Source organism: Candidatus Agathobaculum pullicola (genome assembly GCF_052117205.1).
Taxonomy (GTDB): Bacteria; Bacillota; Clostridia; order Oscillospirales; family Butyricicoccaceae; genus Agathobaculum; species Agathobaculum pullicola.
In genome coordinates, this window is sequence record NZ_JBQKJP010000018.1 from 1 (window position 1) to 49,563 (window position 49,563).

The 49,563-nt window shown below is 57.2% G+C and carries 47 protein-coding genes, 2 pseudogenes and 1 other annotated feature; of the genes and pseudogenes, 29 read left to right on the plus strand and 20 right to left on the minus strand.

The window, feature by feature from the left end:
- From ACTQ3V_RS07840 to ACTQ3V_RS07850, 3 genes are all read left to right on the plus strand, one after another.
- On the plus strand, nt 1-335 hold a 335-nt coding region (locus tag ACTQ3V_RS07840), incomplete at its 5' end, for a hypothetical protein (RefSeq protein WP_441467040.1).
- Complete coding sequence (locus tag ACTQ3V_RS07845) at nt 325-738, plus strand: cysteine-rich VLP domain-containing protein (protein ID WP_074022009.1); 414 nt, start codon at nt 325-327, stop codon at nt 736-738. The genes ACTQ3V_RS07840 and ACTQ3V_RS07845, both read left to right, overlap by 11 nt.
- Nucleotides 739-849: 111 nt before the next feature.
- The gene (locus ACTQ3V_RS07850; protein ID WP_349219948.1) at nt 850-1,245 is read left to right on the plus strand and encodes a replication initiator protein A; all 396 of its coding nucleotides are present in this window, start codon (nt 850-852) and stop codon (nt 1,243-1,245) included.
- A 57-nt stretch (nt 1,246-1,302) separates the two neighbouring features.
- Here the strand turns inward: ACTQ3V_RS07850 and ACTQ3V_RS07855 are convergent.
- Nucleotides 1,303-1,920 (minus strand): annotated as a pseudogene (locus tag ACTQ3V_RS07855) (EamA family transporter); the annotation flags it as partial.
- A 25-nt stretch (nt 1,921-1,945) separates the two neighbouring features.
- Nucleotides 1,946-2,482: pseudogene (locus ACTQ3V_RS07860) on the minus strand (DinB/UmuC family translesion DNA polymerase); the annotation flags it as partial.
- A gap of 8 nt (nt 2,483-2,490) precedes the next feature.
- Between ACTQ3V_RS07860 and ACTQ3V_RS07865 the strand changes: the two are divergent.
- Nucleotides 2,491-3,036, plus strand: coding sequence for a hypothetical protein (locus tag ACTQ3V_RS07865; protein WP_441467041.1), 546 nt, complete (start codon nt 2,491-2,493; stop codon nt 3,034-3,036).
- A 58-nt stretch (nt 3,037-3,094) separates the two neighbouring features.
- Here ACTQ3V_RS07865 and ACTQ3V_RS07870 read toward each other — a convergent pair whose 3' ends face one another.
- Nucleotides 3,095-5,866, minus strand: coding sequence for an S-layer homology domain-containing protein (locus ACTQ3V_RS07870; RefSeq protein ID WP_441467042.1), 2,772 nt, complete (start codon nt 5,864-5,866; stop codon nt 3,095-3,097).
- Between the two features lie 236 nt (nt 5,867-6,102).
- On the opposite strand from ACTQ3V_RS07870, the gene ACTQ3V_RS07875 reads away from it, so the two are divergent.
- Both ACTQ3V_RS07875 and ACTQ3V_RS07880 read left to right on the plus strand, forming a co-directional pair.
- Nucleotides 6,103-7,404, plus strand: coding sequence for a tetratricopeptide repeat protein (locus ACTQ3V_RS07875; protein ID WP_441467043.1), 1,302 nt, complete (start codon nt 6,103-6,105; stop codon nt 7,402-7,404).
- Nucleotides 7,405-7,672: 268 nt separating this feature from the next.
- Nucleotides 7,673-9,040, plus strand: a complete 1,368-nt coding sequence (locus tag ACTQ3V_RS07880) for a citrate/2-methylcitrate synthase (RefSeq protein ID WP_441467044.1) — start codon at nt 7,673-7,675, stop codon at nt 9,038-9,040.
- 65 nt (nt 9,041-9,105) lie between these two features.
- On the opposite strand, the gene ACTQ3V_RS07885 is transcribed toward ACTQ3V_RS07880, so the two are convergent.
- From ACTQ3V_RS07885 to ACTQ3V_RS07910, 6 genes are all read right to left on the minus strand, one after another.
- A complete protein-coding gene (locus tag ACTQ3V_RS07885) occupies nt 9,106-9,486 on the minus strand; it encodes a desulfoferrodoxin family protein (protein WP_441467045.1) in 381 nt (126 codons plus the stop codon).
- A gap of 36 nt (nt 9,487-9,522) precedes the next feature.
- Nucleotides 9,523-10,011 carry a deoxycytidylate deaminase gene (locus ACTQ3V_RS07890; RefSeq protein ID WP_441467046.1) on the minus strand — a complete coding sequence of 163 codons (489 nt, stop codon included), beginning with the start codon at nt 10,009-10,011 and terminating at the stop codon, nt 9,523-9,525.
- Between the two features lie 20 nt (nt 10,012-10,031).
- A complete protein-coding gene (locus ACTQ3V_RS07895; protein WP_441467047.1) occupies nt 10,032-10,691 on the minus strand; it encodes an ABC transporter ATP-binding protein in 660 nt (219 codons plus the stop codon).
- A 93-nt stretch (nt 10,692-10,784) separates the two neighbouring features.
- Entirely contained in the window at nt 10,785-12,140 is a 1,356-nt protein-coding gene (locus tag ACTQ3V_RS07900; RefSeq protein WP_441467048.1) for an MATE family efflux transporter, read from the minus strand.
- Nucleotides 12,141-12,246: 106 nt separating this feature from the next.
- The gene (locus ACTQ3V_RS07905) at nt 12,247-13,740 is read right to left on the minus strand and encodes a Na+/H+ antiporter NhaC family protein (RefSeq protein WP_441467049.1); all 1,494 of its coding nucleotides are present in this window, start codon (nt 13,738-13,740) and stop codon (nt 12,247-12,249) included.
- A gap of 166 nt (nt 13,741-13,906) precedes the next feature.
- A complete protein-coding gene (locus ACTQ3V_RS07910) occupies nt 13,907-15,304 on the minus strand; it encodes an alanine/glycine:cation symporter family protein (RefSeq protein ID WP_441467050.1) in 1,398 nt (465 codons plus the stop codon).
- Between the two features lie 403 nt (nt 15,305-15,707).
- Here ACTQ3V_RS07910 and ACTQ3V_RS07915 point away from each other — a divergent pair, with 403 nt between their 5' ends.
- Together ACTQ3V_RS07915 and ACTQ3V_RS07920 are read left to right on the plus strand one after the other, a co-directional pair.
- A complete protein-coding gene (locus tag ACTQ3V_RS07915; protein WP_441467079.1) occupies nt 15,708-16,415 on the plus strand; it encodes a radical SAM protein in 708 nt (235 codons plus the stop codon).
- Nucleotides 16,412-17,128: a queuosine precursor transporter gene (locus ACTQ3V_RS07920; RefSeq protein WP_441467051.1), complete on the plus strand. Its 717-nt coding sequence runs from the start codon at nt 16,412-16,414 to the stop codon at nt 17,126-17,128. Before ACTQ3V_RS07915 ends, ACTQ3V_RS07920 begins: the two co-directional genes overlap by 4 nt.
- 57 nt (nt 17,129-17,185) lie before the next feature.
- Here the strand turns inward: ACTQ3V_RS07920 and ACTQ3V_RS07925 are convergent, their stop codons facing one another.
- Nucleotides 17,186-17,368, minus strand: a complete 183-nt coding sequence (locus ACTQ3V_RS07925; protein ID WP_297284339.1) for a hypothetical protein — start codon at nt 17,366-17,368, stop codon at nt 17,186-17,188.
- 334 nt (nt 17,369-17,702) lie between these two features.
- Here ACTQ3V_RS07925 and pyrR point away from each other — a divergent pair, with 334 nt between their 5' ends.
- From pyrR to carB, 4 genes are all read left to right on the plus strand, one after another.
- Nucleotides 17,703-18,236: a bifunctional pyr operon transcriptional regulator/uracil phosphoribosyltransferase PyrR gene (gene pyrR, locus ACTQ3V_RS07930; RefSeq protein WP_441467052.1), complete on the plus strand. Its 534-nt coding sequence runs from the start codon at nt 17,703-17,705 to the stop codon at nt 18,234-18,236.
- Between the two features lie 35 nt (nt 18,237-18,271).
- Nucleotides 18,272-19,189, plus strand: a complete 918-nt coding sequence (pyrF, locus tag ACTQ3V_RS07935; RefSeq protein ID WP_441467053.1) for an orotidine-5'-phosphate decarboxylase — start codon at nt 18,272-18,274, stop codon at nt 19,187-19,189.
- Nucleotides 19,190-19,307: 118 nt separating this feature from the next.
- Nucleotides 19,308-20,402: a carbamoyl phosphate synthase small subunit gene (locus ACTQ3V_RS07940; protein WP_441467054.1), complete on the plus strand. Its 1,095-nt coding sequence runs from the start codon at nt 19,308-19,310 to the stop codon at nt 20,400-20,402.
- Nucleotides 20,402-23,587: a carbamoyl-phosphate synthase large subunit gene (gene carB / locus ACTQ3V_RS07945; RefSeq protein ID WP_441467055.1), complete on the plus strand. Its 3,186-nt coding sequence runs from the start codon at nt 20,402-20,404 to the stop codon at nt 23,585-23,587. Before ACTQ3V_RS07940 ends, carB begins: the two co-directional genes overlap by 1 nt.
- A gap of 205 nt (nt 23,588-23,792) precedes the next feature.
- Here carB and ACTQ3V_RS07950 read toward each other — a convergent pair whose 3' ends face one another.
- From ACTQ3V_RS07950 to prfB, 5 genes are all read right to left on the minus strand, one after another.
- The gene (locus tag ACTQ3V_RS07950; RefSeq protein ID WP_441467056.1) at nt 23,793-24,677 is read right to left on the minus strand and encodes a DUF4349 domain-containing protein; all 885 of its coding nucleotides are present in this window, start codon (nt 24,675-24,677) and stop codon (nt 23,793-23,795) included.
- Nucleotides 24,678-24,781: 104 nt separating this feature from the next.
- Nucleotides 24,782-25,345: a rubrerythrin family protein gene (locus tag ACTQ3V_RS07955; RefSeq protein WP_441467057.1), complete on the minus strand. Its 564-nt coding sequence runs from the start codon at nt 25,343-25,345 to the stop codon at nt 24,782-24,784.
- Nucleotides 25,346-25,551: 206 nt separating this feature from the next.
- Entirely contained in the window at nt 25,552-25,974 is a 423-nt protein-coding gene (locus ACTQ3V_RS07960) for a TSUP family transporter (RefSeq protein ID WP_441467058.1), read from the minus strand.
- Complete coding sequence (locus tag ACTQ3V_RS07965; protein WP_441467059.1) at nt 25,908-26,267, minus strand: TSUP family transporter; 360 nt, start codon at nt 26,265-26,267, stop codon at nt 25,908-25,910. Before ACTQ3V_RS07965 ends, ACTQ3V_RS07960 begins: the two co-directional genes overlap by 67 nt.
- Nucleotides 26,268-26,326: 59 nt before the next feature.
- On the minus strand, nt 26,327-27,451 hold the full coding sequence (gene prfB / locus ACTQ3V_RS07970) for a peptide chain release factor 2 (RefSeq protein ID WP_441467060.1): 1,125 nt from the start codon (nt 27,449-27,451) through the stop codon (nt 26,327-26,329).
- 288 nt (nt 27,452-27,739) lie between these two features.
- Between prfB and ACTQ3V_RS07975 the strand changes: the two genes are divergently transcribed.
- Nucleotides 27,740-28,669 carry a calcium/sodium antiporter gene (locus ACTQ3V_RS07975; protein WP_441467061.1) on the plus strand — a complete coding sequence of 310 codons (930 nt, stop codon included), beginning with the start codon at nt 27,740-27,742 and terminating at the stop codon, nt 28,667-28,669.
- A 147-nt stretch (nt 28,670-28,816) separates the two neighbouring features.
- Nucleotides 28,817-31,573, plus strand: coding sequence for a preprotein translocase subunit SecA (gene secA, locus ACTQ3V_RS07980; RefSeq protein ID WP_441467062.1), 2,757 nt, complete (start codon nt 28,817-28,819; stop codon nt 31,571-31,573).
- A 45-nt stretch (nt 31,574-31,618) separates the two neighbouring features.
- Here the strand turns inward: secA and ruvX are convergent, their stop codons facing one another.
- Nucleotides 31,619-32,038 (minus strand): Holliday junction resolvase RuvX, encoded by a 420-nt coding sequence (gene ruvX, locus ACTQ3V_RS07985; protein ID WP_441467063.1) that lies wholly within the window; start codon nt 32,036-32,038, stop codon nt 31,619-31,621.
- A gap of 260 nt (nt 32,039-32,298) precedes the next feature.
- Between ruvX and rpmG the strand changes: the two genes are divergently transcribed.
- The 5 genes from rpmG (at nt 32,299) to rplA (ending at nt 34,730) form a co-directional block, all read left to right on the plus strand.
- A complete protein-coding gene (rpmG, locus tag ACTQ3V_RS07990; protein ID WP_125116025.1) occupies nt 32,299-32,448 on the plus strand; it encodes a 50S ribosomal protein L33 in 150 nt (49 codons plus the stop codon).
- 18 nt (nt 32,449-32,466) lie between these two features.
- Nucleotides 32,467-32,697 (plus strand): preprotein translocase subunit SecE, encoded by a 231-nt coding sequence (gene secE / locus ACTQ3V_RS07995; RefSeq protein ID WP_125116026.1) that lies wholly within the window; start codon nt 32,467-32,469, stop codon nt 32,695-32,697.
- A gap of 12 nt (nt 32,698-32,709) precedes the next feature.
- Nucleotides 32,710-33,246, plus strand: a complete 537-nt coding sequence (nusG, locus tag ACTQ3V_RS08000) for a transcription termination/antitermination protein NusG (protein ID WP_441467064.1) — start codon at nt 32,710-32,712, stop codon at nt 33,244-33,246.
- A 253-nt stretch (nt 33,247-33,499) separates the two neighbouring features.
- Nucleotides 33,500-33,925 carry a 50S ribosomal protein L11 gene (gene rplK / locus ACTQ3V_RS08005; protein ID WP_441467065.1) on the plus strand — a complete coding sequence of 142 codons (426 nt, stop codon included), beginning with the start codon at nt 33,500-33,502 and terminating at the stop codon, nt 33,923-33,925.
- 109 nt (nt 33,926-34,034) lie between these two features.
- Nucleotides 34,035-34,730 carry a 50S ribosomal protein L1 gene (gene rplA, locus ACTQ3V_RS08010; RefSeq protein ID WP_441467066.1) on the plus strand — a complete coding sequence of 232 codons (696 nt, stop codon included), beginning with the start codon at nt 34,035-34,037 and terminating at the stop codon, nt 34,728-34,730.
- A 78-nt stretch (nt 34,731-34,808) separates the two neighbouring features.
- On the opposite strand, the gene ACTQ3V_RS08015 is transcribed toward rplA, so the two are convergent.
- A complete protein-coding gene (locus tag ACTQ3V_RS08015; RefSeq protein ID WP_441467067.1) occupies nt 34,809-36,467 on the minus strand; it encodes an S-layer homology domain-containing protein in 1,659 nt (552 codons plus the stop codon).
- A 157-nt stretch (nt 36,468-36,624) separates the two neighbouring features.
- Nucleotides 36,625-36,791, plus strand: a sequence feature (ribosomal protein L10 leader region).
- 10 nt (nt 36,792-36,801) lie between these two features.
- Between ACTQ3V_RS08015 and rplJ the strand changes: the two genes are divergently transcribed.
- From rplJ to ACTQ3V_RS08045, 6 genes are all read left to right on the plus strand, one after another.
- The gene (rplJ, locus tag ACTQ3V_RS08020) at nt 36,802-37,389 is read left to right on the plus strand and encodes a 50S ribosomal protein L10 (protein ID WP_441467068.1); all 588 of its coding nucleotides are present in this window, start codon (nt 36,802-36,804) and stop codon (nt 37,387-37,389) included.
- Between the two features lie 44 nt (nt 37,390-37,433).
- On the plus strand, nt 37,434-37,805 hold the full coding sequence (gene rplL / locus ACTQ3V_RS08025; protein ID WP_297283565.1) for a 50S ribosomal protein L7/L12: 372 nt from the start codon (nt 37,434-37,436) through the stop codon (nt 37,803-37,805).
- A 137-nt stretch (nt 37,806-37,942) separates the two neighbouring features.
- Entirely contained in the window at nt 37,943-39,073 is a 1,131-nt protein-coding gene (locus ACTQ3V_RS08030; RefSeq protein ID WP_441467069.1) for an SLC13 family permease, read from the plus strand.
- A gap of 169 nt (nt 39,074-39,242) precedes the next feature.
- Complete coding sequence (locus tag ACTQ3V_RS08035) at nt 39,243-41,165, plus strand: NAD(+) synthase (RefSeq protein WP_441467070.1); 1,923 nt, start codon at nt 39,243-39,245, stop codon at nt 41,163-41,165.
- 18 nt (nt 41,166-41,183) lie between these two features.
- Nucleotides 41,184-41,840: a VanZ family protein gene (locus ACTQ3V_RS08040; protein ID WP_441467071.1), complete on the plus strand. Its 657-nt coding sequence runs from the start codon at nt 41,184-41,186 to the stop codon at nt 41,838-41,840.
- 6 nt (nt 41,841-41,846) lie between these two features.
- Entirely contained in the window at nt 41,847-42,683 is an 837-nt protein-coding gene (locus ACTQ3V_RS08045) for a prephenate dehydrogenase (protein ID WP_441467072.1), read from the plus strand.
- Between the two features lie 60 nt (nt 42,684-42,743).
- Here ACTQ3V_RS08045 and ACTQ3V_RS08050 read toward each other — a convergent pair whose 3' ends face one another.
- Entirely contained in the window at nt 42,744-43,178 is a 435-nt protein-coding gene (locus tag ACTQ3V_RS08050) for a hypothetical protein (protein WP_441467073.1), read from the minus strand.
- Nucleotides 43,179-43,322: 144 nt separating this feature from the next.
- On the opposite strand from ACTQ3V_RS08050, the gene spoVAC reads away from it, so the two are divergent.
- The 4 genes from spoVAC to ACTQ3V_RS08070 all read left to right on the plus strand — a co-directional run bounded on the left by spoVAC (nt 43,323) and on the right by ACTQ3V_RS08070 (nt 46,187).
- A complete protein-coding gene (gene spoVAC, locus ACTQ3V_RS08055; protein ID WP_441467074.1) occupies nt 43,323-43,775 on the plus strand; it encodes a stage V sporulation protein AC in 453 nt (150 codons plus the stop codon).
- A complete protein-coding gene (locus tag ACTQ3V_RS08060; RefSeq protein ID WP_441467075.1) occupies nt 43,772-44,788 on the plus strand; it encodes a stage V sporulation protein AD in 1,017 nt (338 codons plus the stop codon). The genes spoVAC and ACTQ3V_RS08060 overlap by 4 nt, the downstream gene beginning before the upstream one ends.
- A 5-nt stretch (nt 44,789-44,793) precedes the next feature.
- On the plus strand, nt 44,794-45,150 hold the full coding sequence (gene spoVAE / locus ACTQ3V_RS08065) for a stage V sporulation protein AE (RefSeq protein WP_441467080.1): 357 nt from the start codon (nt 44,794-44,796) through the stop codon (nt 45,148-45,150).
- 68 nt (nt 45,151-45,218) lie between these two features.
- Nucleotides 45,219-46,187 (plus strand): tRNA dihydrouridine synthase, encoded by a 969-nt coding sequence (locus ACTQ3V_RS08070; RefSeq protein WP_441467076.1) that lies wholly within the window; start codon nt 45,219-45,221, stop codon nt 46,185-46,187.
- Between the two features lie 43 nt (nt 46,188-46,230).
- On the opposite strand, the gene ACTQ3V_RS08075 is transcribed toward ACTQ3V_RS08070, so the two are convergent.
- Both ACTQ3V_RS08075 and ACTQ3V_RS08080 read right to left on the minus strand, forming a co-directional pair.
- Complete coding sequence (locus ACTQ3V_RS08075) at nt 46,231-47,604, minus strand: penicillin-binding transpeptidase domain-containing protein (protein ID WP_441467077.1); 1,374 nt, start codon at nt 47,602-47,604, stop codon at nt 46,231-46,233.
- Nucleotides 47,605-49,356, minus strand: coding sequence for an FtsW/RodA/SpoVE family cell cycle protein (locus tag ACTQ3V_RS08080; protein WP_441467078.1), 1,752 nt, complete (start codon nt 49,354-49,356; stop codon nt 47,605-47,607).
- Between the last annotated feature and the right edge of the window lie 207 nt (nt 49,357-49,563).

Sequence of the window (49,563 nt, forward strand, 5' to 3'; positions counted from 1 at the left end):
TCTGCGACCGCATTGAACCTGAAACGGATGATAAAATACGCCGGATGACGCCAGTGGGCGTCTTTTTTATTTACCCAAACGAGGATAAACTGGGATTTGTCAACAGCGCCAAAATGTCCCGAAGTATGGGGAGCGTGCCAACGCCGGAACACGCCGCTATTGTCGGAGCCCCCGCAAAGCCGCATGGCTTTGTGGGGAGAGGAGGAGCAGCGGAGCGAGTGAGTTTTGCCGCTTGCGGTGAAACGAACGATACGCAGCTTGCGACGACGAGGCAGGAAACCTTTTCGGGGAAAACGGCAACGGAAAGCAAAATGGAGGGAACGCATGAAAGATAACCCCTATAAAAACTTGCCGCCGCTGGAACGCAGGCCGGACGGTTCCCTTTACCGCATGACACCGGCGCAGAGGAAACAGGCGGCCAGCCTGATACGCCGGGAGTGCTGTTGTTGTGAGGACGGCAACTGCATTGTCCTTGACGATGGGGACACCTGCACCTGCCCGCAGACAGTTTCTTTCTCGGTCTGCTGTAAGTGGTTCCGCTGGGCGGTCTTGCCGCTGGACGGAACGCTGGAAGCGGGGATTTTCCGGGATAAGGACTTGAAACGCTGTGCGGTCTGCGGCGGCGTGTTCGTCCCCAAATCCAACCGGGCAAAATACTGCCCCGGCTGTGCCGCCAGAGTTCACAGGCGGCAGAAAACAGAAAGTGAACGGAAAAGGAGGTCTGCTGTGGACAGTTAGGAGCGAAAAAAGCCTTGATTTATCAGGCTTTGCAAGCCCCAAACCGGGGCAGGTGGTATAAAGTATCGCCCGCCCCGGAAAACGGGCTTCTAACCGTCCACAAAACGCACTATGACAAATACCATCTATATCCATCAGCCGGAAAAGGCGTTCAGCTTCACCCGGCTCCCGAATTTCCTCTTTGAAGCCCCCACATTCAAGGCCCTGTCTAACGAGGCAAAGGTTCTGTACGCCTTTATCCTGCGCCGGACAGAGTTATCCCGCAAGAATGGGTGGGCGGATGACTGCGGACGGATTTTCCTGTATTACCCTATCTGTGAAGTGGTCACACTGCTCCATTGTGGGCGGCAGAAAGCGGTGAATACCCTGCGGGAACTGCAATACGCCGGACTGGTGGAGATCCAGAAGCAGGGCTGTGGAAAACCCAACCGCATTTTCCCAAAATCCTATGAAGCGGTTCCAAACACCGACTTCAAGAAATCCGGTTCTGGTACGCCGGAGGACTGAAAACCGTACCCATGAAGTACGGAAATCACTCCTGAGACGTACGAAAACCGGACGGTATAGCTGAGGTGTTTTCTTCTTGATCAGTACAAGCAACCATGCCATGACGAGAACTACAATCGTCCGTATGGCCGTGCCCAAGTTGGACTCCACCCCGGTAATTCCCACTTTTGCAAGGATTGAAGTCAGCGCCGCAAACACAGCAGAGCCTATTGCATACAGGATATATGTATTCCCGCTGACTTTCTGCTCACTCTTCTTTTTTTCTACCATCAGGATGATGCCAACGCCCAACAATACTGTGCTAATGAGTTTTACAGCAAGATGTTCGGTTTCATGGAACAGAAGGATTGCAAGCAAAACACTCAGCACCGTGCTTGACTTGTCGATTGGTACAACCTTGTTGACATCTCCGATGGATAGGGCTTTGAAGTAACAAATCCATGATGCCCCGGTTGCAGCTCCCGACAAAATCAAAAACAATAAAGACCTTGGCGTTATCTCTGCAATCTGGTCGGCAGAGCCAACGATGAATACCATTACCCATGAAAAAATCAGAACAACTATCGTCCTAATGGCAGTCGCAATATCTGAATCCGTTCTTCTGATTCCGCATTTTGCAAGTATCGCTGTTAGTCCGGCAAATAGAGCTGAACCTATGGAAGCAGCTAACCACATCGCACAACCCTCCTCACAAATTTAACTATGCCTTATGCCCACCGATCTGCGCGTTCCTGTCCTTTGCCGTCGCACCCTCCGAAAGATTCATCCCCTTGAGAATGGCGTTCTTCCCAAATTTCTTTTTGATAGTGAGCATGGCTTGCTGTACTTTCTTTTCCCGTGCCAGCTCTTCGTCTTCCTGCTTGCGCTTCGCGTCAAGCGCAGCATAATCGGTGAAGAGATCAAGCTGTTCATAGCTGTCCTTGGAAGAAGGAGCAGAGGCTTCGTCAATCACATGGGTCGCTGTGATGTTCAACCGCCGGATGAGCAAGTCCTTGTCTATAATCCTGTCAAACAATTCCCCGGCGGCATCCATAATCTGCTTCGTGGAAGAGGTGTAGCGTTCCAGATTGATTGTGCCGTGGGCGTGTTTCGGTATCTGCCGCCCGTAGTGATCCTTCACGATTTCGCCGTGATACTTTCTCCGGCGCTCCGGGTCTGTCAAGTTCTCAATGTCATAGCCTATCGTGACAACGAGCTGGTCGGTGACAAAGCCCTTGCTCACTAAATCCATCGAAAGGTTATGCAATGGCATCAATGCCGTTGTTCCTCGTGATGGTGGGCCTGTTCGTGCTGGCCTATCGCCGTATGAAGTCGGAAACGCGCTTTCGGCCGCTTGCGGTGACCCTGCCGCTGCTGCCTTGTCTGATCGGTGCGGGCGTGATTGGTTGGAATCGCGCGCAGGCCGCACTCTCACATATGCCCCGGTTTGGCGACCCGCAGACGGACTTCAGTGCGGTAGAGGAAATAGGGCGGGCAATCGACGCGGCGGCACAAAGCGCATTGACCGGCGTGGGCATCGCGGTGGCTGTGCTGTTTGTCATGCTGCTGGTGCTGTGGCGTGTGACGCATGGCCGGGTGCCGCTCGTCAGTGCAGTCATGCTGGCCGTGTATGCCGTTATCTGGCTGCCGTCCAACGCGCTGTGTCTGGATATCGGTTACGAGGGATTCGCGCAGCAGCCGTACGCGGTGGAGGATATCACTATCCAGTCCGGCGGGCTGGTCACGCTGCTGATGCTGACGGCGCTCTGTGCAGGCATCGCGCTGTTTGTCGGCAGCTTGCGGCGCAAATAGGCGTAAACAGACAAGAAAAAAGGCTTGGAAACAAAGTTCCAAGCCTTTTTTGTGCTGTTTAGAAAATGGCGACGGTTGTACCAACCGGAATGTTGTTGTACATCCACTTGATGTCGTTCTTGTACATACGTATGCAGCCGTGCGAGACAGGATAGCCCGCGCTGAAGTCATACTCGGTGTCCGTGCCCGGATAGCTTAGGCGAGAGTGGAAGGCATAGCCTGTGCCGGGATAGAAGCCAACGACCGGACGCACGGTATAGGTGCTGGTTGTCCAGCCGCTTGCGGACTTGTAGGAAACTGTGGTCAGACCGGTCGGCGTGGGGGAGGAAGCCGCGCCGGTGCCGACGAGGAAGGACTGGATCAGCTTCCAGTTGCCTTTGGAGCCTTGGAACACGTTCACATGCTGGTAAGCGCGGTTGATCCAAACCAGATACTGAGTACGGCTCGAATACCCCTTGGCATTGACCCAAATCTCTTTTTCATAGCTTGCGTAGTCGTTATTGATGGCATAAGAGGTAGTGTAATTGCCGCGATAGGTCGAGGAAACCAGATTCAGGATGCGGTCCACGTCGCGCTGGTAGTACCATTCGTCCGAATAGTTTTCAATCGGCACGGTCTTTTCGATGTACTTTTCCTCAATTTCACCGGTCGAGGGGTTTTCATAGGTCAGCTTAAAGCCCATGGTCACGCTGGTGTCCATGTCCTTGGTGAAGGTAAAGTAGGTCGTGATGCGGGAAACCGCGTCCGGCGTCAGCTGGAAGCTATCATTGGAATAGTTCTCCAGCGGCTGGCCGTTTTTATACCACTGCGCGGAGCAGATTTTCGGTTCGGTCACGCCTTGGAAAGCGATCTGCGTCACCAGTGAACCGCCCGCCTTGACCCTGTCCGGTACGCCCATTGAGAGCGTCACACCGGAAAGGCCGGGGTCGATGTTTTCAATCATGGAGTCCGCTGCGATGGATACTGTGCAGTTCACCGCGCGGATATCCACCGTGGCGGCCTTGGCCTTGCCGTCTACCGTTGTGCCGACGCCCGCAACCAGCAGGCTATCCACCGTGCCGCCCATTGTCAGCCTGTTGTTTTTCGCACCGCCATTGACTGCGACCGCGCCAACCGCTCCGTCTGTGACGATGGTGTTGTTGCTGCCGGTGATGGTGACCGTGTCCGCCTGCAATTCATACAGATTGATTGTGCGGTTCGACGCGGTGATTTCAATATTGCCGACGGTGCCGGAATAGTTTATTGCGCCGCCCTTGCCTGCGATGACCAACGTGCCGGTCGAGGAATCTTCCGACAGGGATACATCCGCGGTGCCGGCGGGATCGACCGCAAGGGTGGAAATATGAGAGCCGCTTTGTACGCTCAGTTTGGTGGCTTCCGCGCCCTTAAGCACAATACGGTCGCGCGCAGTGACCGCGTCAAGCGTAACGTTCTGCGCGGCGGCGGCGAAAATCAGGTCGCCGTCAAGGCCCATGTCGGATACCGTGTATTCCGGCACAGAGAGAATGGTGCCGCCGGTCAGCGGAGAAGCCGGTGTGGTTTGTGTATCGGGCGCGGCTTCAGTATCCGCGTTTGCGTCGGTCGTCTCCTCCTGCGGAGCAAGGATCTGATCGGCCACGCGGGTGATCATTGTAACAAACTGCGCCCGGGTCAGCGTAGCCTGCGGGGCAAGGGTGGTATCGGTCACACCGTTGATCACGCCCGCCGCGACCAGCGCTGCCGCTGCACGCTGCTGCGATGCGGTCATCGTGCTGATGTCGGTAAAGGCGCTCAGCTCATCTGCGCCGGTTTCCGCGCGGTCAAAGACAAAGGCGCGTGCAAGCAGCTCGAAGGCTTCGGCGCGGGTGGCGGCGGTGTCAAAGTTGCGGCTGTCATTTTCGTCAATCAGGCCGAGATGGATGGCTTTGGCGAGATCGGCTGCGTACCAGGCGTTGGACGGCATGCCGCTCAGGCCGCCCGTATTGTCCGCGATGGTCGCGCCGAGCGCACGGTTGAGCATAACGACCGCTTCCGAGCGCTTAACCGCGTTGTCCGGCAGCATTTTGCCGTCCGTGCCCTTGAGCAGACCCATATCAACCGCCTTGTTCAGCGCATTTTCCGCCCAGTGGCCCGCAATATCGGGGAAAGTGGGTTCGGCGGGCTGTTCTGGCTCTACAGGCTGCTCCGGCTGGACTTCTTCGGTCAAAGTCAGTGCGACAGGCAGCGTGCCGGCCATGATGCGCGCGCCATAGAGCTTGGCAGTGTTCTCAGTGAGTGAACCGGTGACAGTGACTGGTTCGTTTCGGTCGGCAATCGTGTCAATCTGACCAATGGTTTCTCCGTCGAGTGAAACGGTCAGCACGGTATCCGCGGGCAACTCCGTCAAAAGCGCTGTATGCGCGTCAGATGTCAGACTCAGCTGTATGTAAGCGGTGCTGCCGTCATCGGTCAGACCGACTTCGGTCGCGGTCACATCCGCACCGGTCAGCCAGACTTTGCCGCTTGCATCCGTGGCTGACAGCGCATTGGTCTGCGATAGGAAAGCGGCGACGTCCGTCGGATTGGGGCCTGCGCCGTCCGGCAAGGTCACAGAGACGGTTCTTCCGTCCTCCGGAAAAGCGACCGCCGCGTTTTCAAGCGCAAGCTGCTTGAGACGCTGGGTTAGCACGCGTTGCAATTGTTCGGTTACTTCGGCGCTCAGGGTGTCCGTGCCTTCGGGCAGTGTGGCCGCAAAAGTCAGCACCGTACCGGAGGCGGTTTCCTGTTCGGAGACTGCGTCACCGTCTGCGGCGAACGCAGTGGTGAGCAGCAGGATAGCGGCCAAAAGGCCGCTGAATAAACGTTTCTTCAAGGCATAATCCCCCTTGTTCCAGAATAAGTCTATTGTACGGTCACGGGCTATAGCTTGTCAAGCGAAAGCGCGGTTTCAGTTTCGATACAAAGGCCTCTTTTCCAAGATTTCCCGTCGGCATACAAGACGGAAAATCGGGGGTATTCGGTTCTATAACAAAGGTTTACAAGCGCATTGCCGCATGTTATACTAATATAGGATTGTTATATTTGCATATTATAGAGGAGGAACCATCCATGCTTTGCAAGAACTGCGGCAGGGAGTTGCCCATCGCGGGCAAATTCTGCCCATTCTGCGGCGCGGTCGTTGAGCAGGAGGGCGTCAACGATGAAACCGCCGTCTTTACCTCATTACCCGATGAGCTGAAAGGGCCGATTGACCTTTCGGCGTTTGACGCGGTGATGCAGGAAGACCATCATGGGGGCGGCATTTCCGGGGACGGCGTGGCCACGGGCGACCCGCTGGCCGTGACCGACCCACGTATTCCGTCGGCGGGAGAAATACCGCCGGTGCGCCGCGCTTCCGGTGCGCCGCATTCCACCGGTTCGTCGCGCACGACCTATTTTTCCGAGCCGGACCCGGATGACAGGCCGTATCGTAAGCCGTCCAAAGGCAAAAAGGGTGCGGTTATTGTGCTGGTTATCGTGCTGGTGGTGGCGCTCATCGGCGGCGGCGTGTGGTTTGTTATGAGCCGTCAGCCGGACGAGAATCTGACGCTGGCTGAGAAGTATCTGGGCCGCGGCGATTTCGACAAGGCGCTGGAGTATTTCACCGCTGCGCAGGCCGAGGCCAAGGACCCGTCCTCGCTGGACGCGACCATTCAGCAGCTGGGAGATTTCCAGACCGCGAAGGCTTATGTGGAGAATGGACAGTATACGGAAGCGATTGCGTTGCTCAAGCAGCTGCAAAACCGTGTGATCGACCCGGATTCCGCGCTGTATGAAGCCATTGAGGATTTGATAGACCGGGCGGAGACCGCGCAGTCGGACAACGAGTTTGCCGCGGATATCGAGGAAATACAGAGTTATCTGGCGGATAAAAAGTACGATGCGGCCGCGGCCAAGCTGGATTCGCTCGACGCGGACGATACGTTGACCAGCGACCAGAAAAAGCAGGTTTCCGATCTGCGCAGCCAGCTGACGCAGGCGCAGGAGGCCCAGCAGAAGCAGCAGGAGACCGAGAAGAAGCAGAACGAAAAGAAGCAGGATTTCAGCAGTCAGATGGATTCGCTCGAGCAGAATGACCTGCAAATCGCCTCCGCTGCCACGCAGGAGGATGAGCTGGCACTCACCGCAAGCTCGTTTGAAGCGTGGGATAATCTGCTGGTGCAGATGTACGATTATCTGGCAACCATTCTCAACGCGGACCAGTATGCCGCAGAAGAGGAAAGCTATAAGCAGTGGGTGGAGGAGCGTGATTCAGGCGCAGCCAATGCCGCGAAGGAAAGCTCGGACGAGACGGCGGGACAGCTTGCCTCTTACAGCTTTAAGCAGAGTTATACCAAGGCGCGCTGCTATAAGCTGCTGGATTTGATGTAATAACTGCTGTTTACATGGAGAATGAAAAAATCACGGCTTTAAGCCGTGATTTTTTTATCGGTGCGCGCTCTGCTGCTTTTGCAAGGCAAATTGAAAAAATATTTGCACAAAAAAATATAAATCTTGCGTATAGGCAGAGCAAATAATGCGAAAAAGTATGAAAAAATGATTTTTGCAGGCTTTGACGAGCAACAAAATTTGACATATATGCAGGATGGGAGTAAAATATATTCATAAAGATATGGTAAGCACGAAAGGGGAAAGCCGGATGACGATTCAGCCGAATTATGTAAATGAGGAACTCCTGCGCGAATTGAGCGAGAGCTTTCGTTTGAACAGCCAGATTCCGTCGGAGCTGTATACCCGTTACCGTATCAAGCGCGGTCTGCGCAATGCGGACGGTACGGGCGTGCTGGTCGGCGCGAGTCGGTTGGGCAACGTACACGGATACATACTCAACGAAGGTGAGCGTGAGCCGATCGAAGGCCGGCTGACCTATCGCGGCTATAACGTATATGATTTGATTCACGGTCTGGAGAAAGAGGACCGTTTCGGGTTTGAGGAGGTCGGCTATCTGCTCATGTGCGGACAGCTGCCGTCCCGCCGCCAGCTTGCGGAGTTTCAGCGTACCATCGGGCTGGAGCGCGTGCTGCCGGATAACTTTACGGAGGATATGATTATGCGCGCGCCCAGCCGCGATATCATGAATAAGCTGGCGGGTGCAACGCTGGCGCTTTATTCCTATGACACCAATCCGGATGAAACCACGGTAGAGAATATCATGCGGCAGGGCATCAGCCTGATGGCAAAGTTCCCGGTTATCATTTCGCACGCCTATCAGGCAAAGCGGCGTTATTTTGACGGCGACTCCATGTTCCTGCATGTGCCCGATTCCGACCGCTCGACCGCGGAGAATATTCTGCATCTGGTGCGCCCGAACGGCAAGTATTCGGATGACGAAGCCAAGCTACTCGACCGTTGCCTGATTCTGCATGCCGAGCACGGCGGCGGTAACAACTCCTCGTTTACCGTGCGCGTGACCTCCTCTTCGGGTACGGACACTTATTCTGCGATTGCCGCGGCGGTTTCCGCCCTCAAGGGTCCGCGTCACGGCGGCGCAAATCTGCGTGTCGTCAAGCAGTTTGACGAGATGAAAGCCAATCTGCATGACTGGACGGACGAGGGCGAGGTCGCGGACTATCTGCGCCGGATTTTGAACGGTGAGGCGGGCGACGGCTCGGGTCTGATTTACGGCATGGGCCACGCCATTTACACCAAGAGCGACCCGCGTGCGGTGGCGCTCAAGCGGGCGGCGCGTCCGCTGGCGGAAAAGACCGGCCTTTCCAAGGAAATGGACCTGATCGAGCTGGTCGAAAAGCTCACGCCCGCGATTTTTGCCGAGAAAAAAAGCAGCGACAAGCCGATGTGCGCCAATGTAGATATGTACTCCGGCTTTGTCTATAAAATGCTCGGCCTGCCCAAGTCGCTGTATACACCGCTGTTCGCTACCGCGCGTATCGTCGGCTGGATGGCGCATCGACTGGAGGAGGTCACGACCGGCGGCAAGATCATCCGTCCGGCTTACAAGCCGCTTGCCAAAACGGTCGAATACATCAATCTGGATGACCGGGGCTGAGAAAATGCAAAAAAGCGTGTTTCCAAACGGAAACACGCTTTTTGTTTTTCAGGAACAGCCGCAGCTTACAGCGCAGCCTTCCACAGACCGTGCAGGTTGCAGAATTCGTAAACCGCTTCGGCCTTTTCGCCCTCCGCCAGACGGAAAACCGCCTCGGCTGCGCCCGTGTGGTCGAGTACCGCGCGGTGTACGCCCTTATCGGTCACCAGCCAGATGAACGCGATGTGATGCTCCTCGGTCATCGGGTGTGCGACCTCGCCCACCATGGCGCGAACCACGTCGCCCTCGACCGTTACAACCGGTACATGCTTTTCCGCCGCGCCATCGGTCTCGCCTGCCTTGAATTCCTTCATTTTTTCGCCGCAGCACATCACCGGTACGTGATGGTCCTCAATCATTTCGATGATGTTGCCGCAGTGCATACATTTGAAAATTTTCAGTTCCATGGGAAAACTCCTCCTTTTGTTATGTAGAAAAGCGGGTCAGTAGCCCGTTTTTCCGTCCAGAATGTCATCGTGGGCCACCCAGTCGGATACGTCAATCGTATCGTATGTATCCGCATCGCGGCGGATGACCACTTTTTCGATGCCCGCGTTGATAATCAGGCGCTTGCACATGGGGCAGGAGTTGGCGTCCGGCATGATTTCACCCGTGGACATGTCGCGCCCCACCAGATAGAGCGTCGCCCCCAGCATCTGCTCCCGCGGCGCGGCGATGATAGCGTTGGCTTCCGCGTGCACCGCGCGGCAGAACTCATACCGCTCCCCGCGCGGAATACCCATCTTCGCCCGAATACAGGTGCCGATGTCGATGCAGTTGGCCCGACCGCGCGGTGCCCCATTGTAACCGGTGGACACAATAACGTCGTTTTTGACGATCACCGCGCCGAAATTGCGCCGCAGGCAGGTGCTGCGCTCGAGCGCGACCTGCGCCATATCCAGATAATAATTTGTCTTGTCCCGTCGATTCATAAACAGCCTCCCAAAAGTAGTTATCCATCGGAAAGCACACCGCCTTCCAGATATAGCCGACGTGCCGCGCGCAAAGCTGCGGCGCGGTCGTGTGTAATCAGTACGATGGTATGTCCCGCGCGGTGCAGACCGTCCAGCAAGCCGAGCACATCCTCCGCCGCTTCGGGGTCGAGTCCCGCAGTCGGCTCGTCCGCCAGTACGACACCGGGCTTTGTGACAACCGCACGGGCGATTGCCACGCGCTGCTGCTGTCCGCCTGACAGCTGGTCGGGCCGATGGGTGGTGCGCTCGGACAGACCGACGCGCGCCAGCGCCTGTTCGGCGCGTTCCAGCCGCTCCGCATGCGGGATACCCTGCAGAGCAAGCGGCAGCGCGACATTCTCCAGTGCGGTCATGCCGGGCAGCAAGCGAAAGCCTTGAAAGATAAATCCGATTTGCTCGCTGCGCAGTCGCGCAAGCGTGCGTGCGGGCAGGCGGGAAACATCCGCACCGTCAAGCAGATATTGTCCCTCGGTCAGCGTGTCGAGCAGACCGAGAATGTGCATGAGCGTGCTTTTTCCCGAACCGGACGCACCGGTAATGGAAACATAGTCTCCGGATGCAACGTGCAGGTTGACGTTATGCAGCGCCTGCACACCGCTGTCATGATATATTTTACTCGCATGGATGAGCTTTAGCAAGGCTTTTCCCCTTCCTTTCCATCCTTATTTTGTATGGAAAGATCTCGCAATATACCAAAAAAACAGGGCTTCCTTCCGGAAAGCCCTGTTTTCTTATAATGTGGGAAGATTTTTACGCCATACGCCGGTTTTGTAGAACCATACGGAAAGCCCTGAACCGAGGAACCAGCCAAGCGGCCAGGACAGCCAGATGCCCAGCTCACGCCAGACGTGGAACAGCGCGATCGAGAGCACCACGCGGATAATCAGGTCGGAAAAGGTGGTAATCATAAATAGCCGCATCGCGCCCGCGCCGCGCAGCACGCTGTCGCAGACAAATTTGATGCACACAATAATGTAGAACGGGGTGACAATAAACAGATATTGCCGTCCGACATCGATAACGCCCGAGGAGCTGCCCGCCGGAATAAACAAACTGATGAGCAAATCCGCAAACAGCAGATAGATAGCCATAAAAACGAGCGCAAGCGCAATGGAGAAGGTGGCGCCTGCCTTGAGGCCCGGGCCGATGCGGTCGAGCTTGCGCGCGCCGATATTCTGCGCGACATAGCTGGACAGGCCGGAGGAGAACGACATGCAGCAGGTTAGCGCAAACATATTGTCCTTGGTCGCCGCCGAGAAGCCCGCGATGACGGTTGCGCCGCATAGGTTGACATAATACTGGATGATGACGTTGCCGACCGAGACAAAGCTCTGCTGCGCGATGGAGGGAATGGCGTAGTTTGTCAGACGGCGCAGCATGTCGGGAGAAAACAGCAGGAAGTGTCCGCCGGTGTCGAACGAGCGCACCCGGCGCAGCAGCAGCAGAAAGGCCAGCGCGCCCGCGCAGCCTTGCGCAATAAAGGTCGCCCATGCAACGCCCGCAACGCCCCACTGGAACTCCGCCACAAATACGAGGTCAAGAATGACATTGCTCACCGAGGACAAGATGAGCAGGATGAGCGGGGTGCGGCTGTCGCCCATCGCGTTAAAGATACCGGTGCAGACATTATAAATAAACAGAAACAGCAAACCGAATACGTATACCCGCAGATAGAGCGAACCGTCGATAAAGATATTTTGCGGCGTTTGCAGTGCGCGCATGATGCCGCCGGTGGCAAGCGTGCCGACGAGCGTCAGCAGCAGAGCGATAATGGTGGTGGTCAGTAGAGCGGTGGAAATGGCGGTTTTCATGCGCAGATAGCGCTTTGCGCCGAACAATTGCGACACCAGCACGCTCGTGCCGATGTTCACGCCGGTCGCAACCGCGACGAACAGCTGGGTAATGGGGTAACTTGCGCCGACAGCGGCGAGCGCCAGCTCGCCCGCGGCGGGTGTTTGGGCAAAGCGGCCGACAATCATGGAGTCGGCCATCTGATAAAGCTGCTGAAAGGCGACGCTCAGCAGAAGCGGCAGCGAGAACCAGAACAGTTTGGATGAAGGTTTTCCTTCGGTCAGATCGGTGGTCAACGGGATTCCTTCCTTTCGGTCAATTGCGGTGTGTCAAGTGCAGAGAACAGGCTCCCCCGGTTGGGGGAGCCGTGAAATCATGCAACTATATCAGTGACGCAATGAGTTACGCCCTGTTTTTCTTTTGGCGTGCGGTGGTCAGCAAGGCAAAGGCCGCCAGCAGCACAATGCCAAGCACCAGCGCGACAATGCCGTTACTGGTAACGCCGCCGACAAGGAAGCCGATAAAGCTGATGACGGCAATGATCAGCGCGTAAGGCATCTGCGTGGAAACGTGGTCAATGTGGTTGCACTGTGCGCCCGCAGACGCCAGAATCGTGGTATCCGAGATAGGCGAGATATGGTCGCCGCAGACCGCGCCGGACAGGCAGGCGGCTACCGTCATAACCAGCATGGTGCTCGGCGCGTCGCCGAATACCGCGACTGCAATCGGGATGAGGATGCCGAACGTACCCCACGAGGTGCCGGTCGCAAAGGCAAGGCCGAGCGCAATCAGGAAGAAGATGGCGGGCATCAGCATGGACACCATGGAGTTGCCGTTGACCACCGAGGAGACAAAGCCGCCGATGTTGAGGTACTCCTCCGAGCACACGCCGGACAGCGTCCACGCGAGCGTGAGAATCAGGATGGCGGGCACCATGGACTTGAAGCCCTCGGTGAAGGCCTCGCAGAACTGACCGAAGGACAGCACCTTGCGCGGAATATAAAGAATAAAGGTAAACACCAGCGTAAAGAACGAGCCCAGCACCAGAGAAGTGGAAGAGTCGCAGTTGGCGAACGCGTCCACAATGCCCACGCCCTCCAGAATACCGCCGGTGTACAGCATGCCCGCGATGCACAGCACAATCAGCACGCAGATGGGCAGAATGAGGTCATACACCTTGCCCGCGCCGCCGACGACGTAATTTTCCTCCTGATGGGAGAGATCCTCGCCGCGGTGTGCGCGCTCATATTTTGCCATCGGGCCGAAGTCGAAGTCGACTGCCATCAGCCAAATCAGAAACAGGATGGTCAAAAGCGCGTACAGGTTCATCGGGATGGTCTGCAAAAAAAGCGAGAAGCCGTCCATTGCGCTGGACTCGGGCAGAGACGAGCCGACAGCCGCCGCCCAGCTGGAAATCGGCGCGATAATGCAGATAGGCGCGGCGGTCGCGTCGATGATGTATGCGAGCTTTGCGCGCGTGATGTTATATTTATCCGTCACCGGACGCATGACCGTGCCGACGGTCAGGCAGTTGAAGTAGTCGTCGACAAAGATGAACATGCCGAGAAACGAGGTTGCAAACGAAGCGCCGCGACGTGTCCGGATGGTTTTGACCGCCCAGTCGCCATAGGCGCGCGAGGCGCCCGATTTGGTGACCAGCGACACCAGAATACCAAGCAGCACCAGAAAAATACAAATGTTAATGTTGTCGCCCAGCTTGCCGCCCATGACCGTGAAGGTCGTTTCGACCGCATGCAACGGGTTGAAGCCTGTGTAAAGCAGTGCGCCCGCCAGAATACCGATGAGCAGAGAGGAGTAAACCTCCTTTGTGATCAGCGCCAATGCAATCGCGATGATTGGCGGCAGCAGCGTCCACACGGTTGCCGTTAAATCCATTCCATTTTCCCCCTTTATTTTGCAGGATATTTGTTTGATTCCTGCAATGCTCTTTTATTTTATATGGATTGGACCGGCTTGACAAGGTCAAAAACAGTTTTTAGGTACAAAAATCGCAAATTTGTGCAATTTGTGGGGGAAGTGCATGGGAAAATAGAAGGAATTGTCAAAAAATATGGTTTGCATGGCGATAACGCTGCCACTCGCCCAGCACATCGCGCCGCAGCGCAAGTACGCCCGCAAGATTGGGCAGCGCCATCAGGCCGTTGAAGGTGTCGGACAGCGCCCACGCCAAATCCAGCCGCATGACACAGCCTACTGCCGCAGCTGCGACAAATAACGCCTTATAGACGGGAACCGCACGCGGCCCGAACAGGTATTCCGCGGCGCGTTGGCCGTAATACGACCAGCCGAGCAAAGTCGAAAACGCGAACAGCGCCAGTGACACCGCCACAAATGCGCCGCCCGGCGCGCCGAACACAGCGGAGAACGCACGCGCGGTCAGTGCCGCGCCGGTTTCCATCCGCTGGAGCAGCGGCGTACCTGCCGCAAGGCCATATTGCGCGGGGTCGTATACGCCGCTCGACAGAATGACCAGCGCGGTCACGGTACACATGACAATCGTGTCGAAAAACACCTCGAACACCGCCCACATGCCCTGTTCACACGGCTCTTTTGCGTCCGCCGCCGTATGCACCATGACCGACGAGCCAAGTCCGGCCTCATTGGAAAACACGCCGCGCGAAATGCCGATACGGATGGCCTGCTGCATGCCGAAGCCGACCGCGCCGCCGCCCGCCGCCCGCAGGTCGAACGCGCAGGCGAAAATTTGTCCACAGGCTTGTGGAAGAACTTCGCGGCGGCACCAGAGCACAATCGCCGCGCCGCCCATGTAAAACAGTGCCATGGCGGGCACGAGCGCGGTGGTCACGCGCGTAATGCGCTTCAGCCCGCCCAGCATGACCGCACCGAGCAGACCGGCGGTGGTAAGGCCGGTCGCAAGCGGCGGCACGCCGAACACCCCGCGCAGCCCGCCCGCGATTGAGTTGCACTGGCTCATGTTGCCGATGCCGAAGGAAGCGAGCGCACAGAACAGCGCAAACGCCGCGGCAAGTACGGGAGCGTACAGGCCCTTTTTCAGATAATACATCGGTCCACCGCGCCACGCGCCGTCCGGCCCCTTTTCGCGGTACAGCATGCCGAGTGTGTTTTCCGCGAATGCGGTCATCATGCCGAAAAAGGCGGCAATCCACATCCAGAACACCGCGCCCGGGCCGCCGATGGTCAGCGCGGTGGCGACGCCCGCGATGTTGCCCGTGCCAACTGTCGCAGCAAGCGCAGTGCACACGGTCGCGAAGGGGGAGATGCCGCCCGCGCGCTGTGTTTTACCGGAAAAACACGACAGGATGGTGCGTCCCAGCCACAGCCGGATATGGCGCACCTGAAACAAGCCGGTGCGCAGGGTGAAGTAAACACCCGTGCCGGTGAGCAGTATCAGCATGGGAACGCCCCAGATGACGCCGCGCACGGCGTCGTTTATGCGCGCGATGGTATCCGCAGTCATGCACATCCCTCCATTCGGGAAAGTATATGCCGGACGGCTATACGAAATATGCTTGACTTTCGCGCGCAATCCGGTATAATGGAAAAGCAATTCCATAACAGACAGTTCGGAACCATCCTGTCTTTAAACAAAACTACGGGAACACTGCGATGAAAACCACGCTTTTCATCGAGGGGGCTGTGCCGCGCTGCGCGCGGACAAAGCCCAAGCGAAAAAAGTTCCTCCTTTGTCGAAACTTTTTCCGCTCTGGTATCAAAACCACAGCAGAGCCGCGGTTTTGATGAAAATTTGCAGGGATGCAAATTTTCTGTTTGACTGCGCGTCTGACGGCGCGAGCCAAAGGATGGTGTACCGTTTTGGGTACGCCTTATTTTTTTGCCAAACGGAGGGAAAACCGGTGGAGATGACCCGTTATTCGATGATCGAGGACAAAAATCCGCGCGAAATCGTGCTGCTGCGCGGGCGGGGCTGCGCGTGGAAGCGCTGCCGCTTCTGCGACTACCATCTGGACGCATCGCGTGACGAGCAGGCCAATCTGGCTCTCAACCGTGCGGTGCTGGCGCAGGTAACGGGCCAGTACGGTCGCTTGGAGGCAATCAACTCCGGCTCGTTTGCCGAGCTGGACGAGTCCACCATCCGCGAGGTGGAGCGCGTCTGCCGCGAGAAGGATATCCGCGACCTGCACATCGAAAGCCACTGGCTGTTTCGGGGAACGCTGCCCGCGCTGCGCGCGCGGTTTGCAGAGCAGGGGGTTACGCTGCATGTCAAAATCGGCGTGGAGACCTTCGACGCGGACTGGCGCGAGCGGGTGCTTGACAAGGGCATAGAGGAGGCCGACCCCGCGAAGATCGCCGCGGACTTTGACGACTGCTGCCTGCTGTTCGGCCTTGCCGGGCAGACGGCGGACAGCATGCGGCACGACATCGAGACCGGTCTTGCGCATTTTGACCGCGTCTGCGTCAACATTATGGTTCCGAACACCACATCTGTGCGGCCGGACGATGCCTCGCGCGCTGCTTTTGTGCGCGAGGTGTATCCGCTGTATCGGGATAACCCGCGTGTGGATATTCTGTTGGAAAATACAGATTTTGGCGTAGGAGAAGTAAAATGACAAACGAATTATTGTTGATTGGCACGCTGGTGGTGCTGTACGGTGCGGTGCTGCTGTGGTTTTATCTGTTCGGCACCGGGGGACTGATGGCGTTTACGGTGTTTGCAACCATCGCGGCGAATATCGAGGTGCTTATCCTGATTGATGCGTACGGCATGGAGATGACGCTCGGCAACATCCTGTTTGCGACCACCTTCCTTGTGACCGATATTTTGAGTGAGATCGCGGGCAAAAAGGCCGCGCAGCGTGCGGTCTGGACAGGCATTGCCGCCAATGTGCTGTTTATTGTGGTGTCGCAGTCCTGGCTGGCCTATATTCCGTCGATGAACGACTGGGCGATGCCGTATATGCAGGCCATTTTTTCCAACACCCCGCGTATGATGCTGTCGTCGCTTGCGGTATACGCGGTCGCGCAGGTATTCGATGTCTGGCTCTATCATAAATGGTGGGAGATTACCGAAAAACGCACCGGCGACCACCGCGCCTTCCTCTGGCTGCGCAACAACGGCTCGACGATGGTTTCCCAGCTGGTCAATACCGTACTGTTTACCGCGCTCGCCTTCTGGGGCACCTATGACATCCCGACGCTGATTTCAGTCGCGCTGTCGAGCTATGTGATTTTCATTTTCACCTCTCTGCTTGATACGCCGGTGGTGTATGCCGCGCGTCGGCTGCATGACAAAAAAGCAGGTCATACCGAAGACCCGGCATAACACAGAAAAAAACAGGGAGAAGCTGCCGCTTCTCCCTGTTTTTTTCTGCCAGCCGCCTTAGCCCAGCATGTGGCCGACGTTGTTCGCCGCCTTGTGCATGGCGTGCTCCGCCTTGTTCGCCGCATGCTGCGCGCTGCGCCGTACCGAAGGATTCATCATCGCGCCTGCCGCCATCATAGAGACGACCGCGCCCGCGACCGCACCGGTCGCAATGCCTGAAATGAAGGGAGATACCCGCATGATTTGTCCGCCGCCTTTCAAAAAAAGATTTGGGTGCCGCCGAACATAGTATGTCCGCTTTGCATGGAACCTTACTCGCTGTGCGGCGACAACAAAATTTGCATAAAAAAACAAAATTGTTTTGTTGCATCGTCTGTTTACAAAACCCGTTTCATACGATATAATAAATGAAACAATCCGCCTTTAAGGCGCGGCCCGTGAGCCGCCAAGGCAGAAAACAGTGCATACGCCGTCAGCCGGGAAATGGGGGACAGGTGTAATTTTGAGGTACGGCTTTCTGCTTTTGGCGCAGGAGGCTGTTTTTTTGTAAATTTTTCCGATGGGAGGTGGCAGGATGGCCGAACAAAAGGCCGTGATTATGGATGCGGACGGTGTGCGCCGCGCACTGACCCGTATCGCCTTTGAAATCATTGAAAAAAACAAGGGTGTGGAAAATCTGCTGCTGGCCGGGGTAAAAACGCGCGGCGTGTTTCTGGCCCAGCGCATTGCAAAAAAGCTCGGGGAGGTCGAAGGACGTATGCCGCCGGTGCTCGAACTGGACGTGACCCCGTGGCGGGACGATAAGCCGCGCGAGGAAGCGCCCAAATCGCCGCCGGATGCGCGCATCGAGGGCGCGACGGTCGTATTGGTGGACGATGTGCTGTATACCGGCCGCACGGTGCGCGCCGCGATTGAAGCAGTGTCTCAGCAGGGCCGCGCGGGACGCATCCAGCTGGCCGTGCTGATAGACCGCGGCCACCGAGAGGTGCCCATCCGACCGGATTATATCGGAAAAAACCTGCCCACCGCACGCGATGAGCGCGTCAGCGTGCGCCTGACCGAGGTAGACGGCGCAGACAACGTTGTTATTTTAAGCAGTGAAACGTAGGATAACCGCTTGCAGCTGAGAAAGGAAGAAGATCTATGTCCATCCAAACACTGGTAGAAAAAATCAAGCAAAAGGGTAACCCGACCGTTGCCGGCCTGGATGCGCGGCTGGAGTACATCCCGCAGCATATCTCGGGACGCAACATGATGCTGCACGGCGAGACGCTGCGCGCGGCGGCGGAGAGCGTGGTCGCGTTCAACTGCGGCCTGATTGACGCACTGTGCGACATCGTGCCCGCGGTCAAGCCGCAGGCGGCGTACTATGAACTGCTCGGCTCGTACGGCGCGATGGCGCTCAAGGAGACCATCGACTACGCGCACGCCAAGGGCATGTACGTCATTGGCGATATCAAGCGCAACGACATTGGTGCGACCGCGACCGCCTATGCCGAGGCATATCTGGGCAAGACCCGCGTGGGCGATACTGAAATCGCGCCCTATGGCTGCGACAGCGTGACCGTCAACGGATATCTGGGCACGGACGGCATTGAGCCGTTTTTGAAGGAGTGCCGCGAGCGGGACAAGAGCCTGTTTGTACTGGTCAAAACCTCCAACCCGTCCTCCGGCGAGCTGCAGAACCGCGATATGGAGGGCAAGCCGCTCTACGCGCGCATGGCTGAGATGGTGGCCAAGTGGGGTGAGGGTCTGGATACGCCCTGCGGCTACAATCAGATTGGCGCGGTGGTCGGCGCGACCTATCCGGAGGAGCAGAAGATCATCCGTGCGCTGCTGCCGAAGTCCTATTTCCTCGTACCGGGCTACGGCGCGCAGGGCGCGACCGCAAAGGACATTGCAAACGCGTTTAACGATGACGGTCTCGGCGCTATCGTCAATTCCTCGCGCGGCATTATGTGCGCATGGAAGAAAACCGGAAACAATGGTAAGGATTATAAGGAAGCCGCGCGCGCGGAAGCCATCCGCATGCGGGACGAGATCGTCGCAGCAATTAAATAATTTATAGGGGCATCCAAAGTCAGGCACATGTCCTGACTTTGGATAACACAAGCAAGGCTTGTGTCTGGACTGAACGGAAATTCTGCGAATTTCAAAATGGGAGCGTGGAGATACAAGAATGAAAAAAGCGTATTTACTGCTCGCGGACGGCACGCTGTTTGAGGGTACGGCCGTCGGCTACGAAGGGCAGAGCATCGGTGAGGTCGTGTTCAACACGGGCATGGCCGGTTATCAGGAGGTTTTGACCGACCCGTCCTATTATGGTCAGGTGGTCACTATGACCTATCCGCTGATTGGCAACTATGGCATCAACTTTGACGATTACGAATCCCGCAAGAGCTGGGTTTCCGGCTTTATCATGCGCGAAGTTGCCGATCACCCGTCCAACTGGCGCTGCCGTCTGACGCTGGACGAATATCTCAAGGAGCAGAAGGTCGTCGGCCTTGCAGGCATCGACACCCGCGCGCTGACCCGCAAGCTGCGCAACGCAGGCGTTATGAACGGCGTCATCTATACCGAGGGCTTCGAGCCGGATGAGCAGGCCATCGCGGAAATGAAGGCATATGTGGTCAAGGACGCGGTAAAGTCGGTCACCTGCGAGGAGAGCCGCGTTTACCCGGCGGAAGGCGAGCAGAAGTACCGTATTGCGCTGTATGACTACGGCGTCAAGTACAATATTGAGCGCGAGCTGCAAAAGCGTGGCTGCGAGGTAGTCACCATCCCGGCATTCACCCCGCCGGAGGAGGTCATCGGCAAGTTTGACGGCGTGATGCTTTCCAACGGCCCCGGCGACCCGGCGGAAAACGTCGAGATCGTCGAGAATCTCAAAAAGCTGCTGGCAAGCAACATCCCGATTTTCGGCATCTGCCTCGGCCATCAGCTTTTAAGCCTTGCCATCGGTGCCAAGACGACCAAACTCAAGTACGGCCACCGCGGCGTCAACCATCCGGTCAAGGATCTGGATGTAGACCGCACCTATATCACCAGCCAGAACCACGGCTACGCGGTCGTGGGCGAGTCGGTTGACCCGAGCATCGCCCGCGTACGCTATGTCAATTTGAACGACGGTACGGTCGAGGGTGTGGAGCATGTCGGCCGTCCGGTGTTCACCGTGCAGTACCATCCCGAGGTCTGCCCCGGCCCGATGGACACGTCATATCTGTTTGATAAATTCATGGACAACATTGCAAAAGCAAAGGGAGGTGCTCAGTAATGCCGCTGCGCAAGGATATTCATAAGGTAATGGTACTGGGCTCCGGCCCTATCGTCATCGGTCAGGCGGCCGAGTTCGACTACGCGGGCACGCAGGCTTGCCGCGCGCTGCGCGAGGAAGGTCTGGAGGTTGTACTGGTCAACTCCAACCCCGCTACCATCATGACGGATAAGGCCATGGCCGACAAGGTCTATATCGAGCCGCTGACCGTCGAAGCGGTGCAGGAAATCATCAAGAAAGAGCGTCCGGACTCGCTGCTGCCCAACCTCGGCGGCCAGACCGGTCTGAACCTCGCCATGGAGCTGTGCGAGAGCGGCTTCCTTGATAAGATGGGCGTCAAGCTGCTCGGCGCGAACCCGGAGACCATCGCCAAGGCCGAGGACCGTCAGATGTTCAAGGACACGATGGAAAAAATCGGTGAGCCGTGTATCGCCTCCAAGGTCGTGCACTCGGTGGAGGACGCGGTCGAGTTTACCCGGGAAATCGGCCTGCCGGTCATCATTCGTCCGGCGTATACGCTTGGCGGCACGGGCGGCGGTATTGCCTACACGTGGGACCAGCTGCGTGAGATTGCCGCGACCGGCATCATGTATTCCCGCGTTGATGAAATTCTGGTCGAAAAATGTATCGCCGGCTGGAAGGAAATCGAATACGAGGTCATGCGCGACGGCAAGGGCAACGCCATTACGATTTGTAACATGGAAAATGTCGACCCGGTCGGCGTGCATACGGGCGACTCGGTCGTTGTCGCGCCCAGCCAGACGCTGTGCGACAAGGAATACCAGATGCTGCGCACCTCGGCGCTCAACATCATCACAGAGCTGGGCATCGAGGGCGGCTGCAACGTGCAGTATGCGCTCAATCCGGAGTCGTTCGAGTACGCGGTGATCGAGGTAAATCCCCGCGTATCGCGTTCCTCAGCGCTGGCCTCCAAGGCGACCGGTTATCCGATTGCCAAGGTGACCGCGAAAATTGCGGTCGGCTACGGTTTGGATGAAATCGAAAACGCCGTCACCAAAAAGACCAAGGCCTGCTTCGAGCCGACGCTTGACTACTGCGTGGTCAAGTTCCCGCGCTGGCCGTTTGACAAGTTCGTGTACGCGGACAACACGCTCGGCACGCAGATGAAGGCGACGGGCGAGGTCATGGCGATTGACAACAGCTTTGAGGGGGCGCTGATGAAGGCGGTCCGCGGCTGCGAAATCAAGCTGGACAGCATGATCGTGCCGCGTATCCAGCAGCAGTCGGACGCGGAAATCAAGAAGGGCGTTGCCCGCACGGATGATCAGCGTCTGTTCCACATCTGCGAGGCGCTGCGCCGCGGCATCATGACCATCGAGGAGATTCACGAGGTCACCACGATGGACACTTTCTTCCTGCATAAGTTCCAGAACATCGTCGACATGGAGAAGGCGCTTGCCACGGCCGAAACCATCGACAAGGACCTGTACCTGCGCGCCAAGAAGATGGGCTTCCTCGACAAGACCATTGCCGAGCTGTCCGGCAAGGATATTTCCGGGGTAAAGCGTCTGCTGGTTTACAAGATGGTAGACACCTGTGCCGCCGAATTCGAGGCGGAGACCCCGTACTACTACTCGACCTACGACGAGGAGACCGAGGTCAAGCCCGCCTCCGGCAAAAAGAAGGTGCTGGTGCTTGGCTCCGGCCCCATTCGCATCGGTCAGGGTATCGAGTTCGACTACTGCTCGGTGCACGCAGTTTGGGCGCTGCAAAAGCTGGGCTGCGAGACCGTTATCATCAACAACAACCCGGAAACCGTATCGACCGACTTCGATACGGCCGACCGTCTGTATTTTGAGCCGCTGACGCCTGAGGATGTGACCGGCGTGGTGGGCGCCGAAAAGCCGGACTTTGCGATTGTGCAGTTCGGCGGACAGACCGCCATCAACCTCGCCGCGCACATCGAAAAGCTGGGTATCCCGATTCTGGGCACGCCTGCATGGAGCATCGACGCGGCGGAGGACCGTGAGAAGTTCGACGTTATCCTCGAAAAGTGCGGCATCCCGCGTCCGGCGGGCCACACGGTCATGACCGAGGAAGAAGCGGTCAAGGCCGCCGATGAGCTGGGCTATCCGGTGCTTGTGCGTCCGTCCTACGTTCTGGGCGGTCAGGGCATGGAAATCGCGTACAAGGAAGAGGACGTGCGCGAGTTCATGAAGGTCATCACCCGCAACAAGGTGGAAAACCCGGTGCTGGTGGATAAATATATGATGGGCCGCGAAATCGAGGTCGACGCCATCTGTGACGGCGAAGACATTCTCATCCCGGGCATCATGGAGCACTTCGAGCGTGCGGGCGTTCACTCGGGTGACTCGATTTCGATTTATCCCTCTATCAACATCGAGCCGAAGCACAAGGAAACCATCATCCGCTATACCGAGGCGCTGGCTAAGAATCTGGCAGTACTCGGTCTGGTCAACATCCAGTTTGTCATGTATAACGACCAGATTTACGTCATTGAGGTCAATCCGCGCTCCTCGCGTACCGTGCCGTATATCTCCAAGGTGACGGGTGTGCCGATGGTCGATTTGGCGACGCGCTGCATGTTCGGTGAAAAGCTGCGCGACATGGGCTGCGGCACCGGCCTGCACCCGGAGAGCGACCACTACGCGGTCAAGGTGCCGGTGTTCTCGTTCCAGAAGCTGCGCGACCTCGATACCCAGCTGGGGCCGGAGATGAAGTCGACCGGCGAGGTGCTGGGCGTTTCGACCTCGTTCCGCGAGGCGCTGCTCAAGGGTCTGATCGGCGCGGGCTTCAAGATGAAGAAAAAGGGCGCGGTGCTGATTTCCGTGCGCGATTCGGACAAGCAGGAGGCCATCCGCATCGGCGAGCGGTTTGAAGCCCTTGGGTTTGAAATTTACGCCACCAGCGGCACAGCGAACGTACTCAACCGTCACATGGTTGCAACCAACGCCATCCGCAATGTGGATGAGCCGTCCCCGAATATCATCGACCTGATCGAGTCCGGCAAGATCGATTACGTTGTGGCCACTTCGGTCAAGGGTCGTCATCCTCAGCTGGGTTCGGTGCACATCCGCCGCACGGCGGTCGAGCGCGCCATTCCGTGCCTGACCTCGATCGACACGGCATCCGCACTGCTGCGCTGCCTCGAGGGCGATATCAAGATTGAAAACTGCGAGATGGTGGATATTAACACAATCTAAAGTTTCGATGAAAGCGTACAGCTTTCATCGAGGGGGCTGTGCCGCGCGATGCGCGGACACAGCCCTTTCGCGATTTTACGCGCAAGGATGCACACAAAATTGCTTTCTTGTATCAAAAGGTGGGTCTTGCCCGCCTTTTGATGAAAAGAACCGCCGGAAGGCGGTTCTTTTCTGTTTGATGCGCGCTTGACGGCCCGGGCATCACTTATTCTTTTTTGCTCTGCGCAGACTGTTGCGCTTTCTTTTTGCGGTATATGCGTACACGCCAATACACACCGCCCGCAATACCCAGCAGCATCAGCACCGGCCAGAGCATCACGACCATCAGAATCAGGCCGCGCACGGTAGCGGTCAGACCGCCGAGGCCGTGCTGCGCGGCTTGTGCCACCTGTGCGCCGAAGCCTGTGCCCGCAGAGACAGCGGTCAGTGTCTGTACTTCACGCAGTGACACCGTGAAGGTAGAAAATCCCACCAGATCGTCATAATGCCGCTTTTCTCCCGTCAGGCTGTCGATTTCATACTCACATTCGGCAAGCGCGTTCTCCAGAGAAATGATATCCTCCATCTTGGCGGCCTGATCAAGCAGCGCAAGCAGACGCTCGTGCTTGGTCTGCAAGGTGGCCAGACGTGTCTCGATGTCGGTATACTTCTCCGTCACGTCCTCACTCCACCGGTTGGCAGATACCACATGGCAGGTTTCACCCAACTGCGCAAAAAAAGTCTCAAACCGCTCCTGCGGCACCCGCAGCGTGTAATTTGCTGTGCGGCTGCCTTTTTCGCCGGCGTTTCCGCTCGACTGGATATAGCCGCCCGCTTCAGCGGTCATTTGCTCAAGCGCTGCGCAGGTGGCGTCATATTCCTGCGTCTCGAGCGTAAAATCCGCCGATAAAATCAGCTTGGCGTTTTCACGCACTGTGGAAAAATCCGCTGTACTCTCGGATGATGCCGCATCCATAGCCGCCGCGCCGTTTTCCCTTTGTGGCACTTCCGCATCACCGGTAATGCCCGTGCTCCCCGACGCCGCTCCGCACGCGACAAGCGAAAGCAGCAACAGCAGGGCCAGCACCATACAAAGCCATCGTCGTTTCATCACAGGACACCTCTTTTCGCTTTCGTTATCCTGTTAGACGAATTTGCTTTCCATCTGTTCCCAACTGTTGCTGCTTTATTGTCTGTTTTTATGTATGAACGATCTTATGCTTCCTTCTGGTAAGTCGTCAGCTCAAACGAACCGATTGCACCGCATACATTGCAGACATCCGGACGCTCATCATAAATCGCGCCGCAGAATACGCAGCGGTAGCCGTCCGTGTCAACCATTTTCTTTTTCGGCGGCAAAGAGGATTCCACTTCTTCCTTCTTCGCTCCCTGGGTCAGCGCCATCAGGGCGCTCATAAAGCGAAACTCATGATCCTGCTCAATCTTGGAAATATTGTCAAACAGCGCGGCAATATCCTCAAAGCCTTCTTCACGAGCGATTTTTGCAAAGCCCGGATACATGTTGCTCCATTCGCCGTACTCGCCCTTAATGGCGGTTTGCAGATTCTCCGAGCTGGTGCCAACACCGGTCAGCTTTTCATACAGCAGTCGACCGTGCGCACCCTCGTTCTGCGCCAGATTGGTGAACAGATTGGCAATATCCTCATGTCCCTCCTTGCGAGCCTTATCCGCAAAAAACAGATACTTATTACGAGCCATCGACTCTCCGCTAAACGCTGCCTGCAAATTCTGCTCGGTACGGGATCCTTTCAAGTTCATTCCAATTTCCTCCTAATATCGACATTTTATCCCAAAGTGAGAATAAATATTATTTTATATTATAGTATACTACTTTTTTGCTTGACGAACATGCAATGTTGCAAAAGTGTAATAAACATGTAATATACATGTAATATTCTGCGTAATTAGGGAAATGCAGGAAAATATCTACGGGCTGAGGATCGAGACATTGACGATAAAACTGTTCATTTCCGCTTGGCAAAGCACTCCTTGATGCCAATGCACAGTAAAAACACACCAAACATGCGCCGCAGCCAATCGGTATCCACATATGCAGCCAGCCAGCAAGCAGCGGCGGCGGTCGGCACGCCTGCCGCGATGCACCACAGAGCCGCCCGCTTTTCAACCAGACCGTTTTTGATGTGTGCCCAGAGCGCTGCGGGCGCGCACGCGAGGAAGTACAGCAGGTTGATGCCCGCTGCCTGATACTGTCCCATTCCGGCGATCATGGTAAGGTACAGCATGAGTAGCGAGCCGCCTCCCACACCGCAGCCGGACAGAATACCGGTCACCAGTCCGACGGCGGCGGAAAACAGCGCGCTCACAGCAGCAATACGGCGCGCACGCCGCCGTAAAGCAGCAGCAGACCAAACGCCCGCCGCAGCCAAACCATATCTATCTTGTGAAAGACACGGCCCGCAATCCAGCCGCCCAGCACACCGCCCAGCAGATAGGGCCATGCCGTGGAAAATGCCAGACCGCCCTGCATCCAGTAGAGCACAGCGGATAGCGCGCTGAGTGGAAAGATGACCGCGACCGAGGTCGCAAATGCGCGTCGTTCCTCCAAACCACACCAGTATACCAGCAGCGGCACCAGAAACAGACCGCCGCCCGCGCCGAAAAAGCCGTTGGCTGCGCCTGCAAGCGCACCGGTTGCGGCGTATTTTACAGTATCCTTCATAAAAACAGCCCTCCGGCAACAGTTTGCGCCGAAGGGCTGCGGTTTATGTGTTTTGGGGGTTACTTCTTGCCCAGCGTACCGGTCGCTAAAGCGGAAAGATACGCATTGATGAAGCCGTCGATATCGCCGTCCATGACCGCGCCAATGTTGGCGTTCTCGAAGCCGGTGCGCGTGTCCTTGGCAAGCGTATAGGGCATAAAAACGTAGGAGCGAATCTGGCTGCCCCATTCAATCTTCTTCTGGTCGCCCTTGATGTCGGAAATTTTCTCCAGATGCTCGCGCTCCTTGATTTCTACCAGCTTGCTGCGCAGCATACGCAAGCAGTTGTCCTTGTTCTGGAACTGGCTGCGCTCGGTCTGGCAGGAAACCACGATACCGGTTGCCTTGTGAATCAGACGCACCGCCGAGGAGGTCTTGTTGATGTGCTGACCGCCCGCACCGGAGGAACGGAACACCTGCATTTCGTAGTCGTCCGGCTTAATCTCGAAATCTGCTGAGTCGTCGGGGATATCCGGGATGACCTCGACCGCGGAAAACGAGGTGTGGCGACGACCGGAGGCGTCAAACGGGGAGATACGCACCAGACGGTGTACGCCTGACTCGCCCTTGAGGAAGCCGTAAGCGTTCTCGCCTTCGATGAGGATATCCGCGCTCTTGAGGCCCGCTTCTTCGCCGTCCTGATAGTCCATAATTTTATAGGTGAAGCCGTGGCGTTCCGCCCAACGGGTGTACATACGGTACAGCATTTCGCACCAGTCCTGCGCTTCGGTGCCGCCCGCGCCCGCATGGAAGGACACCAGCGCGTTGTTGCGGTCGTACTCGCCGGTCAGCAGTGTGGACAGCTTCTGCTCGGCCACGCCCTCTTCCAGCTCCTTGTAGCCGCTCTCCAGCTCTTCGAGCATGGACTCGTCGTTTTCTTCGATTGCCATTTCGCAAATCGTCAGTAAATCGTCGCACAGGCTGTTCAGATGATTATACGCCTCAATCTTGCCCTTGAGCGCACCCATGCGGGAAACGATCTTCTGGCTTTCCTCCGGATTATCCCAAAAGCCGGGCTGAGAGGACTTGATCTCCAGCTCCTCAACCTCGCGCTTTGCCCGGTCCAGACCAAGCGACTCATACAGCTCCTCGAGCTGGGGCTTTAAATTGTTCAGTTTGACCTTGTATTCCTCGAACTCAAGCATGAAAATGCTCCTTCACGTATTTTTCAGTAGTATATAGTATACCGTTTTGCGGGGAACTTGTAAAGTTTTTTCTAAGTTTGACTTGACTAACCCTTGTCCTTCCGATATATTTTTAGGTACAAGAAAAGGGAGTAGCTCACGCCTGCGGGCGTGGTCGGCATCGTCAATCACGGTCGAACATTCGACCCGTGCCCACCGTAAGCAGCGAGACTTTTATTGCTATGCGCAATAAAAGTCTCTTTTTTTGCGCATGGATATGCTATTGTATCAAATATAGGGGGTTGTATCATGTTATCATTCATCATGTTGGTATTCGGTTTTGTCCTGCTGGTCTGGGGCGCGGACAAATTTGTTGCGGGCGCGTCCGCGCTGGCGCGGCGGCTGGGCGTGTCGCCTTTGCTCGTCGGCCTGACCATCGTTGCCTTCGGTACCTCCGCGCCCGAACTGGCCGTCAGCCTGACGGCGGCTTTGCAGGGCGCAAACGAGATAGCGGTGGGCAATGTCGTTGGCTCGAACATTTTTAACCTGCTGATGGTCGCCGGCCTGTCCGCCGTAGTTTGTCCGCTCGTTATGGATCGCACGCTGCTGCGGCGTGACTGGCCGATTTCGCTCGGCGCAGCGGTGCTGCTTTTGGTGTTCATTGCGCCCGACCTGACCATTTCGCGCATCGAAGGCGTTATCCTGCTGGCCGTGTTCGCGATGGTGCTTGGCACGCAAATCCGCGCGGCGCTCAAAAATCGGGACACGCTGGTAGGCGAAGAGGAAGAAGTGCCGATGCGTCCGCTGATGATTGGCGTTAATATCGTACTCGGCCTTGCCTGCATCATCATCGGCGGTCAGCTGGCGGTGAACGGCGCGACCGGTATCGCGCGCATGTTCGGCCTGTCCGAGACGCTCATCGGCCTGACCATCGTCGCCATCGGCACCAGCCTGCCCGAGCTGGTCACCTCGCTGGTGGCTGCCCGCAAGGGACAGAATGAAATCGCAATGGGCAATGTTATCGGCTCAAACATTTTTAATCTGCTGCTCATTCTCGGCGTTTCCGCAACCATTACGCCCATTCCGGTGCAGGCGACCTCGATCATTGACGCGCTCGTGCTCATCGGTATCAGCGTGGTGTTCTATCTTCCTGCGCGCCGCGGCAAGCTCGGCCGCGCGCCCGGCGCAATCATGGCGCTCACCTATGTTGTCTATACCGTATACCTGATTATGAGATAAAGCAAAAAAAGACGCTTGCAGGCGTCTTTTTTTGCGCCATGACATTCGTTTACAAAAAATTTGTTTGTTTCCGGCCCATTGTGTGCTATAATATTTTCTGTATGAATGAACGGGACTTTTGTCCCTTTTTGAAAGGCTGAATCAAGAATGGCTAACCTTTTTACCAAAATTTTCGGCACTCATTCCTCGCACGAACTGAAGAAAATCTATCCCATTGCGGATAAGGTCGATGCGCTCGAAGAGCAGTATAAAAAGCTGACCGACGCGGAGCTGCGTGCGAAAACCGATGAATTCAAGGCTCGCTATCAAAACGGCGAATCGCTCGACAACCTGTTGCCAGAGGCGTTTGCCACCTGTCGCGAGGCTGCGTGGCGTGTGCTTGGCATGCGGCATTACCGTGTGCAGGTCATCGGCGGCATCGTGCTGCATCAGGGCCGCATCGCGGAGATGAAAACCGGCGAAGGCAAAACGCTGGTTGCGACTTTGCCCGCCTACCTCAACGCGCTGACCGGCAAGGGCGTGCACATCGTCACGGTCAACGACTACCTCGCCAAGCGCGACAGCGAATGGATGGGCAAGGTTTACCGTTTCCTCGGCCTGACCGTCGGTCTGGTCATCCACGAGGTCGAGCCTGGCGAGCGTCGCGCGATGTACGAAGCGGACATCACCTACGGTACGAACAACGAATTCGGCTTCGACTATCTGCGTGACAACATGGCGATTTATAAAAAGGCCATGGTGCAGCGCGGACATGCGTTTGCCATCGTCGACGAGGTCGACTCTATCCTGATCGACGAGGCGCGTACCCCGCTGATTATTTCCGGTCAGGGCGAAAAGTCGTCCCAACTGTACGAAATGGCCGACCGCTTTGCCGCGGGCCTCAAGTGCCTGCGCGTCAAGGAAGTCGACGCCAAGGAAGAGCAGGACGACATCGACGCGGACTACATTGTCGACGAAAAGGCCCGCACCGCAACCCTCACCCCTAAGGGCACCGCACGCGCGGAGCAGTATTTCCGGGTGGAAAACCTGTCCGATCCGGCCAATACCACGCTGCAGCACCACATCAATCAGGCCATCAAGGCGCGCGGCGTGATGCAGCGCGACGTGGACTACGTTGTGCGCGATGGTCAGGTCATCATCGTCGATGAGTTCACCGGTCGTCTGATGTTCGGCCGCCGCTACAACGAGGGCCTGCATCAGGCCATCGAGGCCAAGGAAGGCGTTAAGGTTGCGCATGAAAGCAAGACGCTGGCCACCATCACCTTCCAGAATTACTTCCGTCTGTACGGCAAGCTGTCCGGTATGACCGGTACCGCGCTGACCGAGGAGGAGGAATTCCGCCACACCTACAAGCTGGACGTTATTGAAATCCCGACCAACAAGCCGATTGCGCGTAAGGACAACCCCGACGCGGTTTACAAGAACGAGCGCGGCAAGATTCATGCAACGATTGCACGCATCGAAGCCTGCCATGCCAAGGGACAGCCGATTCTGGTTGGTACGGTGTCGATTGAAAAATCCGAGGAGCTGTCCAAGCTGCTCAAGGCAAAGGGCATCAAGCACACCGTTCTGAACGCAAAGTATCACGAGCGCGAGGCGGATATCGTCGCGCAGGCGGGCAAGTCGGGCGCGGTTACGATTGCGACCAACATGGCCGGCCGTGGTACGGATATCATGCTCGGCGGCAACGCGGAAACCATGGCGCTTGACGAGCTGAAAAAGGGCGAGTATACGCCGGAGCTGCTGTACGAGGCCAACGGCCACGCGGAGACGGACGATCCCGAAGTGCTCGCCATCCGTGAGAAGTTCCAGGAACTCTATCAGAAGTACAAGAAGGAGACCGACGCGGACGCCGAGAAGGTGCGTGCGGCAGGCGGCCTGTATATTCTGGGCACGGAGCGGCATGAATCCCGTCGTATCGACAATCAGCTGCGCGGCCGTGCCGGCCGTCAGGGTGACCCGGGCGAATCCAGCTTCTATATTTCGCTCGAGGACGACTTGATGCGCCTGTTTGGCTCCGAGCGCATCCAGAATATGATGGATACACTCGGCATTGATGAAAACGAGCCGATTGACCAGAGAATTCTGTCCGGCGCAATCGAAAACGCGCAGAAAAAGATTGAATCCCGCAACTTTGCTACCCGTAAGCACGTGCTCGAATACGACGATGTGCTCAACACCCAGCGCCAGACCATCTACGGTCAGCGTTTGCAGGTGCTTGAGGGCAAGGATATCAAAGACAATATCCTGAACATGGTCGATGATACCATCGCCCGCGCGGTGCACGCCGCAGTCGGCGAGAACCACCTCATCACCCCGGAAATGGTCGAGCAGGCAAGCCGTCCGTTTATCGGCATGTTCCTGCGTCCGGAGGACTGCACCTTCACGCCCGAAGAATGTGACGATCTGACTGTGGAGCAATTGACGAATGTGCTGACCGATCAGGCGCACAAGGTCTATGAGGCCAAGGAGCAGGCCATCGGCGCGTCCATCATGCGCGAACTGGAACGCGTGGTGCTGCTCAAGAACGTCGATACCAAGTGGATGGATCACATTGACGCGATGACCGAACTGCGTAACGGTATCGGCCTGCGCGCCTATGGCCAGCATGACCCGGTTATTGAGTACAAGCGTGAGGGCTTCGATATGTTCGACGCGATGATCGACTCCATCCGTGAGGACACCGTGCGCATGATTTTCCTGGCGCAGGTGCGTACCCGCGAGGAACCTAAGCGTGAACAGGTCGCCAAGGAAACCAGCGCAGCCGGCGCGAGCGACGGTTCGGTCAAGGCTGAGCCGAAGCGCGTGGGCAAAAAGGTCGGCCCGAACGACCCGTGTCCGTGCGGCAGCGGTAAGAAATACAAAAAGTGCTGCTATCTCAAGGCGGACAACCCGTATAAATAAAACGAAAGAGGGAAACCCCAGCGGTTTCCCTCTTTTCTCTTTGTTTTAGGTTTGCCGGCGTTTGAAATCCAGATAGCCCTGCAAAATCAGGCTTGCCGCGACCGCGTCGACTGTCTGGCGGTGCTTTTTTGCCTTTTTGCCCGTCTGGTGCAGAATGTCGTGCGCCGCGACCGTCGTACGACGCTCGTCCCACAGCGTCACCGGCAGCCCGGTGCGCTCCCGCAGCGTCTCGGCCAGCGCTTCGCACTTGTGTGCGCGTTCTCCCGCCGTGCCGTCCATATTTTTCGGCCAGCCCAGCACGATCTCTTCGATTTTGTTTTCCGCGATGAAGGCCGTCAGCTTGTCCAAGAGCTTGTCGTAATTCCATTCGTGGATAACGCTCGGCGAGCCGGCCAGAAAGCCCGACGCATCCGAAACCGAAAGTCCAGTGCGCGCATCTCCGTAATCAATCCCCAAAATACGCATGCGAATACTCCTATATGTTGTGTAATAAGCTAAGTATATCACAAAAACATAAAAAAACCAGCACTTTTTTCTCAAAAACCCTTGACCGCCGGTTTTGTCCATGCTATACTTTAAGAACCTATGCAGGTTCTTTTTTTGCGCCCATTTTTCGCGTGTCTCGGAAAACGGGTCCGGAACACTGGCAAAGGGAGGCAAATTGTCCCGCGCCCGGCCAAAGGGGCACGGGAAGGGACGAATATTAAAAGGAGGTGCCGTTATTTATGCGCGTGAAAATTACGCTGGCCTGCACCGAGTGCAAGCAAAGAAACTATGACACAATGAAGAACAAGAAGAACAACCCGGACCGTATGGAAATGAACAAGTACTGCCGTTTCTGCCGGAAGCACACGCTGCACCGCGAAACGAAGTAAGAGAAAGGAAGTAGCTTCATGGCTGAAGAAACCAAGGCGAAAAAGCCCGGTCTCTTTGCGCGTATCGGCAAGTGGTTCCGTGAGCTCAAGAGCGAGTGCCGTAAGATTGTATGGCCCACCCGCCAGCAGACGGTGAACAACACGCTGGTTGTGATTGCCTGCGTCATCCTGATCGGTATTTTCATCTGGGTCCTCGATATCGTGTTCGGTCTCGGCGTCCAGACACTGCTGAAAGCTTTCGCCGCCTAAAAGGAGGCATTTATGTCAGACGCTGCAAAATGGTATGTGGTTCACACATACTCCGGCTACGAAAATAAAGTGGCCTCTTCGATCGAAAAAGCGGTCGAAAACCGCAAGCTGCATGACCTGATCCCCGCCGTCAATATCCCGACCGAAACGGTCACGGAGGTCAAGGACGGCAAAAGCCGCGAGGTGGAGCGCAAGCTCTTCCCGGGCTATGTGCTTGTCAAAATGGTTATGACCGACGAAACCTGGTATCTGGTTCGCAATACCCGCGGCTGCACCGGTTTTGTCGGACAGGACAAGTCCGGCGGCTCCAAACCCATCCCGCTGACGGAGGATGAAATCGCCGCGATGGGCGTGGAGAAGCGTGAGATCGAGGTAAACTACGCACCCGGCGACAGCGTGCGCGTCATCGACGGCGCATTGGCCGGCTTTATCGGCGTAGTATCGTCGGTGGAAGCGGATAAGAACAAGGTTAACGTCACGGTTTCCATGTTCGGCCGCGAAACCCCTGTCGAGCTGGAACTTGACCAGGTCGAGACGCTCGACGAATAATTGCAGAAGCAGAGCTTCTGCTATAGGGGGTATCCGATACCCCCTATATACGAAAACAAGTTCCGAAGAAACTTGTTTTCGATACCCCCGGTTTCGCCGCACGAGCGGCGGGTCGGGGTCAAAATCCGAGGCACCTGTCCCCGGATTTTGGAATAGAACGTCGCTTCGCTCCCTATAGAGCGCGGCAAGTGGGAGAGCTCCCGCGGAAGGGACTCGCCAATTACCACATTTATTGAAGGAGGAACCTTTCAACATGGCACAGAAAGTAGTAGGTTATATTAAGCTCCAGATTCCCGCAGGCAAGGCAACCCCGGCTCCCCCGGTAGGTCCGGCTCTCGGCCAGCACGGCGTGAACATCATGTCGTTTACTAAGGAATTCAATGAGCGCACCAAGAACGATGCCGGTATGATTATCCCGGTTATTATCACGGTCTATGCCGACCGTTCGTTCAGCTTTATCACCAAGACTCCCCCGGCGCCGGTTCTGATCAAGAAGGCCTGCGGCATTGAGTCCGGTTCGGCCGTTCCGAACAAGACCAAGGTTGCCAAGCTTTCCAAGGCTGACTGCCAGAAGATCGCGGAGACCAAGATGCCCGACCTGAACGCTGCTTCTCTGGAAGCTGCGATGAGCATGATCGCCGGTACTGCCCGTTCGATGGGTATTACTGTCGAGGAATAAGTTTTAAGTTAAGCTGAATGGATTTTGACCGCGCTTTTTGCAGGCGCCGGTCAAAGTGGGAGGGTTAGGTTTAGCCTATTCCCGCATTACCACTTAAGGAGGATTTATTGTGCATAAAGGTAAAAAGTATGTAGACAGCGCAAAGACCATTGATCGTTCCAAGCTGTACGATCCGGCAGACGCGCTTGCCACTGTTATTTCCACTGCCAAGGCCAAGTTTGATGAGACCATCGAGCTGCACGTCAAGCTGGGCGTTGACTCCCGTCATGCCGACCAGCAGGTGCGCGGCGCAATCGTACTGCCGCACGGCACCGGTAAGAATGTCCGCGTTGCTGTTTTCGCCAAGGGTGCGAAGGCTGACGAGGCACTGGCTGCCGGCGCAGACATTGTTGGCGCGGAGGACCTGATGGAGCGCATCCAGAAGGAGAACTTCTTCGAGTTCGACGTTGTCATCGCTACCCCGGATATGATGGGTCTGGTTGGCCGTCTGGGCCGCGTGCTCGGTCCTAAGGGCCTGATGCCGAACCCGAAGGCTGGTACGGTTTCCATGGACGTTGCCAAGGCGGTTCAGGAGTCCAAGGCTGGTAAGATCGAGTACCGTCTGGATAAGACCAACATCATCCACTGCCCAATTGGCAAGGCTTCCTTCGGCGCGGAGAAGCTGCAGGACAACTTCGACGCACTGATGGGCGCGATTATCAAGGCCAAGCCGGCTGCTGCAAAGGGCCAGTACGTCCGCTCCTGTGTTGTGGCTTCCACCATGGGCCCCGGCGTTAAGGTCAATGCTGCCAAGCTGATGGCGTAAGCGTCTGTTTGATACAGATTTTATAGAAAATAAAAAGCACGCTGGTTTTCCAGCGTGCTTTTTTGTTGTCCTGTCGTATCAGCCCATCATACGGTATGCCGTTGCAATCGCCTGTTCACGGGTGAACATACCCTTCGGGTCAAACTTGTTCTCGCCCGTACCGTTCATAATCCCCGCGCCGACGACATAGTTAATGCCCTCGTGCGCCCACGACGAAATCTGCGAGGCATCCGACCACGAATTATTTGACTCACTGCCGGGCAGCTGGATCAACTTGGCCGCGCCCATCAGGATCTTCGCTGCCTGCTCTCGGGTCAGGCTCTCGTTCGGACTGAACTTGTTGTTGCCTACGCCATTGATAATGCCGAAACGGTAGCAAGCCAGTACGCTGGCATCCCAGGTATCGCTCAGCGCAGCACGCGCCTGATCATACGAAATACCGGTCAGATACAGCGCATTATCATAGTCCTCCATTTTCTTATGCAGCAGCGCGTCGATGATCTGACAAAATTCCTTACGGGTGATATTCTTCTGGTAGCCGTTTTGCAGCGTATCCAGTACAATGCCCGCGTTTGCCGCATCAACAACCGTTTGCGCTGCCCAGCCGGAGGGCGTATCAAAGTCGCGTGGCTGCATGCCCTTGGGCAGCGTACCCGAAGCATAGTCCACAATATGCAGCACGTTGGTCAGGTTTCGACCCGCGCTCTGCACAGTCGAGCCACCGATGCTCAGGAAAGTGGACGCGCCGCCGTCCAGCGCCATCGCGTCAACCGCGCCGAGCCCCTTGAGATAATTGGCGATACTGCGCATAGACGCACTCGACGCACTGCCCAGCACCAGCTGTCCGTTGCTCATAATGGCCGCGAACGAACGGGAGGAAACGTAATCCGGTGACTGTTTGGGATCGGTAAAATCGCTGTTCTGATCACAGACATTGACGCCGTCCTTGAGCAGCAGCGGACCTGCGCCGACGCCGTTGACGATGTCTGTCCATTCGGAGGCGCTGTCATGCTGCGGCGTGTATACGGTTTTGCGCACCGCGTCGTTGCCGATTTGCGGCTCGAGCGTGTAAGTCACCATGTTGTTCCACGCACTCTGGTTGATGACCAGCGCGGTCGTGCCCCACGACAGAGCGGGCACCGTGCCGCCAACCTGGATATTCGTCACAACGCTGTCCTTCATGGTGACGATGCGTGCGCCAGAGCCGACAGTGACCGCCCGGCCGTATACCGGCGTCAGCAGATAGCTTGCCCACGCGTTGTTCGCGTTGTAATCGTTGACCGAGTATGCGGTGACAGTTGCGCTGTCCTCGCCGCGGAACGCGATTTTCGTCTCGATTTTAACGCGGTCAATCAACGGCTTGCCGGAAGAAGTGAATACCAGCGTCGGCTTCTCGCCGCCGCCATTGACCACTTCTCCGCCCTGAATGACCGTCGCATAGAGTGTCCCACCGCCGCTGTAAGCGTCAAAATAGCCGCCGTTGATGGAGGCGACCACGGTTTTGCCGCTCTCGGATGCCTTGGCGCTGACGTGGCCGGTGGCCGACTGCGTCTGGAACAGGCGGTTATTGGCCAGTGTGACTTCACCTGTGCGCCCTGCGCCCATCTCCAGATAGACCATCGTGCCGCCGATGGCCATGCTTTGCCGCTGCGTGCCGCCCGCCGCGCCCGCTGCCACCGGCAGCAGCATCAGTCCGGCACATACAAGGCTGAGCACTCGCTTATATAAGGTTTTCATGGTATTCCCCCTTGTGTAGTTTTCAAGATTAGTTTAACACATTTTTCTATCATGCACAATGGAGAAGCCCATTTATTAACATCTCTTGAATATTTCGCCTCAAACAAAAATGAAAAATTTTTTCTGATTTTTTCTTGACATTTTTTTGCTTGTTCGATATAATAAATAAGCTTGGTCAAAGACAGCAGGTAGCCGCAAGGTTTCAAAGGCGATTTTTGCCGCCCGCCGAGGTCAACACGGAATGGATTATTGCCATCTTTTATATGGTTTTCTGTGTACCCTCCCTGTGTCTTTGCACCGGGAGGGTACTTTTATTTTTTAGGAGGTGAAAAAGATGCCGAATGCAAAGGTTCTGGAAGAGAAGAAGGCTCTGGTTGCGTCTCTGGTAGAGAAGATCAAGAATTCTCCGGCCGGCGTGCTGGTCGATTACAAGGGCATCAACGTTGAGGATGATACCAAGCTCCGCCGTCAGCTGCGTGAAGCAGGCGTTGAGTATATGGTCATCAAGAACACCCTGATCCGCTTTGCGGCGAAGGAACTGGGCTTTGAAGGTCTGGAAGAGCACCTGAACGGCACTTCCGCACTGGCGATTTCGACCACGGACGACGTGATCGCACCCGCCAAGATTCTGGGCGATTTCGCCAAGACCCACGAGAACTTCACGATCAAGGCCGGTTATCTGGAAGGCAAGGTAATCGACGAGGCCGAGGTCAAGAAGCTGGCTAACATGCCGAGCAAGGAAGTCCTTATCGCTCAGGTACTGTACAGCTTCAACTTCCCCATTATGCAGCTTGCTATTGCCTGCGATGCTATCGTTAAGAAGGCTGAGGGCAACGAGGAAATGAAGGTAGCCAATCTGGTTGCCGCGAAGGTTCCGGCTGCGGAGGAAGCTCCCGCTGAAGAGACTCCCGCTGCGGAGTAATCAAACAAAACTTTAAAAATAACTTATAATGGAGGTTTAATCCCATGACTGTTGCAGAGATTATGGAAGCTGTAAAAGAGCTCAAGGTTATGGAGCTCTCCGAGCTGGTAAAGGCTCTGGAAGAAGAATTTGGCGTATCCGCTACCCCGGTTGCCGTTGCAGGTGCTGCTGCTGGCGCTGGCGACGCTGCTGCTGCTGACGCTAAGACCGATTTCGACGTTGTTCTGGTTGACGCTGGTTCCTCCAAGATCAACGTTATCAAGGTTGTTCGTGAGATCACCGGCCTGGGCCTGAAGGAAGCCAAGGAGAAGGTTGACTCCGCTCCGCAGACCATCAAGGAAGCTGCTCCGGAAGCTGAGGCTAACGAGATCAAGGAGAAGCTCGAGGCTGCTGGCGCTAAGGTTGAGCTCAAGTAATTTTCCGATTGCTCGGCCGGCCCTTTCAGGGCTGCAAGCTGTCTGAAACCCGGCAGGTATTGCTTTCAGCAATACCTGCCGTTTGTTTTGTCCTTTTGTATTTCATATACGGTTTAGTCCGGAAATGAGGCCCTGTTATGTATCCCTTTCTGACCAAACTGGGCGGCTTTGCAAGGCGCGAAGCTGTTCTGGTCATTTCGCTCGTGTGCGCGCTGCTGTCCATGATAGCTGTTCCGCCTGATGCAGCGTATACCGGCTACATTGACCTGCGCGTACTGTGTTTGTTGTTCTGCCTGATGGCGGTTGTCGCGGGCCTGCAGCAATGCGGTTTGTTCACCGTGCTGGCGCAGCGCCTGCTGACCGGACGCAAGCAGCTGCGGCTGCTGTATCTGGCGCTGGTGCTGCTGCCGTTTTTCTGTTCCATGCTGATCACCAACGATGTGGCGCTCATCACCTTTGTGCCGTTCACCGTGCTCGTGCTCGGCCATATCGGTCGCATGGAGGCGCTCATCCGCGTGGTCGTGTTGCAAACGCTGGCTGCCAACCTCGGCAGTATGGCGACGCCGGTTGGCAATCCGCAAAATCTGTTCCTCTGCTCGTATTACAGTCTGGGCTTTGGTGCATTTCTGCGCGTCGTGCTGCCGCTGACGCTGGTCAGTCTGGTCGCGCTGTCGATCGCCGCACTATGGACGCGTGGTGAGAGCATTGAAATTACGTTCCCGCAGCAGGAGCATATTGCGCAGCCGCGCCTCTTTGCCTTGCTGTGCCTGCTGTTTGCGCTGTGTCTGCTGTCGGTTGTGCATGTTCTGCATTACGGCATCACGACCGCAGTGGTGGCGCTGTGCCTACTGCTGTTTGCACGCGGGCTGTTTGCGCGCGTGGACTACGCGCTGCTTTTTACCTTTGTCTGCTTTTTCATCTTTGCAGGCAATATCGGCCGCATCGACGCGGTGCGCCATACGCTCGAGATGCTGCTCGGACGCAGCACCTACTGGACCAGCGTGCTGGCCAGTCAGGTCATCAGCAACGTGCCCGCAGCAGTGCTGCTTTCTGGCTTCACTGACAATTGGCACGCGCTGCTGGCCGGTGTAGACGTCGGCGGTCTGGGTACGCCCATCGCGTCGCTGGCGAGTCTCATCTCGCTCAAACTGTACTTACGCGCGGAAAACGCCTCGCTGCCACGCTATCTGCTGGTGTTTACGCTGGCCAACATCGCGGGGCTGGTGTTGCTGTCAGGCGCGGCGTTCCTGTTCGGCTGCGCCGGCTGAATGTGTTCTGAAAACGGTATAACGCCGTCCATCCTGCCTTTTTGGCAGGCGGACGGCGCTTTTTTTGTCTTTCCGTGTCGCCCGCAGCCGACACAAGGCAAAATCGCTTGCGTATCGGGGCAAAAAAGGGTATACTAACCATATCTGAATTATCTGGAGGAATACTGGAATGCAGGATGGATTTGTCAAAATCGCTGCCGTAACGCCCGATTTGCGGGTGGCGGACTGCGCCTATAACGCTTCCGAAATCATAGAAAAGGCTAAGCAGGCCGCCGCCAAGGGCGCGCGCCTGATTGTGTTCCCCGAGCTTTGCCTGACCGGCTACACCTGCGGCGACCTGTTTTTGCAGGAAATCCTATTGACCGGCGCACTGGACGCGCTCGAAACGGTCTGCCGCGAGACAGCGGGGCTGAAGGCCGTTGTGCTGGTCGGCCTGCCGCTGCGCGTGCGCGGCAAGCTGTACAACTGCGCCGCTGTTCTGTGCGGGGGCGAGATACTGGCTTTTGTTCCCAAGCAGCACCTGCCGAACTATTCCGAATTTTATGAGCAGCGCCACTTTGTTTCCGGAGAATTGCTGGATGATATGGAGGGCGTAACCGTGCGGAACGGCAGCGGCGAGGCCGTTTGTGTGCCGGTTGTGACCGGACAGGTGTTCACCTGTGAGGACGCGCCGCTGTTCACCTTCGGCGTGGAGATTTGTGAGGACCTTTGGGTGCCCAATCCGCCCTCTACCATGCTGGCGCAGGGCGGCGCATATATCATCGCCAACCTGTCCGCTTCGGATGAAATCATCGGCAAAGCGTCTTACCGCCGCGACCTCGTGCGGCAGCAGTCCGGCCGTCTGCTGTGCGCCTATCTGTACGCGGACGCGGGCTTTGGCGAATCCACGCAGGACTTAGTGTTCGCGGGACACAACCTGATTGCGGAAAACGGCGCGCTGCTGGCCGAGAGCCGCATGTTCACCCACGGCATCACTTATGCCGACATTGATTTGCAGCGTCTGGCGCACGAGCGGCAGCGCATGAACACCTTCCGGCGTGTGCCGACGGGCGAATTTTCCTTCCGTCTGCCCCTGTCGGACTGTGACCTCACCGACCGCAGCTTCCCTCGCACCCCGTTTGTGCCCGCAAGCAAGGCGCTGCGCGACGAGCGATGCGAGGAGATTCTGACCTTGCAGGCCACCGGTCTTGCCACCCGTCTGCGCCATACGCACGCGAAAACCGCGGTGATCGGCCTGTCGGGCGGACTGGATTCCACGCTTGCGCTTATTGTTGCCGTGCACGCCTTTGACATGTTGGGACTGGACCGCAAGGGTATCCTCGCGGTGACCATGCCCTGCTTCGGCACGACCGCGCGCACGCGCGGCAACGCGGAAAAGCTGGCGGACGCTTACGGCGTGACGCTCCAGACTGTGGACATCAAGGCCGCGGTTGACCAGCATTTTTCCGACATCGGCCAGAGCAAGGACGACCTCTCGGTGACGTTTGAAAACGGGCAGGCCCGCATGCGTACACTGGTGCTGATGAATCTTGCCAACAAGCACGGCGGCATGGTGGTCGGCACAGGCGACCTGTCCGAGCTGGCGCTCGGCTGGGCGACCTACAACGGCGACCATATGAGCATGTACGGCGTCAACGCCTCCATTCCCAAGACGCTGGTGCGCTATCTGGTGGCCTACGAGGCCGACCGCGCGCTGGGCGAGCTGAGCGACGTGCTGAGCGATGTGCTCGATACACCGGTGTCCCCTGAGCTGCTGCCGCCCAAGGACGGCGAAATCAGCCAGAAAACCGAGGATTTGGTCGGCCCATACGAGCTGCACGACTTTTTCCTCTATTATATGCTGCGCTTCGGCTATTCGCCGCGCAAAATTTACCGCATTGCCCGTAAAACCTTTGCGGGCGCATATGACGAGGCGACCATCAAGAAATGGCTGACTACTTTCCTGCGCCGTTTCTTCTCGCAGCAGTTCAAACGCTCCTGCCTGCCGGACGGCCCCAAGGTCGGCACCATCACACTGTCGCCTCGCGGCGATTGGCGTATGCCGTCGGACGCGAGCGCCGCGTTCTGGCTGCGCGAAGCAGAAAACCTGTAAGAAAGGGAATAACCTGTTTTGAAAACCCTGATTCGCAGGCTGGCGGTCGTTGCGACCGCCGCCCTGCTTTGCTTTAACCTCTATTACGAGCTTGCGCCGGAATATATCGTCGGGCCGGAGCAGAAATTCGCATTCGCCGCGGCGTTTGTCGTGCTGCTGGGCACCGCGCTGTTCTACGGCGTACCCAAAGGCGCGCGCAGCAAACGGCGGCACGACTATATGCTGCTTTTGTTCTGGTATTACCTTTGGGTGCTGGCCAATGTCTTGTTTTTCGACAACGCCTTCGGCCGCGGCATTTCCATGCACGCGCGGCTGGACGCGGTCAATCTGGAGCCGCTGCGCACGATTAAAAACTACCTGATTGCCTACGGTTACGGCAACATTTCGCTGCGGCTGGTGATCTTAAACCTGTTGGGCAATCTGATTGCGTTTGCGCCGATGGGCGTGTTTCTGCCCGCGCTGTTTCGCTGGCAGCGCAGCATCTTTTTCTTCACGGCAACGCTTACGCTTGGCATCACGGCGGTCGAGGTGGCACAGGTCTACACGGGCGCAGGCTCGTGCGATGTGGATGACCTGATACTCAACCTCGCCGGTGCGCTGATTGTGTTTATTATCTGCCGCATTACCCCCATTTGGCGGCATATCTGCCGCGTAAATCCCAGAAATAAGGAGTGATCCCCTATGTTTGACACCGTACTCATCGCAGGACTCGGTCTGATGGGCGGCTCGATGGCCAAGGCCATCAAGGCGCGCACGCTCAGCCGTGTCCTCGGCTGGAACCGCACCCGCCGCACCGCCGAACAGGCGCTCGCAGACGGCTCGATCGACGCGATCGCCACCCAAGCGCTCTATAAGGAAGCCGATCTGGTCATCATTGGCCTGTATCCACAGGCGACGGTGGACTGGCTGCTGGAAAATATGCCGAAACTCAAAAAAGGCTGTGTCGTGGTCGATATGGTCGGCGTCAAGCAGTTTATGGTTGAGCATCTTGAGCAGGCCGCACTCGACGCGGGCGTGCACTTTGTGGGCGGACACCCGATGGCGGGCCGCGAATTTTCCGGTCTGGATTTTGCGCTGCCGACGCTGTTTGACGGCGCAAGTATGATTTTCGTGCCGACGAGAAGCAGCACCGAGCGCGTGCTCGAGCAGCTGGAAGCGTACTTCATGTCGCTCGGCTTTGGGCAGACCGTGCGCTGCACCGCCGCGCAGCACGACAAGATGATCGCGTTCACTTCGCAGCTGGCGCATGTCGTGTCCTCGGCCTACATCAAAAGCCCGGAGGCGGACAAGCACAACGGCTACTCCGCGGGCAGCTATAAGGATTTGACGCGCGTTGCCAAGCTCAACGAAACCATGTGGAGCGAGCTGTTTTTGTGCAATGCTGAGCCGCTGGCACAGGAAATCGACGAAATCATTCGGCATCTGGACGAATACCGCCGCGCCATCCGTGCGGGCGACCGAGAAACACTGACCGCATTGCTGCGCGACGGCCGCGAGCGCAAAGAAAGATTGGGATAACAAAAAAACCGCCCTTCGGAGGCGGTTTTTTTGCTGCCGAACATTCCTGTAAGGATTGGTTTACAGAAACTCCCGCATTTGGTTTGCCAGCTGCTCCTCCAAATGGATGAGCCGCTTGGTGATATCCTTGGTTTTCTCGCTGGCGGCCTTGTATTGATTGAGGTATCGGTTCAGCGATTTGACACCCATGTTGCAGCCGTCGGTCATCAGATCGGCAACGGTGTGATCGGATTCATCCATGCCCAGCTTAACGTTGGTTTTCATCCACGACATACCTTTGGCGATTGGATTGGGCTCCTTGCCGTCGTCGTGATATTCGTCCAGCAGCACCTGTATTTCATCCTGCAATTTGATATGCTCGTTTCGGCATTTGTCCAAATGCTGCCGAAGCGTATCACTTTTGATATACTCCAGCACCTCGTCAATGGATGCCACGCCCATTTTGATGCCCGCGTCGCACTCGCGCAGCAGCTTAATCGTATCCTGCTCGACCATAGTTTGCTCTCTCCTTTGCTTTTCCGGGATGCAATCAGTATGCGCAGTAATATGGGGTTCATGCTTGCGCGCAATCTTTTGCGCGGGATGGATAAACTGCCGTCTTTTGCACAAAATAGCACAAAAACCGGAAGGAGCATGATTATGAAGCTGGATAAGCAGAGTTATCAGCGTCTGCTGGAACAGAAAAGCCCGCCGTCGCCGCTGCCGCTCGACTGCCTGAAGGCGTTTCTGTTTGGCGGCGCGATCTGCACAGTGGGCGAAGCGGTGAGCAACTTCTGGCAGTGGCGCGGACTGGATACCACGGATGTGGCCGCTGCAACCTCGATTACCATGGTATTTCTCGGCGCACTGCTCACCTGCCTGCATCTGTATGAAAAGCTGGCCAAGCACGCGGGCGCGGGTACCATTGTGCCGATTACCGGCTTTGCCAACTCGATTGTTTCGCCCGCGATGGAATTCAAAAGCGAGGGTCTGGTGCTTGGCGTAGGCGCAAAGCTGTTCGTTATCGCCGGGCCGGTGCTGACCTACGGCATTTCAGCCAGCGTAATCTACGGACTGCTGCTTGTGCTGCTGGGAGGGGGCGGCGGCGCATGATCGAACACATTGGGCAGCGCACGCTGCACCTGACGGGCCGCCCCTATCTCATCGCGCACGCGGCTGCGGTCGGCAAAAAGGAAGGCGAAGGTCCGCTCGGCGCGTATTTCGACTTTGTTACCGAGGACGACCGCATGAAGCAGAAGTCGTGGGAGTTGGCGGAAAGCGCGCTGCAAAAGACTGCAATCAATCTGGCACTGCACAAAGCCGGGCTGCAAAAGGGCGATCTGGATGTCATTCTTGCGGGCGATTTGCTCAATCAATGTACCGGCTCGTTCCTCGCCTCGGTCGATTCGGACACGCCCTATCTCGGACAGTACGGTGCGTGCTCAACCATGGCACAAGGGCTGGCGCTGGGCGGCTGTCTGGTCGAAGGGGGTGCCGCGCGCCGTCTGCTGGCTGCGGCATCCTCGCATTTCTGTTCGGCAGAGCGGCAGTACCGCTTTCCGCTCGCCTACGGCGGCCAGCGTGCCCCAACCGCCCAGTGGACGGCGACCGCCGCAGGCGCAGCCGTCCTGAGCGCACAGGGAACGGGACGCATCCGGGTGACGCATGTGCTGTTTGGTAAGATGGTCGAGATGGGCGTGAAGGACGCAAACAACATGGGCGCGGCAATGGCGCCCGCGGCCTACGACACCATTTCCACCCTGCTTTCCGACCTCGGCGCGCAGCCAACCGACTTTGACTGCATCGTGACCGGCGACCTCGGTCATGTGGGGGCGGACCTTCTGCTCACGCTTTTGCGCACGGACGGCATCGACCTTTCCCCTGTTTACTCGGACTGCGGCAGTCTGCTGTTCGGGGACGAACAGGACGCGCATGCGGGCGGTTCGGGCTGCGGCTGTTCGGCGGCGGTGCTGTGCGGGCCGCTGCTGCGCGATATGCAGGCCGGCAAGATGCGGCGGCTGGTGTTCGCGGGTACGGGCGCCATGATGAGCCCGACCTCGGTGCAGCAGGGCCAGCCGATTGCCGGTATCTGTCACGCGGTTGTGATAGAAAGGAGCGACACATGAACTGGATGGAATACGTCAATGCCTTCTGGGTGGGCGGCGCGATCTGCGCGATTTGTCAGGTGCTGATTGACCGAACCAAGCTGACCCCTGCGCGCATTTTGGTCAGTCTGGTGGTGCTGGGCGTGGTGCTGCAAGCCTTCGGGCTGTACCAGTCGGTCGTGGACTATGCGGGCGCGGGCGCGACCATTCCTCTTTTGGGATTCGGCTACTCGCTGGCCAAGGGCGTGGCGAAAGCCGTGGCCGAAAGCGGCCTGCTGGGTGCGTTCACCGGCGGCGTGACGGGCGCGGCGGGCGGCATCGCGGCCGCCATTGTGTTCGGCTGTCTGTTTGCGCTCATTGCGCGGCCCAAATCCCGCTCTTGAGATAGTCTTGCGGACAAGGGCAAACCCCGATATAATAGACAGCAGAACGAAAAGAACGAGGTTTGCCCATGCACTACTATTTTGCCCCGATGGAGGGCGTGACCGGCGCGGTTTACCGCCGCACGCACCACGAATATTTCCCGGGGATTGACAAATATTTTATGCCGTTTATCACGCCGACCACGACCGAGCGGTTTACGCCGCGCCAAAAGAGGGATATTGCACCTGAGGTCAACGCAGGCGTACCCGCCGTGCCGCAGCTGCTGACCAAATCCGCCGCGGATTGTATCTGGTCGGCGAACGCCCTGACCGATATGGGCTACGCGGAGGTCAATCTCAACCTCGGCTGTCCGTCCGGCACGGTAACGGCAAAGGGCAAGGGCGCGGGCTTTTTGGCTGACCCGGATGCACTCGACCGCTTTCTGGACGCGGTTTTTTCGTCCACACGCGCACGCATTTCCATCAAAACGCGGCTGGGGATGCACGACCCGGCGGAGTTTGCGCGTCTGCTCGAAATCTACAACCGCTATCCGGTCGCGGAGCTGACCATTCATCCGCGTGTGCGGCAGGATTTCTATAAGGGCACGGTACGCGAGGCGGACTTTGCCGCTGCGCTGCCCCGCTGCCGCATGCCGGTGTGCTATAACGGCGACATCGTAACCGAACAAGACGCGCAGGCTGTCGCCGCGCGTTATCTCAATTTGCCCGCTGTGATGATTGGACGCGCACTGATTGGCGACCCCTCGCTTGTCACGCGCCTGTGCGGCGGCCCGCGTGCGGACCGCGACAGGCTACAGGCCTTTCACGATGCGCTGTATGCGCGCTACTGCGAGGCTTTCGGTGACGCGCGCATTGCCATACTCCGCATGAAGGAGATCTGGTTCTATCATCTGAACCTGTTTGAAAACAGCGAAAAACACGGTAAACGGCTTAAAAAGTCCACCGACCTGCGCGCCTACGAGGATGCGGCGGCAGCCGTCTTCCGCGATCTTGCGGTGCGGGAGGATATCGTTCCCGGCTGGTTTCATCCGGCATAAAAAGCAAATGGCTCTCTTCCGTTTTGGAAGAGAGCCATTTTTATTAGTATCCCTTTTCGACCGCCGCGGTCAGCACCTTGGAGGCTACCGTACCTGCAACCGACGAACCGCCGCCGCCATTCTCCACCAGAACGATGAAAGCATACGGCGTGGCCTCGTCCCGCAAAAAGCCGGTAAACCAAGCGTTCGGCGTCTGATCCGGACCGACCTCCGCCGTACCCGACTTGGCGCAGATGTCCATACCCGGGAAACGGTCCTGACCATAGGTCGCGATGACGTTGTTGTGCATCATGTCCGAAATGGTCTGCGCTGTGTCCGCCTCAATCAGTTTGGAGGACTTGTGCGCAAAGTACAGACCGGTCGGCAGGCCGTAATCCGTAGTTGTCCGTTCAATCAGGCGCGGCATTGCCGCCTTGCCGCCGTTGGCAATCGCACCCATATACAGCATCATATTGATGGGGCACATGGTGTCCTCGCCCTGACCGACGCCTGCCCATGCCAGCTGATTGTCGTTGCCGGTAAAGTTGAAATGTCCTTCCGAGGTGTTGATGCCGTCGACCTTGATGGACTCGGTCAGGCCCGCCGCGTCGGTATATTTCTGCATGGTATCGCCGCCCAGCTCGACTGCGAGCTGACCGAATACGCCGTTGCAGGAGTTGGCGAGCGCATCCTCGATATTCTGTTCACCGTGCGCATAGGGACAGGTGACCACATCGCCGCCGATTTCCACCGAGCCGGTGCAGTTCCAGCTGCGGGTGAACAGGTCGGGCAGATTTTCGATGGCTGCATTCAGCGTAACCACCTTGAAAATCGAGCCGGGAATCGAGTTGGCCGACAGCAGACGGTTGACATACACGCCGTCCCATGCCGGGTCATCCGGGTCGATGCTCGGCGGGTTGGCAGGGTCAAAGGTCGGGGTCGAAACCATGCACAGAACCTCGCCCGTCTTGTAGTTGTACACGCCTACTGTGCCGCGCATGCCGCCCAGCGCCTGATAGGCAATGTTGTTGAGATAAGCGTCGATGGTCAGATACAGGTTGTTGCCCGTGCCGAGCGGCGAGTATACGCCGGTCAGCAGATTATAGCCTGACAGCTTATCCGCGAACGCGGTCAGCGCGCCCGCGCCGATGTTGCCCGCAGGGTCGCCCACCGCATGCAGCGTCGCGCGGCGGATGTCGCCGTCCGGGTAATAGATACGGTTGCCGTTCTCGTCGAGCGTGGAAAGCACGTCGCCGTCCCGGTCGAGGATGGTGCCGCCCTTGAGTTGGCCGGAGTTGCTGTACAGATGCCGGTTATAGGGATAGGAGGCCCAGTCGCCGCCGTCGAACACGAACTGGAAGCAGAAAACCGCCAGTCCCAGCCCCAGAAGCGCCGCCAGAATCAGGCAGAACACCCCTCGTTTTTCAATTTTCCGCATTTAGTCCACCTCCCCGCGCAGTTCGCGCCGCGAGGGCAGCTTAACGGCAAAGGACGCATTCTGCCGCGTGTCGGTCGCCTTGAGGAAGGCGAGCATGCCCCATGCCGACAGCATGGATGAGCCGCCGTTGGAGACAAAGGGCAGGGTCACGCCCGTAAACGGCAGGATATCGACCGCGCCGAACACGTTCAGGCAGGTCTGGAACACCAGCAGGCTGGTTGCGGCGCAGGCCGCAATCGTGTAAAAGCTCGACCGGCCCGCGCGGCATGCGCGCACCGCGAACACCGCCAGTGTAATGATGCACAGGATGGTAAGAATTGCGATAATGAGGCCCCATTCCTCGCACAGCATACCGAATACAATATCGGTGTCGGCTGCGGCCAGACCGGACAGCCAACCCTTGCCCGCGCCCACGCCGATCATGCCGCCGGACGCAGCTGCGGTCAGCGTATGGGTTTGCTGGAAGCCCGCGCCGTACACATCCTCCCAGATATGACCCCAGGAGGAGAAGCGAGCGGCAACGTGCCCTTTGACAGTCAGCAGCACCATGCCGCCGGCGAAGCAGCCCGCGCAGATTAAGCCGAGCGTTGCAAAGTCGCCCGAACGCAAAAACGCAATCACAAGGAAGGTGACGAAAAACACCAGCGCCGTACCAAAGTCGTTTTGCAGTGCCAAGCATGCGCCGCAGATACCGGTTAGGCCAATGAACATCCATAGGTTGCGTTTGTTAAACAGACGGTCAAGCGTGGCGGCGCCTGCGAAAATATAGCAGATCTTAGCCAGCTCGGAGGGCTGAAGCGACATGCCGCCCAACCGGATCCATGCTTTCGCGCCGCCCTGACTCGAGCCAATCAGCAGCGTGATGACCAGCAGGCCGACCGCCGCCGCGCCCATAAACCAGCGCACCTTTTGCGCGCGTGTCAGGTCGCGCAGGAAAAAGCCCAGTATGAGAAAGATTGCCAGCCCCATGAGAATCGCGATGAGCTGCTTGGGCATCTCATCCGGTACGGTTGAGCCTGTGACAGCCAGCGACAGCGTACATAGGAAAAAAGCAATGGTTTCCATCTCAAAGCCGATACGCCGGAACGAGCGCAGGATGATGAAATAGCCCCAGCACACCAGCGTCAACACCAGAAAGGTCAGCGGAATGGTGACCGTTGCCTTATCTCCCGCCGCCACAATCAGCTGCAAGGTCGTCAGTACCTGAAACAGTGTGAGCAGCACCAGCGAACCCCACATGCCCGCCGGACGTCCCTCCATCCGGCGCTCGACCATCTGATCGCGTTTCTCCTCCACCGAGATAGGGATTAGCATGGTCGGAATCCCGGCGAAAGTCACGGTATCCCCATCCTCGACCACCGCATATTCGTCCACCGGCAGGTCGTTGACCGTCACGCCTCCCTTGGAGCCGAGATCATATACCGTCCAGCTGCCGTCGTCCTCACGGATAAGGGCGGCGTGCTGCCGCGAAACCGAAGGGTATTCGATCTGCACATCGCATGAGGGCGCGCGGCCGATGATGTTTTCCCAGTGGGTGATGGGCAGGCGCACGCCGTTTGCCATCGCCAGATAGCCCCAGACCTCGTCCGGGTGCTTTACCTTCCAGAGCGAGCGGATCGCACCGACCAGAATCATCAGCGCAAGAATGGGAAACACAAAGCGAGCCACTGTTGTGTACCATGCGCCGACCAACGGATTTTCTGCCAGAAAACCGGTAATCATGTCGAGCAGGCGCTGCAAAGCGTCGGTCATGTTGTTGTTCCTCCTTTCGGAATCAATTCTTTAACCTTTATATTATAGCACAGCTTGTCAAGGAACGGATGAACCACCGGTAAACGGCGGGAATGTATGTAGGTTTGTCAAACATATTGGACAGAGAACTCTAAGGGAGAAAACCAACCTAGAGGCCTCATGGGAAAGTTGTTGGAGTGGCGATTATGGATAGCGAGCTGCTTGGCG

Excerpts from the sequence above, each read along its gene's own strand:
- ACTQ3V_RS07880 (WP_441467044.1), top strand. The coding sequence starts at position 7,673 with ATGACGATTCAGCCGAATTATGTAAATGAGGAACTCCTGCGCGAATTG.
- ACTQ3V_RS07955 (WP_441467057.1), bottom strand. The coding sequence starts at position 25,345 with ATGAACTTGAAAGGATCCCGTACCGAGCAGAATTTGCAGGCAGCGTTT.
- rplK (WP_441467065.1), top strand. The coding sequence starts at position 33,500 with ATGGCACAGAAAGTAGTAGGTTATATTAAGCTCCAGATTCCCGCAGGC.
- secE (WP_125116026.1), top strand. The coding sequence starts at position 32,467 with ATGGCTGAAGAAACCAAGGCGAAAAAGCCCGGTCTCTTTGCGCGTATC.
- prfB (WP_441467060.1), bottom strand. The coding sequence starts at position 27,451 with ATGCTTGAGTTCGAGGAATACAAGGTCAAACTGAACAATTTAAAGCCC.
- rpmG (WP_125116025.1), top strand. The coding sequence starts at position 32,299 with ATGCGCGTGAAAATTACGCTGGCCTGCACCGAGTGCAAGCAAAGAAAC.
- ACTQ3V_RS08070 (WP_441467076.1), top strand. The coding sequence starts at position 45,219 with ATGCACTACTATTTTGCCCCGATGGAGGGCGTGACCGGCGCGGTTTAC.
- pyrF (WP_441467053.1), top strand. The coding sequence starts at position 18,272 with ATGTCCATCCAAACACTGGTAGAAAAAATCAAGCAAAAGGGTAACCCG.
- ACTQ3V_RS07975 (WP_441467061.1), top strand. The coding sequence starts at position 27,740 with ATGTTATCATTCATCATGTTGGTATTCGGTTTTGTCCTGCTGGTCTGG.
- pyrR (WP_441467052.1), top strand. The coding sequence starts at position 17,703 with ATGGCCGAACAAAAGGCCGTGATTATGGATGCGGACGGTGTGCGCCGC.
- ACTQ3V_RS08050 (WP_441467073.1), bottom strand. The coding sequence starts at position 43,178 with ATGGTCGAGCAGGATACGATTAAGCTGCTGCGCGAGTGCGACGCGGGC.
- ACTQ3V_RS07905 (WP_441467049.1), bottom strand. The coding sequence starts at position 13,740 with ATGGATTTAACGGCAACCGTGTGGACGCTGCTGCCGCCAATCATCGCG.
- ACTQ3V_RS08075 (WP_441467077.1), bottom strand. The coding sequence starts at position 47,604 with ATGCGGAAAATTGAAAAACGAGGGGTGTTCTGCCTGATTCTGGCGGCG.
- carB (WP_441467055.1), top strand. The coding sequence starts at position 20,402 with ATGCCGCTGCGCAAGGATATTCATAAGGTAATGGTACTGGGCTCCGGC.
- ACTQ3V_RS08015 (WP_441467067.1), bottom strand. The coding sequence starts at position 36,467 with ATGAAAACCTTATATAAGCGAGTGCTCAGCCTTGTATGTGCCGGACTG.
- rplJ (WP_441467068.1), top strand. The coding sequence starts at position 36,802 with ATGCCGAATGCAAAGGTTCTGGAAGAGAAGAAGGCTCTGGTTGCGTCT.
- ACTQ3V_RS07925 (WP_297284339.1), bottom strand. The coding sequence starts at position 17,368 with ATGCGGGTATCTCCCTTCATTTCAGGCATTGCGACCGGTGCGGTCGCG.
- ACTQ3V_RS07865 (WP_441467041.1), top strand. The coding sequence starts at position 2,491 with ATGGCATCAATGCCGTTGTTCCTCGTGATGGTGGGCCTGTTCGTGCTG.
- ACTQ3V_RS07915 (WP_441467079.1), top strand. The coding sequence starts at position 15,708 with ATGACCCGTTATTCGATGATCGAGGACAAAAATCCGCGCGAAATCGTG.
- rplL (WP_297283565.1), top strand. The coding sequence starts at position 37,434 with ATGACTGTTGCAGAGATTATGGAAGCTGTAAAAGAGCTCAAGGTTATG.
- ACTQ3V_RS07850 (WP_349219948.1), top strand. The coding sequence starts at position 850 with ATGACAAATACCATCTATATCCATCAGCCGGAAAAGGCGTTCAGCTTC.
- ACTQ3V_RS08030 (WP_441467069.1), top strand. The coding sequence starts at position 37,943 with ATGTATCCCTTTCTGACCAAACTGGGCGGCTTTGCAAGGCGCGAAGCT.
- ACTQ3V_RS07920 (WP_441467051.1), top strand. The coding sequence starts at position 16,412 with ATGACAAACGAATTATTGTTGATTGGCACGCTGGTGGTGCTGTACGGT.
- ACTQ3V_RS08045 (WP_441467072.1), top strand. The coding sequence starts at position 41,847 with ATGTTTGACACCGTACTCATCGCAGGACTCGGTCTGATGGGCGGCTCG.
- ACTQ3V_RS07910 (WP_441467050.1), bottom strand. The coding sequence starts at position 15,304 with ATGACTGCGGATACCATCGCGCGCATAAACGACGCCGTGCGCGGCGTC.
- ACTQ3V_RS08035 (WP_441467070.1), top strand. The coding sequence starts at position 39,243 with ATGCAGGATGGATTTGTCAAAATCGCTGCCGTAACGCCCGATTTGCGG.
- ACTQ3V_RS07845 (WP_074022009.1), top strand. The coding sequence starts at position 325 with ATGAAAGATAACCCCTATAAAAACTTGCCGCCGCTGGAACGCAGGCCG.
- ACTQ3V_RS08060 (WP_441467075.1), top strand. The coding sequence starts at position 43,772 with ATGATCGAACACATTGGGCAGCGCACGCTGCACCTGACGGGCCGCCCC.
- ACTQ3V_RS07890 (WP_441467046.1), bottom strand. The coding sequence starts at position 10,011 with ATGAATCGACGGGACAAGACAAATTATTATCTGGATATGGCGCAGGTC.
- ACTQ3V_RS07965 (WP_441467059.1), bottom strand. The coding sequence starts at position 26,267 with ATGAAGGATACTGTAAAATACGCCGCAACCGGTGCGCTTGCAGGCGCA.
- nusG (WP_441467064.1), top strand. The coding sequence starts at position 32,710 with ATGTCAGACGCTGCAAAATGGTATGTGGTTCACACATACTCCGGCTAC.
- ruvX (WP_441467063.1), bottom strand. The coding sequence starts at position 32,038 with ATGCGTATTTTGGGGATTGATTACGGAGATGCGCGCACTGGACTTTCG.
- spoVAE (WP_441467080.1), top strand. The coding sequence starts at position 44,794 with ATGGAATACGTCAATGCCTTCTGGGTGGGCGGCGCGATCTGCGCGATT.
- ACTQ3V_RS08080 (WP_441467078.1), bottom strand. The coding sequence starts at position 49,356 with ATGACCGACGCTTTGCAGCGCCTGCTCGACATGATTACCGGTTTTCTG.
- ACTQ3V_RS07885 (WP_441467045.1), bottom strand. The coding sequence starts at position 9,486 with ATGGAACTGAAAATTTTCAAATGTATGCACTGCGGCAACATCATCGAA.
- spoVAC (WP_441467074.1), top strand. The coding sequence starts at position 43,323 with ATGAAGCTGGATAAGCAGAGTTATCAGCGTCTGCTGGAACAGAAAAGC.
- ACTQ3V_RS07875 (WP_441467043.1), top strand. The coding sequence starts at position 6,103 with ATGCTTTGCAAGAACTGCGGCAGGGAGTTGCCCATCGCGGGCAAATTC.
- ACTQ3V_RS07940 (WP_441467054.1), top strand. The coding sequence starts at position 19,308 with ATGAAAAAAGCGTATTTACTGCTCGCGGACGGCACGCTGTTTGAGGGT.
- ACTQ3V_RS07950 (WP_441467056.1), bottom strand. The coding sequence starts at position 24,677 with ATGAAACGACGATGGCTTTGTATGGTGCTGGCCCTGCTGTTGCTGCTT.
- secA (WP_441467062.1), top strand. The coding sequence starts at position 28,817 with ATGGCTAACCTTTTTACCAAAATTTTCGGCACTCATTCCTCGCACGAA.